The following is a 56,329-nucleotide window of genomic DNA, read 5'->3' on the forward strand; positions in this document are numbered from 1 at the left end:
GACCGGCACATTTAAGATCAATAATACCCACGGATTACATGCTCGACCAAGTGCTATGTTAGTGGCAACCGCTAAAGAGTTTAACGCCAATATTATGGTTAAAAATTTAGATGGAGAATCAAAGGCTGTGAATGCTAAAAGCTTGATGAAGGTGATTGGATTAGGCATTAAATATGGTGATAGATTGGAGTTTATTGTTGATGGTGATGATGCGTCATTGGCATTAAAAGCGATTGGTGAAGCGATAGCTTCTGGACTAAGTGAGGGATAAAAATGAGTGATTTAAATAATAAAGTAGTCACTATCACTTTGAATCCTGCATTAGATCTGACGGGGAGCGTCAATGAATTGAATCTAGGGACTGTAAATTTAGCCCATACAGGTTCACTCCATGCTGCCGGTAAAGGAGTTAATGTTGCTAGAGTACTGTCTGATTTAGGTGCTCAAGTGACAGTAACTGGGTTTTTGGGGCGTGATAATGATGCTTTATTTTGTTCTCTATTTGAAAAAATGAATGCGCAAGATCAGTTCGTGCGTGTTGATGGCGCTACGCGCATTAACGTTAAGTTAGTGGAAGAAAATGGACAAGTTAGTGATATCAACTTCCCTGGTGTAAATGTGACAGCACAAGCGATAGCAGAATTCGAAGGAAATTTATGGACGTTAGCTGAAACACATCAGTTTTTTGTATTAGCAGGAAGCCTTCCAACAGGAATTTCACCAGAGCTGTGTGCAAGTTGGATTCAAAAACTCCATGAGATGGGCAAAAAAGTTATTTTCGATAGTAGTCGTACGGCATTGACTGCTGGGTTAACTGCACAACCTTGGTTAATTAAGCCTAATGATGAAGAGTTATCTGAGATAGTCGGTACAAAATTAACGTCTCCACAAGCTTGTCAACAAGCGGCTGAAGATTTGGCTGCTACAGGAATCGACAACGTGGTGGTCTCATTAGGGGCAAAAGGAGTGATGTGGTTAGCTAAAAATCAACAGCAACCTCAGTGGCGTTTTGCCCAGCCACCTAAAATGACAGTCGTTAGTACTGTCGGTGCTGGCGACACCCTAGTAGCTGGTTTGTGCTGGGGACATTTACAAGCTTGGCAACCAGAACAAATTTTATCTTTTGCTACTGCGCTTTCAGCCTTGGCTGTATCGCAAGTTGGCGTAGGTGTAGAAAGTATTAAAACCGTTACTGAATTGCAAAAAAAAGTAACGCTAAATAACCTTTTTTAATCGTTTTAGAAATTGAGTTAAGGATTGATTATGAAAAATATTGTAATAGTAACGGCCTGCCCAAGTGGTGTAGCAAATAGCATCATTGCTGCGGGTTTATTAAAAAAAGCAGCTGAGGCATTAAACCTAGTCGCAGTGATCGAATGTCAGTCAACGGTATTGCCTGTCGACGTATTAACAGAACAACAAATAGTTGATGCCGACGCAATACTGATTGTTAGCAATGGTGAAATCGATAATAGTCGTTTTTTAGGTAAAAAAGTCTATCAAGGGAGTATTTCAGAGTGTACGAGTAATGCGACATTGTGGTTAGAGACTGCATTAACTCAATTAACCGTATTAGATGCCACAAAAGTAACTGAAGTATCTACACTTGTACCTACCTCTTCTGAATCGGGTAGTAAAAAACATATTGTAGCGATTACTGCTTGTCCAACTGGTGTCGCCCATACTTTCATGGCTGCGGAAGCATTGGAAGCGGAAGCGGAACGTCAAGGTTATACTATTAAAGTAGAAACACGCGGGTCTGTGGGGGCAAAAAATCAATTAACAGACCAAGATATTAGTGCTGCTGATTTAGTCATTATTGCTGCTGATATTGAAGTGTCATTAGATCGTTTTAATGGCAAACGCTTATATAAAACCAGTACAGGTCTAGCGTTAAAGAAAACTCAACAAGAGGTCGATAAAGCCTTTGCTCAAGCGAGTGTTTATCAAGGAACAGGAAAAGTAAATGGCGCGCCTAGTGAAGAGAAAAAAGGTGCTTACAAACACCTTATGACAGGTGTTTCACATATGCTCCCAGTAGTTATTGCTGGTGGTTTGTTGATAGCCTTATCTTTTATTTTTGGTATTGAGGCATTTAAAGAAGAGGGCACCTTAGCGGCCACATTAATGGATATCGGTGGTGGAGCTGCCTTTGCGTTAATGATTCCAGTTTTAGCTGGCTTCATCGCGTTTTCAATCGCCGATCGACCTGGGTTAGCACCTGGTTTAATTGGTGGTATGTTAGCAAGTCAATTAGGAGCTGGTTTCCTTGGCGGTATTGCCGCTGGTTTTATTGCGGGTTACGCCGCTAAGTTTATTGCTGACAAGGTATCACTACCGCAATCTATGGAAGCACTAAAGCCTATTTTAATTATTCCATTTTTAGCAAGTTTAGTGACCGGTTTAGTGATGATTTATATCGTCGGTGGCCCAGTTGCTGCGATCATGGCCGCATTAACTGAGTTTTTAACCAATATGGGGTCAACCAATGCTGTACTTCTAGGTATCGTATTAGGCTGTATGATGTGTTTCGACTTGGGTGGACCAGTGAATAAAGCAGCTTACACATTTGGTGTTGGTTTATTAGCTTCTCAATCATACGGTCCAATGGCAGCTATTATGGCGGCAGGTATGGTACCTGCGTTAGGTATGGGCTTAGCGACTTTCTTAGCCAAACAAAAGTTTATTGCAACGGAACAAGAAGCTGGTAAAGCCTCTTTTGTATTGGGCTTATGTTTTATCTCTGAAGGTGCGATTCCATTTGCAGCTAAAGATCCAATGCGTGTTATTCCAAGCTGTATGTTAGGTGGGGCAATCACAGGTGGTTTATCTATGTTATTTGGTGCACAGTTATTAGCACCTCATGGTGGATTGTTTGTGCTGCTTATTCCAAACGCAATTACGCCGGTATTAATGTACTTAGTTGCGATTGCAGCTGGGACGTTAGTAACTGGTTTCACTTACGCTTTCTTAAAAAATAAAGCAGATGTACAAGCAGCTAGCGCTTAAATGCGATTGCTATGATCGTTATAAACTAAATTGCTAAAACTAAAAAGGGGATAACGACTTCAGTCGTTATCCCCTTTTTAATTGTTTAAGTTTGTATTAATTAATCGGTTGCTTCGTGCTCTAATACCGCGATATTTTTATCTGATACAAGTGGGCCCGTTTGGTGATGTGCGTCAGTTTCATCTTCAGTAATATAGTTAAGTAAACAACTACTGTAGTTTGCTTCCGCTTTAGCTACATGTTTACCGTCATCACTGCGGATTAATATAGTATCACCTGCAGAGAATTCACCATGAACCTCAAGGATTTCATTGCTGGTTAGTTGGTCACAGTGTTCATCCAATGGATATTCAAATCCATCTTCAATAACGACTTCACCTTGTGCTTTTGCTGTATGTGTCATCCAATGTAAATCTTCTTCCATTGGTTTTGCATAAGGGGCAAAAATAGTACCAGGATTTTTACCTAGTATTAATTGCTCAAAAGAATGTTCTTTAAAGCCGTTAATAATGTAGGTGGTTAAACCATGTGACGTTGCTTTTTCTGCTGCTTCTATTTTTGTCTGCATGCCACCAGTACCAACACTACTATGAGCACCACCTGCCATGTCAAAAATACTTTGATCGATAGTATTTACGTTTTTAATCATTACCGCATCGTCATTAGTGTGCGGATTTTTATCGTATAGGCCGTCGATATCTGAACAGATAATTAGGGCGTCAGCATCCGCCGCTGCGGCTACCATTGCAGATAGATTGTCATTATCGCCTACTTTTAAAGCATCGGTTGTTACAACATCATTTTCATTTACTACTGGTAAAATACCATGGTCAAGCAATGCAAAAATAGTTTCACGTACACTGTCGTAACGTTCACGGTCTTGGAAGTCACCGTGAGTTAATAAAATTTGTGCAGAAGGGAAGTCGAAGAAACGATCCCAGGCAGCCATCATCTCGTTCTGGCCCGCTGCAGCCATCGCTTTTTTTATTGGTAATGAAGGCTTGTCAATATTGCCAAAGAAGTGAGCGCCTGCGGCTACTGAACCTGAAGATACCAGGATGACTTCTGTGCCTCTGTCTCGGCATTGTAAAATAAATTTGGCGATATGTAATAGGTAACGAGAACTGCAGCCTTTTCTTTCAGGGGCTATTAGTGCACTACCAACTTTTAATACAATTCGATTCCACTTATGATTTTTCATATTTTCTCTTTTAGCTTTTTTACTGCATTACTCTTTATTTTGATATACAACATTAATCGCAAGAGTAAGAAGCGATTAACTGCTTTAGATAACTATGTTAAATCAGCAATTTCATAGCTCTATTCGGATAACTAAATTGTTAGATTGTGTTTTAGGAACGGATGGAACTTGGAGGGGGAAGGTTGATTGATATACGATAATTTCTCATGAGAGCCATTATTTTATGTCCTGCCTTACTAGGTTGATTCAAAGATTAATTACATAAAAAAAAAGGTCTTAAATATGTAACCGTATCTAGTGTAACATATTTATAACAACTTTTTGTTTAATTTTTAGTCACAGGAAATAGACTCGATATATATTGGAAAGTTCAGGCTTTATTATAAATCTACTTTTGATTGCACTACTTTTATTTTATACTTTGACGCTCATTGTGATAAATCTGTCACCAACCTACAAAAAACAAAAAATAGTCATTGGCTATTAAACTAATTGAAACTAACAATTTTACCTATTGAGATTTTTACTACATAATGCTTCACATGGACTCGGGGAACGAGTTCAAATAGTAAATAACCCAAACTTAATAGGAATATCAAAATGATCAATACTAAATTGAAACCATTCAACGCAAGTGCTTTTAAATCTGGTGAGTTCGTAGAAATCTCAGAGCAAGACGTACTAGGTAAATGGTCTATCTTTTTCTTCTACCCTGCTGACTTCACTTTTGTATGTCCTACTGAATTAGGTGACGTTGCTGATCACTACGAAGAGCTACAAAAACGTGGTGTTGAAGTTTTCTCTGTATCTACTGATACTCACTTCACTCACAAAGCATGGCACGACAGTTCAGACACTATCGGTAAAATCAACTACTTCATGGTTGGTGACCAATCAGGTAACATCACAAATAACTTCAACGTTATGCGTGAAGGTCAAGGCCTTGCAGACCGTGCTACATTCCTAATCGATCCAGAAGGTACAATCCAAGCAATGGAAATCACTGCTGAAGGTATTGGCCGTGACGCTGAAGACCTACTACGTAAAGTTAAAGCTGCACAATATGTAGCTGCTCACCCAGGTGAAGTATGTCCAGCTAAATGGAAAGAAGGTGAAGAAACACTAGCTCCTTCTTTAGACTTAGTAGGTAAAATCTAAGTCTAAAAAGCTAAGTAACTTAATTACTGCTTAGCACTAAATAGACCTTAGCCAGCAAGGCTGAGGTCATTTAAAAATAGATTTTTATAAAGCCTTATTGACGAGAGAGTCGATTTTTAAATTAACCAATTTGCTTATTCACGTTTTTTATTAAACGTGCACAAACACAGCTATAAAAAATTAAAAGGGTGGAATTATGTTAGACCAAAATATGAAGGCGCAATTAAAAGCGTACTTAGATAACTTAAAAACAGAAGTAAAACTTGTTCTTAGTCTTGATGATAGTGAAACAGCTAAAAAGCTTAAAACACTAGCTACTGATATTGCATCACTACATGATAAAGTATCTGTAGTAGAAGATCAATCAGCAAGTACTCGTAAACCAATCATGCAAGTGGTTAACCCAACTAAAAATACTGCTATCGGTTTTGCTGGTTTACCAATGGGTCACGAATTTACATCATTAGTATTAGCGTTATTGCATACTGGTGGTCACCCAATGAAAATTGATGCTGAAGTGATTGAACAAGTACGTAACCTTGAAGGTGATTTTAACTTTGAAGTATTCATCTCTTTAAGCTGTCAGAATTGTCCTGATGTTGTACAAGCATTAAACATGATGGCTGCGATTAACCCAAGCATCAAAGCAACTATGATTGATGGTGGTGCGTTCCAAGATGAAGTTGCAGAGCGTAACATCATGGCTGTGCCAAGTGTTTACCTAAATGGTGAAGTATTCACACAAGGTCGTATCACACTAACTGAAATATTAAGCAAAGTTGATACTGGTGCTGCGAAAAAGCAAGCAGCAGCATTAAATGAAAAAGACCCATATGAAGTACTAGTAGTTGGTGGTGGCCCAGCGGGTGCATCTGCTGCTATCTATGCAGCGCGTAAAGGTATCCGTACTGGTGTTGTTGCTGAACGTTTCGGCGGACAAGTAATGGATACAATGGCGATTGAAAACTTTATCTCTGTTAAAGAGACACAAGGTCCTAAATTAGCCGCTGCTCTTGAAGAACACGTAAAAGAATACGATGTAGATATCATGAACGAACAGCGCGCTGACTCAGTAGTTGCTGCAGAAAAAACGGAAGATGGTTACATCCACGTTTCTTTAGAAAGCGGTGCAACATTAAAAAGCCGTAGCGTTATCTTATCAACAGGTGCTCGTTGGAGAAAAATGAACGTACCTGGTGAGCAAGAATACAGCAACAAAGGTGTTGCTTACTGTCCTCACTGTGACGGCCCATTATTCAAAGGCAAAAAAGTAGCAGTAATTGGTGGTGGTAACTCAGGTATTGAAGCGGCAATCGACCTAGCTGGTATCGTAGCTCACGTAACTGTTTTAGAGTTCGCTGACACACTACGTGCTGACCAAGTACTAGTAGATAAAGCAAACAGTATCGCTAATATCGATATCATTAAGAGTGCACAAACTACTGAAGTAATTGGTGATGGTACGCGTGTTACTTCGCTTAAATACCTTGACCGTGTAAGTAATGAAGAAAATGAAGTTGAGCTTTCAGGTATCTTTGTTCAAATTGGTTTAGTACCAAATAGTGACTTCTTAAAAGACAGTGGTGTTGCTTTATCGCCTCGTGGTGAAATCGAAGTCAATGCAAAAGGTGAAACATCATTACCTGGCGTATTTGCTGCAGGTGACGTAACAACAGTTCCTTACAAGCAAATCATCATTGCAATGGGTGAAGGTTCTAAAGCAAGTCTAAGTGCATTTGACCACTTAATTAGAACACCTGCTCCAGTAGCAAAAGTTGCTGAAGTCGCTTAATTTGCAATAACAGTTTTTGTTACAGTTACTTAACTAAGTGACTGGTTATAACAACAGGTCAAATACTTTTGTATTTGGCCTTTTTTGTTTTTATAGTCTTCAAATTAATTAACGTTTATTCGAAAAACTCAATTTATACCAATCACACTAAGTAACTGATCTATTTTACTTATTAAAATAACTTATTTTTTTGTTGTAACTTTCGCAAATAGAACAACTATTTAACTTAAGTTACGCCTTAAACTAAGTCATTTTTCCTGCGCAAAATTTAGATCACTTATTTAATGTAATTGGTATTACGTTTTAAACAAAACTATTTTTCTAGGTGAAATGAACACACTTATACTGGCCCAGATAAATAACTACTCTACTTTTCTTATCAGAACAGCTCACTCTCTGGTTGTAAGTTTCATATAGGGAAGAACTTAGGTCTCATGGCCTTTCTTTGAAAGGCTAAAATTACGCCTTAAATTGAACTGTTTTTCCAGCATAAAATTTAGATAGCATATTTAACGTAATCGGTATTATTTAATAGCTGTTACATTCTTTATACCCATCGTGATATTGTTTTGCTTATTACCTTCTACTAAATAAAGCCTCAGACTGCATACTTATAAATTAGCTAAGCTAGAAGTTCATCCCATTTATAGTGCTTCAGTAAACTGTACTTATATCGATCTGATTGGAAATTCCCGTATAGCTTGTAGATTCCTTTATCTTTGATTAAAAAGTAGAAAATTTAGCTCATAGCTGAGGTTATGATATTGTAGATGAAATGATTACTTTAATTTCAGGAGGATATTTTGAATCAGCTAATAAATATTATTATTTGTATTTTTTTACCACCGCTAGCGGTGTTGTTGAAGTTTGGATTAGGAAAGGACTTTCTAATTAACTTAATTTTAAGTATTTTCTTCTGGGTGCCAGGGATTATACATGCACTATGGGTGACGACTCGTTAGGCTAAATTGCCTAAGATTAAAGTATTGATATAAAAATGCCCTAGTCATAACATGAGTAGGGCATTTTTGTTTATATTTAGGCTTACTATTATTTAATAGTAAATTTAACATCTGCATCACGTAGCAGGTATAGAGCAAAACAAGCTGCCCACATAGGCCATGCTGCGAAGAATAATAAGTTATTAAACGGGTCCGCATATTTCGCAAACGCAGATAATGTTGAACCGCCGTGCATTAAAAAGATAAGGCCGTAAGTAAAGCGTTTTTTTATGCCCGCTACAAAAGCAAGTACTAATAGCAGTTGTAATGCACCTAGAATATAGGTGATCATATGACTAGAACCACCAATGCCGTAGAATTTATCTAATACACCAATTGAATGAGCTGGGTTAACAAACTTATCCAAAGTCCAAATAAACATAACAATAAAAACACCTACACGAAGCGCAAGTAAACTATTTTGTAGGCGATCCGTTAAAGCTGGGGAAATAGGTTGAGACATTGAGGTTTCCTTTTAGGTTTTATTATAGAAATTTTAAAAATGACTTTTATTAATGCAAATAAAAACCCAGCTAAAAAGCTGGGTCTCATGATTAATTATTTGATAGTGAATTTCACATCTTCATCACGTAACAGATAAAGCGCAAAACATGCAGCTAACATTGGCCATGCGGCAAAGAATAATAGGTTGTTAAAACCATCTATATATTGATTGTAAGCAGAGAATGTTGATGCAGCATGCATTAATAATATAATGCCGTAAGTAATACGTTTTTTAATACCTGCTAAGAATGAAAGTACTAGGATTAGTTGTAAAGCGCCGAGAATGTAAACAATAGTTGTACTACTCGCTATACCATAAAATATTTCAAATACTTTAGCGGTATGACCTGGATTAATAAACTTATCCATAGTCCACATAAACATAACGATGAAAACACCTAAGCGCAGTGCAACAAGAGCACATTGAAGACGATTATTTGTATCTGTTGATAAAGCTTGTGACATGGTTTTTCCTTAAATAAAATATAATAGTTTTAGTACAGAAATAACAAAGACCGTCATCAAATTTATTTAATTTCACATTTTTAAAAAATATTTTAATTATTTTTTAAAAATCACGGGTTGCCAATAAACTAAGTTACTTAAAACTGCTAAGGGAATATTTGAAGTTGATAATAGTTGTGAGCTTTTTTAGGCCATCTAAAATTAGATTAATAAAGACTAATAACTTCAAATGCTGAAAATACGTTAATAAAAAACAGGCTGAAATGAGAAAAACACTAATAATCTGTATCGTGCTAGCGGCTGGTTGGTACGGCAATAAGTTGTATAAAAATAATGAATTACCTTTTGTAAAACCTCCTTTATCAATAGTTTCTATTGATGACAAAATCAAATGTATAACTAAAGAAGGACGCATTTTATATGGTAAAGTTCCAGATGATGTCGTATGTGAGAAACGTGAGTCGGTTAAAGCTTCAATCGTTATACTTTCAAATGATAATAGCAAGAAAGAGCCTAATAAAAAAAGCAATGCTACTAATTCTGGATGGCAATGTGATGGGCGAACGTATTGTAGTCAAATGACGTCAAGAGCCGAAGCTGAGTTCTTTATTAATAACTGTCCAAATACTAAAATGGATGGGGATTACGATGGTATTCCTTGTGAAGGTGATTCTCGTTTCTGATAAGTAAATTGTGTTAAAGCGTAATAAGCTATGCCAATTACATCAAATAAATGAGCTAAGTTTGGCACAGGGAAAGTAATTGAGTTTAAGGTTTAATTTAACCTTCCTACGATTAACTTCGCTAATGATTTGTCGGAGAATTAATGCAAAGATATTAATTCTTTAATAGTTGCTCTATTTGTTAAAATTGCAACGAAGAAAGAAATTGTTTTAAAAAGTAAAAGAAAACTATTAATAGCGTGGTTGGTATTAGAAAAGAAAAAACTAAAAAGCTCAGTAAATCCTGAGCTTTTTCTGTCTATTAATTTAAGACTTAAACTTGCTTATTTAACGTTTGTTAGATTGGCGACGACGCCCTTTTTGTGCTTTCTTAGGCGCGTAAGCGGCATCAGAGTTAGGCACTACTAATTTTGGCTCAAACCCTTCAATAACTTCACGTTTAATAAAGTAACCTAGGTGTTGTTCAATAGCGCATAAGTTTCGGAAATCATCTCGCGAGACTAATGAAATCGCTTCGCCAGCAGCTCCTGCTCGACCTGTACGGCCAATACGGTGTACGTAATCTTCTGCCTCATCAGGTAGATCGTAGTTAACTACTCTTTCCAAATCATCGATATCAATACCACGCGCAGCAATACCTGTCGCTACTAAGAATTGAATTTTACCTGCTTTGAACTCTTCCATTAATTGCTCACGCATCGCTTGACTACGACCACTGTGGAAAGATTCAGCTGCAATTTCGCGTTTTTCTAACTGGCTAACTAATTTGGCCGCGCCACGTTTTGTTTCAATGAAGATCAAAGCCTGTTGCCATTTATTATCATGAATTAAATGACTTAATAATGCAGATTTGAATTCTTTATCGACAGTAATTAAGTGTTGTTCAATCTTTGGTACTGTTACGTTTTCAGGTGTAATCGAAATTTCAACGGCATCCGTAACTGCAGTTCTTGCAAGAAAGCGCACTTGCTTTGATAGGGTTGCTGAAAACAATAGGTTTTGACGTTGCTCTGGTAACTTTTCAACGACTTTATTAATGTCACTAATAAAGCCCATATCTAACATACGGTCAGCTTCATCGATAACTAAAATAGTGGTTTCATCAAAATGAATAGCACGACGTGTGTACATATCCAATAAACGGCCTGGTGTAGCAACAAGAATATCTACACCATCAATCAAACGTTGTTTCTGTGGTTCGATGTCGATACCACCATACATTGCCATTGAGCTGATATTAATATGTTTAGCGTAATGTTGGATGTTCTCTTCAACTTGAATAGCAAGTTCACGTGTTGGTGTCAAAATAATTGCATGAACGCGTTTAGGACGAACCATTGGCGCATCAATTAACTTTTGTAAAATAGGCAAGACAAAGCTGGCTGTTTTACCTGTCCCTGTTTGTGCTGCTGCAATTACATTTTTTCCTGCTAATACTTTAGGAATTGCTTTTTCTTGAATAGGCGTTGGTGCTTGGTAACCTTGCTCGGTAACAGCTTGTACAATTGGATCGCTTAATCCAAGGATTGAAAATGACATTTCTTTCTCTCATTAAAAGCACAATGGCCAGTTAAACTGACCATTATGAGGTTAAATTATGTTGAGTAACGGCTTTAGGTTTATTCAACCAATTAGTACCGTTTTCATTAAATTGGATATTAAGCTAATTTTTTAGCTTCTTCCTGACTTGCTAGGTATTCGTTGTATGTACCTTGGAAATCAATAACTTGTTTATCTTTTATATCGATAATACGGGTTGCTAATGACGATACAAACTCACGGTCATGGCTGACAAAGATCAAGGTACCTTTAAACTCTTTTAAAGCATTATTTAGCGCATCAATAGCTTCTAAGTCCATGTGGTTAGTAGGTTCATCCATTACTAATACATTGACGTCTTGCATCATTAATTTACCAAATAATAGACGGTTTTTCTCACCACCAGAACAGTTACGTGCTTTCTTGTTAGCGTCATCATCAGTAAATAGTAGACGACCTAAAATACCGCGCACCATTAAATCGTTATGTTTGCTTGTACGCCATTGCCCCATCCAATCCATTAACGTTAAATCGTTATCAAAGTCTTTAGAGCTATCTTGCGGGCAGTAACCGATAGAGGCATTTTCAGACCACTTAACTACACCTTCATTATGTTGTAAGTCATTCACTAAACAACGCATAAAGGTCGTTTTACCGACACCATTCTCACCAATAATAGCCAGTTTAGCACCAGCTTCTAAGATGATATCGCCGCCGCTAAATAATGGACCTTCATCAAAACCATGGCCTAAGCCTTCTAATACTAGGGCTTGGCGGTGCATTTTTTTGCCTTCATCAAAAGATAAAGAAGGGTGAAGACGGCTGGTTGCTTTGACTTCATCCAGTTTGATCTTATCCATTTTCTTTGCTCGAGAACTTGCTTGTTTCGCTTTAGATGCGTTAGCACCGAAACGGTTTACAAAGTCTTGTAGTTCATCTATCTCGGCACTTTTCTTCGCGTTTTCTGATAATAATTGCTCACGAATCAATGATGATGCTTCTAAGAAGTACTCGTAGTTACCTGGGTAAATACGTAGCTCACCGTAGTCAATGTCGGCCATGTGTGTACACACAGAGTTTAAAAAATGGCGGTCATGCGAGATGATAATCATAGTACAACGACGTTTGTTTAACTCGTCAGACAACCAGTTGATAGTATTAATATCCAAGTTATTGGTTGGCTCATCCAGTAATAGTAAATCTGGATTTGCAAATAATGCTTGTGCTAATAACACTCGCAGCTTCCAACCTGGCGCAACTTGTTTCATCAAACCAAAATGGAATTCTTCTTCGATACCTGCTGCTAGTAAAATATCACCGGCACGGCTTTCTGCTGTGTAACCATCCATTTCTGCGAACTCGCTCTCTAGCTCACCTACTTTCATGCCATCTTCTTCTGACATTTCTGGCAAGCTATAAATACGGTCACGCTCTTGTTTGACTTTCCATAGCTCTTTATCACCCATGATCACTGCATCAATAACCGTGTATTCTTCAAAGGCAAACTGGTCCTGACTTAAGGTACCCATTTTGATGCCGGGATCTAAAGAAACATTACCAGCGCTTGGCTCTTGTGCGCCAGTTAGGATTTTCATGAAGGTTGATTTTCCGCAACCATTTGCACCAATTAAACCGTAACGGTTGTAGTTACCAAATTTGGCAGAAATGTTTTCAAATAAAGGCTCAGCGCCAAATTGCATTGTAATGTTTGCGGTAGATATCAAAATCAAGGTTCCATCAGTTAAGAGCAGCAGGGTAGATAAAATAGCATTACCAAGCTACAGAAATATTTAGGTCGGGCAGTATACAGATTAAGCAGCGAAAATATCGAATTATGTGATGAAAAGCAGCGTTTTTTTGGTTTATTTTTAATCAGCTTTATTTATGCCTTTGTGAAAAAATAAACACTCGCTTTGATTTTAGGGTTACTTTTATTTTTTAGCTTATTAATGGATGTTTCTAACCGTTTAATATAATTATTTTTATTATTAGTTAGTGGTGTTCAAATATGTTTTTGTTATTATGTTTTTTTTATTATTATTTGGTGTTTATATTTTATGGAATACAAGTTTTTTGCAGAGAAAATGAAAAGTAACATGCTAGCATGTATTTTTGGTTTTTCACTTTTTGGAATATTCAATCCTTTTATGTTTACTTTTGTTTTCGCATTTATAGGGCTGCTTTTCTTTTGGAAAAAGAACCCTCTAGTAGTTATTACTGATGAATACATCACCATTAATCAGGGACCTTTCAGAAGCCCTGGTATGATTATTTTAAGTGAAATAGAGTCGGTATCTTGGACGAAAAAAAGACAAAGTATTATTACGCATAATGGTAAAGAAAATAAGTATATGCTTGGTTTTCTTTCAGATGGATCATTTGAAACCGTAAAAACATCACTTGAAAATGCTGCGGCCACTAATGGGTAAAGTTTATCTTTCTTTAATTATTAATTTTTTGGTTTCTTTTTCCGTACTTGGCGAAGATGAATCATCCATTGCCTTTGGTTTATTTGTTATTTTCGCAAGTGGCTGGGTTGTTAGTCTTGTCGGTGTTGTTTGTTATCAAAATAACCAAGCGCGTTGGTCATATATAACAGCAGCGATTGGCTTTGCAGTTTTTATTCCTATTGGGTTGTTAGGATTGTTTGGCCTACAACAAGATCGTAGCGAGAGAGAAAAACAGAAATTACTTGATCGTTTAGCCATAAAAAAGAGCTCTGAACAGAAAGTGAATCATACTTAATCCGCTTTAGTAAAATGAACGGAGTGAACATGATATTATGCAATATGATCACTCTCATCATTTCATCAGGTTATCTAACTATTTCAATTTTCATTAAATGTTAGCGATCATTCAATACTATGATTAATCAGCAGGCAAACAACAACGTTTGTAACGCTTGCCACTACCACACGGACATGGATCTTTTTTTCTAGGAATAACTTCTTCAGCAATATTACTGAGATCTTGTTTATAAAAGTCACTTAAAGATTGAAATAGCTTAGGGTGTTTATGTTTTAGCTGTTTTGGTCTCTCGAAAAAATATTCACTAGCAACACTAAAAAATTCAGCGTTATTAGTTGCACCGTAAGGGTTAATGTTACTTTTTTTAGCTTCTATTTCTGATATTTTTTCGCGAACTAAGTTCAACCAAGGAATAGAAAAACTAAATTCTTTTAAGCGTTCCGGAAACCCATCACAATCGCCATCAGCCATATCAATTAAATGAGCAAACTCATGTATTCCAACATTACGTTTATCTTTATTATTACTGAAACCATAATGAAGTGCATTACGGCTAAGTAACATTTTACCATGCATCATTCCTGTGCCGACCATACCTTCAATATAAGAGTCTGGCTGCGAAGTCATAATATCGTAGTTAAAACTAGCAGGTAATAAAATAACAGTTTGGAGATTGAAGTAGTGCCACTTTGGAAACTTCCATACTGGAATAATGGCACTGGCTGCAACTAATAAACCATCTTCCTCAGTAACTTCAAGGCCGTTTCCTACAATTTCAGTAGTGTTTAGAAACAGTATAATACGCTGTTCAAACTGTTTTTTATCGGTTTCAGACAGGACTTTATAAAAATTAACATGTTCGGTTAAAAATATGCGCCAATCAGCTGGAAAAGTGATGGGCTCTGATTTTTTAGATGTAAATAACTGTTTGATAAAATTAGTTAAATTAGAAAACATGATTGACCTAAGATGTAATAGTGACTATTAAAAATGAATTACTTGTAAACTAAAGGTATTTTTAAAGCATGTCACCTATAAAAGGCAGTTATTTTAGATTATTTGGTCGATTGATGACGTTCATGTATAAAAATGGTGAGACAAAAATACAATGATGAAATGAAAGTATGCAGTTCAATTAGACCTAAATGCTAACTGTTGGATTTGAATTTTATAATCAATCTGATGGTTATGAAGTAGACAAAATAGTGCAGATAGCTATTGTAAAAATATTTATTATTGCACTTATGTCTTATTCAGCTTATTTGTATTGTAAATATGGCTGAAGTTAATTGAATTAATATATTTCAATACTAAGTTAACCAAAACCAAGTTTGGTTAACTTAGTTAATTCGCTACAGACCTTGTTGATATTGCGCATTGGTCGACACTGGAATTAAATTAGTCACAGTGACCTCCGCTTGTTGATCGCCCGCTAAGAAATCTTCAAAGTATTTAATTAACTCTGCTTTATCTTGTTTCTCTTTTGAACCTGAACCTATATCCGTTAGGTCAATAAAGAACTCATCAAATAAGTTTGAAAAGTCTTTGATTGCTTCAAAGTTTAAGAATTGCTCATGGTTGTAAATACTTGGGTAACCACCTAGTTGCTTATCAACAGCAAAAGAGATGCCTTTAACGTTAGTAATTGTTGTAGCTTTTTGACACTTCAACATACAACCATCTTCGATACTTGGTTTGTTACAACCAACAGTTTGTTGAAAGAAACATTGGCGACTAGTCATCATCAAAATAGGATGATAGATGCTGTAAAGCATTTTGAAGTTAGCAGGACGTTTGATATTTTTAATTTGATTACGGTTAATTTCATTTGAGATAAATGCACCCGCACAGTTTAGCTCTTCTTGCATCGTTAATAGTGCGTAAGAGTTAGTGGTGTTTAAAAATGGACCTGCTATCCATTCAATACCCATTTCAAACGCTTTATAAGCAATACCTGTATTATTAGTGACAATACGTTTTGGTTTTAACTCTTCTAAAATACGCACGGCTTCAATGTAGTCTTTTCCGATTAACACCGCTGGGAACCAAGGAATAAAGCGCGGATTACGTGCTAAAATATCACGTTGTTTATTACAGCGTTTTTTAAAGCTTTCTGGTAATTTAAAGTAGATATCAGCCTCGGTTAAATCTCCAAGGTAGGCATCTTTTTCATCACTGATTAACATCGATAGTGTCGGTTTTTCGTTAAGCTTGGGATGTGATGTTAATGTCGGGATCGTTACAGCTGGAATGACTTCCTTTTCACCATTAAGGTAATAAGCGACTTTATTCTTTACGTCAGTTAATTCTTTGAATGGGATTGTTAACCCTGCATCTAATTCAGAAAAATCAAATTCGGCCACGTTATATCGACTATTTTTGAAGCTTTTAAAGCGTTTTGCGATGGCTTCTTCTGTGACGGCAGATTGCTCAGATTTAATTAGATTAGAGTTTGATTCTACAACAATGGTTTTTTGGTCGATAACGATAGTTACTGTAAATGGTTTATATAACTGCCCAGAGAAGCTCAGTGACAGGTCACTTTTGTCAATGTTTAAGGTAGCAACTTTTGCAGCGACTTCATCTACTATTTTATTTTTGTCATCGCGAAGAATATCTTGCGCTTCTTGAATTTGTACAACAGAGATAGCGTTACTTTTTTCATTGGCATGAGTAAAGCTGTTATCGCGTGGGTTATCGATAAACATATCTTTGGTTAAGTTGCCTTTTAAGAAGGAGTTAGTGAAATCACGGTTAAATACCTTATATAACGCAGAGTCATCAGCTAATAATTTGCCTGTATCCACAAATTGATTGATCTGCTGACGCCAGCTATCAACAACGGTATGTACGTATTGTGCCCCTTTAATACGGCCTTCAATTTTTAGCGAATCAACACCTGCATCAACTAACTCAGGTAAGTCGAACCAGGCTGAATTATCTTTTAAATTAAGCGGGTACTTGTTACCTGCATTGGTTTCTTCATATTCGTCACGGCAAGCTTGACTACAACGGCCACGGTTACCGGAGTTACCAACACTTACTGAGCTTGAGTAACATTGCCCTGAAAAGGCAATACATAATGCGCCATGAACAAACACTTCCGTTAATACATCATTATCGTGTGCTAATGCGGTAAGGCTTTTGATTTCAGACAGATTTAATTCACGTGATAAATTGGCACGTGTTGCTCCAATTTTTGCAAGGAATAGCACTTGTCCTTCGTTATGTGTCGTAAGCTGAGTAGATGCATGGATGTGTAGACTTGGGAAGAATTTTTTAACTAAGTTAAATAAACCAAGATCTTGCACAATTATTCCATCAATACCGGTATTAACTAACTGATTTAATAGCTTGGTTAATGCAGGCAATTCATGCTCTAAAATAACAATATTTAAAGTTAGAAAAACTTCACATTGGTATTCATGTGCTAATTTGATGATGCCAACCAGATCATCAAAAGATAGGTTTGCAGCGCGGTTACGAGCATTAAAAATATCTAAGCCACAGTAAATGGCATTAGCTCCTGCGATAATGGCTGCTTTAATGGCATCAACATCACCGCCTGGCGCTAACAATTCAATTTTTCTACTCATTTTATTCACCGTCTGTTTAATATATTACTTTGGGCGGGAGTTTACCTTTATATCACTACTTTTACTATGGCATTGCATAGTGAGACAGATGAGGAACTACTTTTGTTTAGGCTTATGGAGGTCTTATATGCTCATTATTATGATTATTATGATTATTATGATTATTATGATTATTATGATTATTTTGAATAGACAGCATGGTTGGTCAAAATTAATGGTTAATTTTTTCAGTTAAATTGCTGTTTTTCTACTTTTGTCTAATTTATTTTTTATTTAACTACTACAATATAGGTATCAATGGATAAATGGCAATAACAGCAAGGAGAAGCACATTGTTAAATACTATAGGCAAAAGTATTAGAATCAAACTATCACTATCAATCGGGTTAGTGTTTGCATCTTTGATTCTAGTCGTTGTGGCTTACAATTCAATCACCTCAACGCTAACAGATGGTATTGAAAATGAAGGGCATCGTTTTATTCCGGCTTTATCTTTAGCTATTAATGCTGATAGAGATCTTTATCAAGCATATGTGGCACAGCTAGAATATTTACATGAAAATGATCCTGCATTTAAAAAAGATTTTGAAGAAAATGCACAACAAACAACAGATAAAATGCAAGAGTATCGAGCATTGTTATCGAGCTATCCTGAGATACTAGATAAATTAACTAGTTTTGATCAAAGCTATGACATTTGGAAAAAAGACTCCGATGAATATTTCCATTTGTTGACTCAAGGCAAAAAGGTAGAAGCTGAAGAGTTATTATTTACAGTTAATCGACAACATTTTTCAGAGCTAAGAGACATACTTGATACTGCTGGCGAGCTACTTTATGAGGAGTCTCAGGTAACTATAGATAATGTTAACGCAGAAGTAGATAGTAACAAATCTTGGTTACTATTATTCATTACTTTTGTTGTCGTTATTTCAGCGGTATTGACTTATTTAGTGCCAAAAGTACTGGTGCATGGTATTGATGATTTAACTGCTCGTATTAAACAAATCCGAGAAGGGGATGGCGATTTAACGCTACGTATTTCTTCTAAAAGACAAGATGAATTAGGTGACCTTGCTAATGAGTTCGATTCTTTTGTTGTTAAATTGCAACATTTAATTGAGCTGATAAAAGAAAATAGTATTTCATTAAACAGTAATGCAAGAGGTTTAAGAGACATGTCTGTTTCTAGTAAAGACCTTAATACTTCCCAACATCAAAAAATAGAAGCAATTGCTACGGCTGTTAATGAATTTAGTGTTTCCGTTCGTGAAGTAGCAGAGAATACCTTAAATGCTTCAACAGCGACTAATGAAACCACCGAAATGACCAATAATGGTATGGTGTTGATTGATCAGTCGGTACAAGATGTTAAAGAGCTATCTCAATCTATACAGCAAGCTAATGACGACATTACTACTCTTACTGAAGAATCGAATAATATTGCTGTGGTGTTGGATGTTATTCGTAATATTGCAGACCAAACTAATTTATTAGCATTAAATGCTGCGATTGAAGCTGCACGCGCTGGTGAACATGGCCGAGGTTTTGCTGTTGTCGCCGATGAGGTTCGTTCTTTAGCAAGTAAAACTCAGCAATCGACTAATGAAATACAACAAATGATTGATAAACTACAAGCTGGGGTAAAAAATGCTGTTGTGTCTATTGAAGATGGTTTTGAGAAAGTAAACCGTAATGTTAAATCCACTGAACAAACGCAAACTATGTTTGAAAATATTAAAGATTCCACTAACTTGATCAGTGATATGGTTGCTCAAATAGCTACGGCAACAGAGCAGCAGGGTAACGTATCAGAAGACATTAATAGTAATTTAGTGAATGTAAGTGATCAAAATAGAGAGAGCTTAGATGTTTCTGAGAAGGTTTATCAAGCATCAATGCAATTAAATGAATTATCTGAGCAGCTGAGTGAAAATGTTATTCAGTTTAAAGTGAATTAAGTTTTTTTAAACCGTATTTAATTATATCCATTACTTTAGTCATTGTTTGTTATTGGGGTTTAGGGCTAAACTGATACTTCGCCCAACCCATCTATTAAGTCATTAAATAGATGGGTAACTTTCTTCACTCAAAGGAAAAAATATGATTCAAGTAGGCCAAAAATTACCAACAGCCAATTTAAGCCAATTAACTGCTGATGGTATGCAAACTCACGATGTTAATGAATTATTTGCTGGTAAAAAAGTAGTGTTATTTGCTGTACCGGGTGCATTTACTCCGACTTGTTCAGAAGCACATTTACCAGGTTATGTGGTACTGGCCGACAAGTTACAAGCAAAGGGCGTGGACTTAATTGCCTGTGTAGCCGTTAATGATGCTTTTGTTATGAAAGCATGGGGCGAAGCGCAGAATGCGTCTGAACTTTTAATGCTAGGTGATGGCGATGCTAGCTTTACTAAAGCTTTAGGTTTAGAGAAAGATACGGCTGGGTTTGGTGGTTTGCGTTCCCAACGCTACGTCATGATCATTGAAGATGGTGTAGTAACAACATTAAATGTTGAAGAAGCTGGTGAATTTGAAGCAAGTAAAGCTGAAACAATTTTAGCTGCTCTATAGGTATCTATTATGCTGCTCAGGTTAGTGAGTAGCATAATCTTTCAATGAAAGGTGGCTGTTATTATAGAGGCTTTAAGCGGTAATATAACGACTTAGGTCTGGAAAGTAACAGATAACTTCAACACCTTCCTTTTTAGCTTGTTCAAATAAGGCTGTATATTTTTTATCTATAAAATCTGCAGGTTGCACTTTTTTAATACCTGAATGTAATACTGCAAATAATAGCACGCTACGAAAACCTTGTTGTTTCATCTCAATTAATTCTCTTAGATGCTTTTGACCGCGAGTTGTAACAGCATCGGGAAAGTAGCCATCTCCCGCTTGAGTACGCTCATCTAACAACGTGCAGCTTTTTACTTCTACATAACAGTCAACTTTATTTTGGTCGCTTAGCAAGAAGTCTATGCGGCTATTTTCTTCTCCGTATTTCACTTCCGCGGTACATTTTTGGTAACCAATTAATTCAGGGATTTGCTCTTTTTTAATTGCCTCAGACACCAAGGAATTAGCTTTAGCTGTGTTAACACATATTAAATATTTTTCTGGTGTTAATGTAAATTCCCAAGTGTATTGATATTTGCGTTTCTTATTATCAGATGTGCTATAAAAAATAGTATCGCCAGGGTTACCACAACCTGTCATCGCACCTGTGTTAGCGCAATAAATAGTGGTTTCTGACCCATCAGCTAAGGTGACATCCGCTAAAAATCGTTTGTAACGTTTGATCAAGGTCGCCTTTTGCATGGGCGTATTAAATAACATTATTGTCTTTTCCCTAACAGTTTAGTAACAAGTTTGTGATTATCTATTTACTAATTAAATGATAATCATTACCATGTAATAGTTTTAATCTATCAGCATAAGATATTATACCGATTACAATTAGTAAGTAATGCGTATTATTGCGGCTCAAACAACGGATAACATGGAGTTATTTATAATGTCTATTCAAATCGAAATCGATAAAGAAAAGCTAATGGAATTATTTGAATTAGGTGTACTTTGTGCTGCTGATTTCCGTTGTCTTACTGCAGACTCAAAACAAACGGTTTCTAAGCTCTGTCTTACTAGTTGCTCTAAGCGCTTACAAACGGCAGCGGCGACTATTCCCATTTCTATTCATAAACAAACACATTAATGTGCCATCGCCGACGATCATAGGGGGAAACTAATCCCTATTTAATCTATTTATGCGATTACATTTTTTAAACAGATCACGTAAACTACGCGCTTATTTTTTATGCTCAATGTTAGGTGAATCATGATACGTCTCAACCAAGTTAAATTACCGCTGGATCACAATGAAGATGCGTTACAGCAGTTTGTATTAACAAAGCTCAATATCACTGAGCAACAGTTGGTTAATATTCATGTTTTTAAACGTGGCTATGATGCGCGTAAAAAGAATCAAATTACCTTAATTTACACCTTGGATATTACTTTAATCGATGTTGATGAAGCTGCATTACTAGCGGATCTTTCAACAGATCAAAATGTCCGTATTTCACCTAACACAGATTACCAATATGTGGCATCTGCACCTGAAGATCTTGAAGAGCGTCCAATTGTAATTGGTATGGGGCCTTGTGGTTTATTTGTTGCGTTGATCTTAGCTCAAATGGGCTTTAAACCGATTGTACTTGAACGTGGGAAATCTGTGCATGAACGTGCCAAGGATACGTTCCGTTTTTGGCGCACCAGCGAACTAAACACTGAATCAAATGTGCAATTTGGTGAAGGTGGTGCGGGGACATTCTCCGATGGTAAATTATACAGCCAAGTCAAAGATCCGGGTTTCAAAGGGTTAAAAGTTAAACAAGAGTTTGTTACTGCCGGTGCGCCAGCTGAAATTATCTATGTAAGTAAACCGCATATCGGTACTTACAAATTAGTCACTATGGTTGAGAAAATGCGCCGTAAGATCATTGAACTGGGTGGTGAAATTCGCTTTGAAACACGTGTTGAAGAGATCAACATGGAAGAACAGGGCGAACATAAACAAGTGACTGGTGTGACTTTGCATAATGGTGAAGTGATTAACTCTCGTTATGTGGTGGCTGCGGTAGGGCATAGTGCCCGTGATACTTTCCAGATGTTGCACGATAAAGGTGTTTACATGGAAGCTCAATCATTCTCTATTGGGTTTCGTATTGAGCATAAACAAGAGATGATTGACCAAGCTCGTTTTGGTATCAATGCTGGCCATCCTATTCTAGGTGCTGCTGATTATAAATTAGTACATCACTGTAAAAATGGCCGTAGTGTGTATAGTTTTTGTATGTGTCCTGGTGGTGTAGTTGTTGCTGCAACCTCTGAGGAGCATGCAGTTGTTACCAACGGAATGAGTCAATATTCACGTAGTGAGCGTAATGCGAACAGTGCAATTGTTGTGGGTATTTCTCCTGAAGACTTCAATAACGATCCTCTACAAGGTGTCGCTTTACAACGTAAGCTAGAGCGCCATGCTTACGTAATGGGCGGTAGTAATTACGATGCACCAGCACAGATGGTAGGTGACTTTTTAGCTGCTGGTAAGGGCAAGCCTTATGAGAATGTTGAACCATCGTATAAACCAAATGTTAAAATGACCGATTTGAGTGAAGCTCTACCTGAGTTTGCTATTGATGCGATTCGTGAAGCGTTACCTGCTTTTGCTAAGAAGATTCGTGGTTTTGATAGTAAAGACGCTATGCTGACAGGTGTAGAAACTCGTACTTCATCGCCTGTACAGATTAAGCGTGGCGCTGATTTCCAAAGTTTAAACACCCAAGGGTTATATCCAGGTGGCGAAGGTGCTGGGTATGCTGGTGGTATCTTATCTGCTGGTATTGATGGGATAAAAATTGCTGAAGCTGTCGCACTTAAGATGTTAGCGGATCTTACTGAGTAATATTAAATTAATAATGAGTAGTAATAATAATTGCTACTCATGTTGCCTTATTCTCATTTCGTTACTTCTAATTCCCCTGTTCATTTTTACTTCTCTTTAAAAAACCTGTATATCTATTAATCTCTATTTTTCACAAGCAACCGTCGAATTAAGGAACTCAAATGAAAATTGTTTTATTAGATGCGCTCACTTTAGGTGATAGTGACTTATCAGTATTTGATACATTAGGAGAGTTAACGGTTTATCAAACAACCGATGCGCAACAAACTTCGGAAAGGTTAGTAGGTCAAGAAGTCATCATTACTAATAAAGTCGTCATCACAGCACAGCATATGGCCGATAACCCACAATTGAAGTTAATTTGTATTTCAGCAACGGGTACTAATAACGTTGATTTAGAAGCTGCAAAAATAGCTGGTATCGAAGTTAAAAATGTTTCTGGGTATTCTACTGAGAGTGTTAGCCAAGCAACTTTTTCTTTGTTGTTTCAATTGATACATCAAAGTCGTTATTACGATCAATATGTTAATGAGAAAAAATGGTGCGAAAGTCCAGTGTTTACCCATATAGAACGCTCTTTTTTTGAGATAAAAGGTAAGCGTTGGGGTGTCATTGCTATGGGGGAAATTGGCCAGCGAGTTGCTCAATTAGCAAGTGCTTTTGGTTGTGATGTTTGCTATTACTCAACATCGGGAAAGAATAGTCAGCAATCTATTCCACAGGTTGATTTACAAACGTTATTGAGTGAATGTGATGTTATCTCTATTCATGCTCCTCTCAATGCGCAGACGGAAAACTTGATTGCTGCCGAACAATTAAAACTGTTAAAACCAGGTGCGATTATGTTGAATTTAGGCCGTGGCGGTATTATTGACGAAAGTGCGATGGCGACTGCTTTGGATACGCAAGACATTTATCATGGAACTGATGTTTTAGCTGTAGAACCGATGCAAGAGAACCATCCTTACCTTTCTGTAAAATCTGAGCATCGTTTAGTCGTTACTCCTCATACTGCCTGGGCAAGTGTTGAAGCACGCGTTAGTTTAATTGAAAAGGTTGCTAATAATATTCGTACTTTTATCGCTTAACTAAAGTTAAGCTTAGCTTGAAACTAAAAAGGCCCGATTTTATAAGTTATAAAATCGGGCCTTTTATTATGTATTAAGCATTCACTAACATTAACTGAATGCTATTTTCGCTATTTAACCAGGGAAGAAGATTAATTTAATTAAGAATAAGATAGCTAAGAACCAAACGCTTGTGCTTAATTCACTCGCTTTACCACTGGCAATTTTAATTGCTGCATAAGCAATAAAACCAATGGAGATGCCGTTTGCGATAGAGAAAGTTAATGGCATCATTATCGCAATGATTACTACAGGCGCGGCTTCAGTAATGTCATCCCAGTTAATGCTTTTAAGGCCACCAACCATTAATACTGCAACGTATAATAACGCTCCTGCAGTTGCATAAGCAGGTACCATTCCTGCTAATGGTGCAAAGAACAGGGCTAGTAAGAATAATACGCCAACAACAACAGCCGTTAAGCCAGTACGGCCACCTTCAGCGACACCTGCAACACTTTCAATATAACTAGTAGTTGTAGATGTACCTAAAACTGAACCTGCCATCGAAGCTCCACTATCTGCTAATAAAGCACGATTCAAACGAGGAAGGTTGCCATCTTTATCTAATAATTTAGCTTTGTCTGCAACAGCAATTAAGGTGCCTGAAGTATCAAATAGATCTACAAATAGAAAGGCAAATACAATGCTAATCATACCAACATTAAATGCACCTGCGATATCCATCTGCATAAAGGTAGGTGCAATACTAGGAGGCATAGAGACAATACCGGCGTACTGTACGTCGCCCATAATAAGACCAATGATTGTTACGAGTAAAATAGCTATCATCACACCACCTTTAACGCGGAAGTGAGCGAGGGCAATTGTGGCAATAAACGCTAACGAAGCTAGTGCTGCAGGTAATGCAGTAATATCACCTAAACCAACTAATGTTGCAGGGTTACCTACTACGATACCTGCATTTTTTAAGGCAATTAACGCTAAGAATAAACCGATGCCTGCTGCAATTCCTTTACGCATTGGTAATGGAATTGAGTTGATGATCCACTCTCGAATCTTGAATAAACTTAATAGTGTGAAACAGACGCCTGATAAGAATACTGCACCCAGAGCAACTTCCCAGCTGTAGCCCATGTGTAATACAACTACATACGAAAAGAATGCGTTTAAGCCCATACCTGGCGCTAAAGCAACTGGGTAATTAGCGTATAAACCCATAATAAAACAACCTACTGCAGCTGCTAAACAAGTTGCTACAAATACTGCACCGGAATCCATTCCTGTTGCAGATAGCATTGATGGGTTAACAAAGATGATGTAAGCCATGGTTAAGAAGGTGGTAAAGCCTGCAACAATTTCTGTTTTCACATTACTGTTGTTTTCGCTTAGTTTAAATAATTTTTCTAACATAATTTTTCCGTTACTAGCAGATGTGAAGGTCTGGTTCCGTGAGACCTACAAGATTAAAAATTTAGATAATACCAATCACACTAATTAATTGACCTATTTTACTTGTTAAAATAACTTATTTCTTCGTTGTAATTTTCGCAAAGAGAACAACTGTTTAACTTCAATTACGCCTTTAACTAAGTCATTTTTCCTGCGTAAAATTTAGAACACTTATTTAATATAGTTGGTATAACATAGTTAATGTCATTGATATAAATTTTGGTAAGCGCGTAGAATAACTGATTTTGATGTGGGTGTAATTACATTATTAAACGGAGAAGGTTAATCATATTAGGTTGATAAAACGTTAAAAATGAAAAAACTGGCCGAAGGCCAGTTTATAAAAGGAAATAATAGCGTTATTGATGACGCTTAGTTTTCTGCGGCTTTATGGTTCATTGTTGAATCTAAGCGAATACCTTGATCATTAATATCTACGTTAATATTCATACGTGTATCGTAATCTTTTAGGAACATCGCTTCTTCAGGAATTACTTCACCGGCTAGTTCAACGGCATCTGCAATAGGGGTTAAAATTTTCTTAGTATCAAAAGATAGCTGATATAACCCTTTAGCTAATAATGTCTCAAGAGATAATTTTTCAGCTTCTTGTAATCCTTTGTTGCCATTATAGATAACAAAATGATCGCCTTTGATCGCCATTTTAGGATCTAAGTTTAATCGCGCAGGGATAGGAACCACTTTATTAAGTGATACTGCAGGCCCATTATTGGTTATATCAATTTGTTGTAAATCAGGCACAAACATTTTAATCGAGTTAAATAAGGCAACTGGGTTTTTAACATGAACCGCTAATAATGCATCCAAGCTTTCTAAGCGAGGCTGGTCATTATCTTGCGATACTGAATAATCAAAAATTGCACTACTAATACCTTTCACATTCGCTGCCATGCTTGAGCCCATACCTAACATTGCTAAAGATTCACCGCTGGCATCTATTTGGTACTGGATATCCGCTAAAGGTCCACACTGGAAGCGTGGTGTTTTTAAATTCGCCCAAATATCGGTTAACGCACTAGAAAGCTGACCAACATCCAAACCTATCGATGTTGCAATAACATTATCATCAAAGTTTTGTGTGTAATTAGGGATATAGCCACGTAATGTTTTTAGGGCATTCAAAATAGGTTGGTTTTTGCTTTCAAGTACAGCAGCAAAACCCAATGTTGATTGTTCTTTACTGATATCCATTTGGGTGTAACCGAATGCGGTACGTGGCCAATTTTGTGCAATACCACGTAATTCTTGTTTACAAGCGGCACTGTGTAATAGCTGGAAGGCTGTATCCTCATCTTTAGTCAGTTCAGTTAATTGCTTAGCTAATTGATTATCATCTTCGCTGGTTAAGCCTTTGATGATTTCTACATGGTTAACAAAACCAACACTACTGTTGGTAAATTGGTGCTGTTGCATAATATCTTCAAGCATATGCGTGTCTGCTAGAGATTTGCTTGGTTTTTGTAACCCTAATGCCATTGCCAGTAAGTCTTCTGATACAAAACTGCTTTGAATCGTCGCAGTTAGCATGCCATTAGATTGTGCAATAATCAGGTTAATAGGCTCACCTTGGTCATCTTCAACCATTGGATAAATACGATATTTAAGTCCTTTGAGCTCTCCTTCAGTATGACTAAAGCCGGTTTCTTGTTCATTTTTATCTAACAAATCCCATATTGCTTGTGGGTTAGCGACTTCAACTTTGAGCACAGGTAACAAGCCTAAAGTGTAAAAGTATGCACGGATCTCATCTGCTAAACCAAAGTTACTAGTCAGTAAGTCTGCATCTTTTAAACTATCTTCATAAGTGCTTAGTAGGTTTGTTAAAAAATCTATTGAAGGAGATTCTTCTCCGTATAAAGATTCAATATGTGTAGGATTTTTAGGGTCAATCAAGTTAGGAGCTGAGGCAATATAATCTTTGATAGGGAATGGCGTTAATTGTCCTGTGAAAAATGGTGTATCGGCAGGCACGTAACTCAGGACATTATCACTTTCTGCTTGTGGCTGATATAAGTATGCAGCAGCACCGGCCGCAACTAATGCAATAGGAATTAATATTTTTTTCACAGTTGAAACTCCATAATCTATGACGAATAAAGCACGCCAATAAAGGGTGCTTTATAAAAAGGCATTATATCCTTTGTAGATAACCAAATGGGTTAGTACATAAGGAGTAATATGACGTATAAGACAGACTAAATTTGTTAGTCAGCTAAGTTAAGAATTTGTTCACTTAAACGCTATAATTTTTATTTATCTCAAGTATTTACGTATTAATTTTTAGGGTATCTTAGGTCTTTCAAATTAAAGCCAAGTTGAATATCTTTTTTCAAGGAAACCAGTTGTTTTGAAAGTAGGGCTTCTTGTTGCTGTTGTTGTACTTTTAACAAACGTTTATCACTATTATTTTCTGCTTCAAACATTCCCTGTAAGCTAGAGTACTCTTGCAATAAAGCAATCGCACCTTTATCGCCTACACCTTCAACACCTTTAATATGACTGCTACTAATACCGGTAATTGCCCAATAATCGATTAGTTGATCTATTTTCATACCTAGTTTGTGCTCTATATAATAACTATCCATATGCAAAGATTGAAAATAGTCATAGATACTCGTATAAGCATTTAATAACTGATAAAACCCCTTGTCTGTAGATACGATTGTACAGCGTTGTTGGCGCGCTGTTATTTTGTGTGAAAGTGTCGCAATCAGATCGTCTGCTTCATCTTGCTCAGTCACTAAAGACTCAATACCCATTTCATAAAAGGCATCCTGAATGTGGGGCAAGTAAGCTTTTAAGTCACTAGGGATTGGTTTTCTTCCTTGTTTATATTCAGGGAGAAGTTGATGGCGCCAACTAGCTTGATGACTATCAAATACACAAATAACATGACTAGGGTTATGTGCTCTCAATAATTTCTGTAAAGCATTACAGGCTGTATTGTTGGTCGCACTTAAGGCAAATTCTGACTTTGCGTTTTGTTTTTCTTGGATTGCATAGATACGACGAATTAAGTTCATCGCATCTATGATTAATAGTGAAGCACTCATGTTAAGTGGTTATCTTATAACAAGGAGTGTAAACACTACCTGGCAATTTCATACGACCTTGGTCGATAAAGCTTTTTAATAACTTATCTACTCTTAACATTAATTCTTTTTCTCCAGTTAGTAAGAATGGGCCATTTTCTTCGATGGATTTTATTCCTTCATCTTTCACATTACCACCAACAATACCTGAAAAAACGCGACGCAAATTTGATGCAAGTTGCTCTTTGGGTTGATCATGATGTAGCACTAAGTTTGCCATGTTGTCATGGTTAGGGATGAAGGGCTCTTGAAAGGTACGATCAATTTTTAATGTCCAATTAAATGAATAAGCATCGCCAATGGCTTTACGATACTCTTTGACTCGATGCATCGATTTTTTAATTACTTTAGCAACAGTGGGCGCATCATCAATAATGATTTGATAATGCTCTTGAGCTTCAGGCCCTAAAGTATGCACAATAAAGTCATCAATCGCCTCAAAATAATCTGCACTGCTGGCTGGCCCTGTTAATATAATAGGCAGAGGTTGACGTTTATTCTCAGGGTGCATCATGATACCAAGAATATACAACAACTCTTCAGCTGTGCCTGGACCGCCAGGGAAAATGACAATACTGTGAGTAAAGCGGACAAAAGCCTCTAAGCGTTTTTCAATATCAGGCAGGATAACTAGCTCGTTAACAATTGGATTTGGAGGCTCAGCTGCAATAATACCTGGCTCTGTTAAGCCAATGTAACGACCCGGTGCTACACGTTGTTTAGCATGTCCTACAGCGGCACCTTTCATAGGTCCTTCCATGGCACCTGGACCACAACCAGTACAAACATTGAGTTCTCTTAAGCCAAGTTGGTTACCCACTTCTCGGGTATAAGAAAATTCTGTTTTATTGATGGAATGACCACCCCAACATACCACCATATTTGGATCGATACCTGCTTTTAAGATATTCGCATTACGTAAAATAGAAAACACTAAGCTGGTGGATTCTTCACTATTAAACTTTGTAGATTCATGAGGTTGTAACTGGGTATTAACATACAAAATATCACGTAATACTGAAAATAAGAGATCTTGCATCCCTTTAATTAGTTCACCATCAATATAAGCATCTTCAGGTGGGTTAACAAGTTCTAAAATAACGCCGCGCTCTTGATGTAGCACATTGATTTGAAAGTCTTTATGTTTTTCAAGGATCTCTTTACTACTGTCAGTGTGGCTACCTGACTTTAAGACGGCTAGAGCGCAATTTCTGAATAATTGGTAAGTTTCGCAAGAGGCGCTGTATTTAAGTTGGTTGACTTCCAGTTGAGAAAGTAGCGCCATACTGCCAACGGGACTGATATGTGAAATCATAGCTTCTCCTTTTAACTTATTATTAGATTAACTGAGTTAGTGGGAGAAGCCACGTAAAAAGCACTGATTTTTGATAAATAATTGAAACAAAACGTTATAAAGCTAAATTTATATTACCTTTCAACTTTTTTCTCATTTTTTGTAAGCTGTAAAACCTGATCTTTACCCTGGCGCTTTGCTTGGTAAAGTGCTGTATCTGCACGTTCAAAAGCATCATCACTTTCATCTGATGGTGTAAATGCAGAAAACCCAACTGAAATAGTAATGGACAGGTGCTCCTGTTTAAATTGGAACGGAATCGACTTAATACGGTCACGTAACTTATTTAAAGCAAGCTCAGTTTGAGTTGGTGAAATTTCTGGTAATAATAATGCAAATTCTTCCCCGCCATAACGAGCAATGTAATCGGCATTACGAATAGATTTCTGTAATGTTTGAGCAATAACGTTTAATACCTTGTCTCCGGCTAAGTGACCAAATCTATCGTTAATCGATTTAAAGTTGTCTATATCAATCACAGCTAGATTAAGTGGTGTTTTGTAACGTTTATAACGCGTCACTTCTGTTTTTAAACGTTCACTCCAAGCTGCTCTGTTAGGAATTTTGGTCAAAAAATCAATGTGTAATTGCTTGTTTTGTTGTTTCAAAGTTTTTTGGTAGCTTTGCGTCTCGTTTTGTAGCTCTTTAATTTGTCTTACCATACTTTGGAATTTAGTACGGAATTTTTCTTCTTGTTGTTCTTCTTGTAAAGCCATCGCTGCTTTTACATTTGATACATAGTCAGAAATTGACGATTGTAGTTCTTCAAGTGTTTGATGCTGACTGTTTTCTTGAAGTTTATCTGCACCTTCTTGAATAAGCTTATTAGTCTCTTTTTGTTTTTCAAAATCTTCTTCACTAAGCTTTAAGGTTTGTGCAAAATTTAAATAGAATTGCGTTAAGCTATCATTAAGAGTGTATAAAAAATGACGAGAAGTACGACGCTCTTCACGTGTACTATCGATAATGATATTGATGATTTGTAAGCAATATTGAGGTAATTGAAATGGATCTGGATCATTAGATATATCAATACGTACTTTTTCTAGCTTTTTAACAAAATCTTGCCCGACATCTAATTCTAGAATGAGCAGTTGTAATTCATCGTTAATAAAAGAGATATCAGCTTTGGTGTCGACTTCAGATGGAGAGCAGCTTTTATTTAATTCAATCACTGCATGTTGATAAATTTTAATTAGGGCGCTTAAAGAAGAGTGGTGTTCGGCAATAGTATAAGGTTCAGGTGCGTTTTGCATTTCGCCAATTTTATTTTTTACTGCTTCTGATAATGATTCGATTTGTCTAAGTTGCACTTGTGATTGACGGGCGACTAACTTACCTTCAGATAGTTTCTCTTCAATAGTATAAGGGGTATTTTCAAGTTGTTGGCTATATTCGTCAAATAACTGAATTTCATCTTCAGCTGTTGAAGCTGATTGCAATTTTTTTAAAAATTTAAACTGATACTTATCGATAGCTTGGTTTTGTCGATAACTCCGTTTTAACAATTGCTGCAATAATCGAGTTATTGCTTGAGATGATGCCATCAGCTTATTCCTTTTATTATAATCGTTGCGAAGTATCGATTAGTTTATACTCAAGCACAAGATGAGATACCTCAAATTTACCTAACGATTTAATTCCGGCCATGAGATCGTAGTGCCGGGGTGACTACTTTTTTGTTTTACAATACCTTTGTCAATACCTGCCTGGCCTAGTATCCATAAATCACCATCAAAGAAAGCAGGTTGAATTTTTTCTATTGCATATAACTCTAGCCAAGTATTGGTATTGAGTTGGTCACGCATTTGACAAGCACCATATAAAGCGAGACTAGTTAAATTTAACATTCTTTCAGGTGCGATTGCACGTGATACGTTATTCAAGAACGGAAATGCGACAACGCCACAGGCAATGTCTCCCTCCAGCGAGTAGCTATCAGCAAAAAATTTAAAAAAGGATTCAATTTCTAATGCAAATTGTTTTGCTTCTTCATATTGCTCTTGTTCAGATATAAATAATAGCTGATTATCGCGAACTTGGGTGATTTGAGTGCGTTGATAAAAGTGTGTGGTTAACGCTTGACCTAAAGCCGCTTCAATTTTCTCTGCATTAAACAAACCTTTTGTGCCATTTAAGTTATTAAGAAATGGAATATTTACTAGTGCGTAAAATAGTGGCGTCCCTTGATATTGTAATTCATTTTCTTGAACTTGGACCTGATGAGAGGGTAGTTTTGAACGTGGATGCAATTGTAATCTTTTACGAGTCGTTAACTCTAATGCAACTAGTTTTTTATTGCGTCTAAAAATACCTAGTAATATTAATAACGCAAGTATTAGCAACAAGGCCGCAACATAGGCGATATTTTTAAAGCGATTATTTTTTAGTAATAATTCGTTATTTTTTGTTTCTAACTGAATTTGTTGTTGTGTTTGCTCAATAAGCTGAAATTGCTCATTTATTTTTAACTGTTGTAAAGCAAACAGCTTCTCCTTGATTGCATTTTGTAATGAATGAAAATTTTTGAAGTGGAAGTTAGCTTGTTGATGATCTCCTGATAATTCATAACTCAATGCAAGCATTTCAAAAGCTTTTACTCTGAGCTCTGGAAACTTATCTTTTGCTAAGGTTAATACATTCTCTAGCTGTAAAATGGCTAACCCGGTATCTTGGCTTCGAATATTAAGTTGGGCCAATAATAAGATCGTTTCAGTTTGTTGTTCTAGTCTATTTAATTTCTTAAAGTGGTAACGCGCATTTTGTAAATACTTTTGAGCAAGGTCAGTATTTTTATCCATATCATAGGGCATAGAAGCGTAAGTTCGCCCTAATTCAAGATAAATGTAAGCTAATAGCGTTTTATGTTTTTTCTCTACCAACTCCATTGCATTAAATAAATAGATTAACGATTGATTAAACTCTTTATTCTGACGTTTTAAAATTGCAAATTTCAGTAAGCTATCGGCTTGCTGTACATAGTTTTCTGTAGGTAATAATAACTCCACACGTTGGCTGGCAAAATCCATTGCACGTTTATAACGGTGTTTCTGCTGATAAAGATTAGATAGACTCGCCTTGATCAGGCTATTTAGCTTAATCAGTTGCAGTTGGTCTGCCATTGCATTTGCTGTTTGAAAGTTTGAAACTGCGAGTTGTTGTTGGTTAATTTGATCGTAATAGTGGCCGTAATAATAAGCTAACCAAGCTAATAATTCGGTTTTTTTACTATTCTTAAGGCTTTGTTTTACTTTACCTAGGGATTCATTTGCTAACTGATATTGGTGTGTTTCTAAAGCCAGTTTTGTAACGGTTAGGTTAACTATTTCAGGTAAATTAGCATAGTTAGTTTTTTTATTATCAGCCATTACTTGTAAAGAATGTTGCATCATATTAATTAGCGTTTCATTACTTAGCTGCGGACGTTCTGGCTCAGGTATTTCACTGGCAATTAAGTTTAAAGTTCTAATTTCATCCGGGCTTTCACTTGGGTTTTTTAATAGCGGCATTAATAACGATAGGCTTTTTTCGTAGTTCTCCAATTCGATATAGCAAGAGGCTAATAAGTGCGTAGGGGCATTATTAGGGATTCGTTTAGTTGTTAAACGTGAATTCTTATTAATAAAATTATCTTGCGGAGGCGGTAATGCAGCCACTTTATCCATGAATGCAGTGACATTGTTAATACATGAAACGGGCTCAAGTTCACGAGTCTTATAGCTTTCTTTGATAGATGCAGGGATCTGTGCATCACCTAGCTCTATTGCCATTATTGAATGGCTAACTGATACTAGTAAGCAACCTATAAATGCACGTGAAAAAAAGTTCATGGATACTTAAAGCCTTATATAAAATTTGCACCTTACTTTTGTTAAGGTGCAGTTATTGTAACAAATTTAGCGTTACTGTCTTACTAAGCGAATATTGTGTGTTGCTACCGATGCACAAGTACTACGTAATGGGTTGATATCTAAACCACCGCGACGGGTATATCGTGCATAGACAGTTAGTTCATTTAATGAAGCGTGCGCCATTAAATCACAAAAAATACGTTCGACACATTGTTCATGAAACTCGTTATGTTGACGAAAAGAAATTAAATAGCGTAATAACTTCTCGTGATCTAAACGTTGACCTGTGTAAGTGATCTCTACACTTCCCCAGTCAGGTTGACTGGTGATTAAACAATTAGACTTTAACAGGTTAGAATGAAGTGTTTCTGTAACAATCTCATTTAAACCAATACCGTTCAGTAAATTTGGAGATAGTTGATACTGATCTACTTCGATATCAAGCTCATCAATGTTTATACCAGATAGGGCTCCTAGTTTATCCACTACTGTATCTAAGTTCGCATTGAGTGTTACCTCGACTGTTTTTTTAGCGCATTCTGATAAATCATTGCTTAGAACTTCTTGAACTGCTTCTACCGAATCAAATTTACTTTGATTAAAACTGTTAAGGTAAAGCTTAAATGATTTTGATTCGATTAAAAACTCACTATCGTAAGGAACTTTCACAACACCTGTTGCGACCACAGGTTTACCTTTATTGTTTAACCAAGAAAGCTCGTAGATATTCCATAAGTCAACGCCATAGAAAGGTAACGCGTCAGCTTTTAATGAAAGCTCGTTGCGATTTAAACTACGAGGAACACCTTGTAATAACGTTTTGTCATAATGACATTTATATTCAGTGATTTTGCCTAGTGATAGGTCTTTTAAAGCTAAATCTTGATCGTATAAAGTTGAATGTGACATTGAGTTTTCTCATTTTAAAAGCAGAGGGCGTTATAAATGCAAGACAAAACAGCCCGAATGGTTACAATAAGCGGTATTGTAACTAAAAAGAAGAATTATTCGAGCTATGAATACAGATATCCAAACGGAATTATTGGCGTTACAAGCACGCCACCTTAAATTATGGGAAGCTGAAAAGGGGACTCTTCCAACGCAAACCTTTGATGCTGAATGGTTATCTCCATGCCAAGTCGGTGAGGTACTTGGCGATCAAATAACTTGGAAAGCACAAGAGCGTACGCAACAAGTTGATTTGAAAAATATTGAAGATGCTCTTGAAATAAAGCTTCATCCGGCAATAGAAGCCTTATTTTGTAGCAATTATTGTGATCATATACCTTGCGAATTTGATGGCCATCCTATTGAATTGATTCAGGTATGGAATGATCAAGATTTTTTGGGATTGCAAGAAAATATGATTGCACACTTCATGATGCAGAAACGTTTAAAGAAACCTGCCTCAATGTTTATTGCGACTTGTAGCGATGAAATGCAAGTTATCTCGATATTAAATGAGACCGGGCAAGTGCAATTAGAGACGTTAGGTAAAAAACAAGAAGCAGTATTGGCAGAGTCTCTGGAAGAGTTTCTAAGTAAACTCAATCCTATCATACTGTAATTTATAATCGCCCCTATATATCACAGCTAGTAACCGTGCATAGAAAGTTAGGTTAACATTTATTTTTATTATTTTAGTTAACTAGGTGAGCTTTAAGACTCACCTATATTTTTGCTACTAACACTAAACTATTTTTAGTAAGTGCTTTAATAAGCCGATAATAATAATGGATTGGTAACTAGATTTCTCACACCATGGGCATGATTTTCTTTGTATTGGTTATCTTTGAACCATGACGCAACGGTATTAATACTAACCTTTAATACTTGAGGGCGAACACTCCATGTAACCTGAAACGGTGAACCTTGTTGGTTGTAAGCCGGCCCAGTGGTTGATCCTAAATATTGTATCGGCTGTCCTGAGTTATCTGGAATATTGATAGCCTGTGGATGATTACCTTTCATCGAGTGCTTGGTTAACTCTACAAAATCTAAAGCTTCTTTATCATTTACTAACACAAACACTTGAGATTCTACGCGAAGAGCCGGGTTTTTAGTTGAATCACTTAAACATGAACCCAGTGTAGGTCCTGGTTTTACGTTTGCTGTTGAATAAACATAATGAACTTCAATAGTGTCACCCGGAAATAATTGATGATGTAGCTCCTTAGATAAAGACACAGAAATTGGAGTTAGCTCTTCCTCCGTTAATTGTCCTGCATATAAATATCCACTGTTGTTACCTTTACCATCGCCATTACCAGCATAACGAGTAAACTCACCGCCTTTATGCTCTGCATTCTTATGAAAATGAATATTACATAGGTTCATATCCGCGGTGTTTGGTGCATATGAAAATAATTGAGTATTATTTCCTGCAATATTATCTATATCTCGTGGTGATTGAGGACCAAAGCCTTTATTTAGGGTGTTTTTTTGTAACTCAGCTCTTTGCATCTCAATAACCTGATCTGAGATTGTCTCTGATTGAATTACTGGCTGTGATGCAAAAACCGATAATGGAAGTGCAGTCGTGGTACACAATAGTAATAAGTGTTTTTTCATTAAAGTTTTCATAGCTATCCTTGCTAGTCACTACGTTATTGTAGCTAGGTTAATTTTTTGCTTATTTGTTATGTAAGCTTCTGATGTAATTAGGGTTGTTATAATAGATGAATCAAGTGTTTAAATAAATAACAGATAGGGGAAGAATAAGATAAACTATATATTCCTTGTTCTTAATCACATTAATACCAATATGTTACAAAACTTTTTCTTATCTATTCCTATTAGCTTACGTTTTATGCTGTTATCTGCCTTTTCATTTGCTTTGATGACTGCCTGTGTAAAGTTGGTAAGCACTCACAATATCCCCGTTTTTGAGATTGTTGCTGCAAGAGGCTTGGTTTCTCTGGTGATAAGCTATGTCGATATTAAACGTAAAAAAATTGCAGTGTGGGGGACCAATAAGGCGTTACTAATATCGCGAGGTGTTGTTGGAACGTTAGCTCTAATTTGTGTTTACTACGCTGTGACAACCTTACCGCTAGCGGAAGCCACGCTATTACAGTATTTATACCCTGTTTTTACTGCTTTATTAGCATTTTTCTTTCTAAAAGAACGAATCCAACGCTCGACTTTAATATGTATTGGCTTATGTTTAGTTGGCTTACTTGCGATGGTTCAACCTAATTTGGCATTAAACGGTGAAACGGTACTTCCCTGGTTTAGTGTTTTTGTTGCTCTTTTGGGGGCATTAGGTAGCGGTACTGCCTATGTAATTGTTAAACGCCTGAGTAAAACAGAAGATAGTTCAGTGATTATTTTTTATTTTCCGCTGATTGCATTACCTCTCTCTTTAGTTTTATTAGGCAATGATTTTGTTATGCCTGATAGCGAAGCCTTGCTTTTATTATTGTTTGTTGGGATATTCACCCAAGTTGGGCAGGTTGGTTTAACAAAAGCGATGCAAACTGAAGTCGCTGGTAAGGTAAGCGCATTTTCTTATGTACAGGTTGTATTTTCTACTATTCTAGGTGTTTTAATATTTAATGAAATTCCATCTGTTTGGACATTGATTGGCGGTATATTAATTATTTTAGGCGCACTGGTTAATGTTTTCGGTGGTAAGAAAAAATAATGAGTGAGCGCAGAGTTAGCTTAGGTAATTGATTCTTGCAAAGAGTAAACACTCACATTCAGGCTTGTTGACTGTGTAATAAATTAATTAATAAGCCTTAATTCCCTCAAATTGGTTATTTTGCAGATTATTTTTAGTTGAAATATGAACTATTATTGCTTTGTAATGCCTATAATTGTGCAAAAAAGAAACAACTCTTGTTTGTCTGTTTGTAGTATTATGCTCAGACAATTACTACTTAAGCTGCTGATTAATATATGTAGCATCCACTTAACCAAAATATTATTAGATAATTTAATCATATAAATGAAGATACCTAAAAGAATTCAGCCATTAATAGATGATGGCATTGTAGATGATGTGTTACGCCAGTTAATGAGCGGCAAGGAAGCCACGGTATATGTTGTTCAATGTGGTGACCAAATTCGTTGCGCTAAGGTTTATAAAGAAGCCAGTAAGCGCAGCTTTAAAAATGCTGTTTTATATAACGAAGGGCGTAAAGTTCGTAATGGTCGAAGTGCTCGTGCAATGCAAAAAGGATCGAAGTTTGGTCGTGAGCAGCAAGAGGAAATTTGGCAAAATACTGAAGTTGATACTTTGTATAAGTTCGCTGCGGCAGGTGTCAGAGTACCAACGCCCTATGGTTGTTTCGGTGGTGTATTAATTATGGACCTAATTACTGATGATGAAGGTTATGCTGCCCCTCGTTTAAATGATGTGACACTATCGCAAGATCAAGCATTAAGTCATCACGCTAAAATGATGGATTACGTGGTTCGTATGTTAAGTGTTGGCATCATTCATGGTGATTTATCAGAGTTCAATGTACTGGTGGATGAACAAGGCCCTGTAATTATCGATTTGCCACAAGCTGTTAATGCTGCCGGCAATAACAATGCTAAAAAAATGTTGTTACGCGATGTTAACAACATGACTCAATATTACTCTCAATTTGCTCCTAGCCTAGTCTCTACTCGATATGGTGAAGAGATTTGGGCTATCTTTGAAACGGGAGAGCTTTCAGATAAGACAGTTTTAACGGGACAATTTGTTGATTCTGAAGTTGCTGCGGATGTAGACAATATTTTAAATGAAATTAACGCTGCACGTGAAGAAGAGTTAGATCGTTTGGAGCGAATGACTAATCATGATTAGCCATATTCAGCATCATTAATCGGTCAGAGCCTTAATATTATGTTTTCTCGTTTTTATTCCATAATGGATGTTGGCATCCAAGGTGAGCTTCCTAGTAAAGTAGAAAAGATACGTATGTTAAACGTATTAAACTTACTGACTTTACTTGTTTCTTTTGTTTACACTGCGAACTATGTTTTTATTTTAAAAGAAGACTGTGCAGCGTTATACAATGTTATGTTAACTGGTGGGTTTGTCTTTGTCTTTTTACTCAGTTATTTCCATTGTCATAAAGCTGCTAAAATAACTTACTTTAGCTTTGTCTTATTACACCTTTTTCTATTCACTAATCTATTTTTTACCAAAGAGAGCGGTTTTCATTTTTATTATTTTTTAGTACCAATGGGCGTGTTACTGCTTTTTGAATTAAAAGAAATAATTCTAAAAATGATATTTAGCGTGGCTGCTGCGCTGTTATTTTTATATTCTGAAAATACCCTTAATCCTGATCCATTAATTATTTTAAACTCAGCGACTAATCATATACTGTATCAATCTGTGTTTTTAGTGAATATGTTTGCGATTGTTTTAGCACTAACTTTGTTTAGTAAACAGATTGAAAAACATGAATTGGAGTTAGTAAAACAGGCAACGACTGATATTTTAACTGGTATTAAAAATCGCCGTTGTTTTTTTGAGGAAGGCGAGCAGCTGTTAATTGAAGCTAATAAAACAAAACAATCAGCTACATTATTATTATTAGATTTAGATTTTTTTAAAAGTATTAACGATAAATATGGGCACTCAGTTGGAGATGAGTGTTTGGTTCAAGTCGCTAGTGTTTTGCAAAGTTTGGATTTTAAAAATAAAGTCTGTGCCCGAATTGGCGGTGAAGAGTTTGCTTTATTGTTGCCGCATTGTGGCCCGCAAAGAGGTATATTGATTGCTGATAAAATCAGAGTACAAATTGAACGTTTAGTGATCATGAATAAGAATGAAAACGTAGTGAAATGTACTACAAGTATTGGTGTCAGTTATAACATGACTAATCAAGAAAACTTGAAAGCCCTACTTGAAAAATCAGATATAGCTTTATATGAAGCAAAGGATAATGGTCGTAACCGTGTTGCTTCATACTCTGAACATGGATGAATTTTATTAAATTGGACATACTAGTATGTTTTAAGTACTTATTATCCATATAAAGAAGATATCAATAGGTTTTAATATGATTGCAAAAATTAAACAGTTTTTAAATTCAATGATCCCGCCAGATAGCCCCGAATTCGATAAATCGTTGGCTATCGTTTGCTTACTTTGCGAAGTCTGTGTGGCAGATCATGAGAGTGACTCTAAAGAAGAAGCCGCAGTCATTAATACTTTGCAAAAACTACTTAATATAGATGTGGATAATGCCAGCACATTACTGCAAGAAGGGATGAAAGAAGTGAGTACAAGTAACTCTGTATTTGACTTCACTTCGCAATTAGGAGAGTTGGATAGTGATGCGCGTATCGACTTAATCAAAGCTATGTGGGAAGTTGCCTATGCAGATGAACATTTAGATGAAATGGAAGAAGCATTGATTCGCAAAGTAGCGTCATTACTATATGTAAATCATAGTGATTTTATTAAAACTAAATTAGCGGTTACTGAAACTGATTAAGAGCCGTCAATTAGTTGTATGCTGAGCTATTAATTAGACTGAGTCGAATTTAACTATAAGCTTTTTTCTTTTTAAGTTTCTTAATATATAAAAATAGCTTTTCCGGTAAAATATTGCCTATATATCTCCGCCTAAATCCCACTTTCCATAAACATGCATAGTAGTGCTTTTTAAACTTTAGTGGGGACATCAAAGCACTCCATGATCCAGAGGTTTTAGCTAAGTGCCTCTCATAATTATGACTTCCAACATACTCTGAGTGAGTTAAGTTTCCGAATTGAACTGATTCTTTATACGTGGGATCTGTTAATAACCTTGAAATCGGGTTAATTGAAGACTCTGGGGAGATATCCATTTTCCAGCAATCATTCTCAGTTTCCATAAAGTCTTTAATAAAGTCTAATGTGCCTTCTTGAAATTCATTTATTATCGCGGTTGTTCTATGAGAAGAGATATGCTTTTCAAAGACCGGGCTTATTCCTTCTTTATCAGATTTAAAATTAATAACAGAGCCGTGGGGCGCAGAAAAAATAAACTCGAATAAATGCACGCACCCTACGACAACGTCGTAATTTTTTTTAGGCTGAGAAAAGTTGCATAAATAACCCGACATTGGTAAACCTTTTGAAACATGGCGCTGTGCTGTTTCAAATGTACCTAGGTAATAGCCCTCAACATTTATTTTTTTATCTAATAGTCGACCTAATTTTCCTATTGAGTTTTGCATGGTGCCTTGCCAGCCTATATCGACAATGGCTATTTTCTCAGCACTTATAAAATCAATTTGTTGTAAGTAGTTCGTTAAGTTTTCTCGTTCTTTAGCTGAAATATCACATACTTCTTTTGTTAATGATTTGAAAAGTGCCGCTAACTTTTCCTGATCTAATGCAGATATTATTTTATCGGTTTTACAGATAAAACCTGCTTTTTTTATCTTTTCTATGTGTTGATCTGAGTTGAGATGTATTCTTTCTAGATAATGCTCTACAGTTAAATTAGGAAAAATATTACAGAGTAATTTGAGCGATGACTCATCTATATCATCGCATATAGTTGGTATCGTAATTGCTCTGCGAGAGGCATACATATATTCACTAGGCGGGACGACCTGATGTCGATTCATTAAGTTATAAACTTTATGCATCATGTAACCATCACGTGCAAGAAAGAAAGCTTTATGAACTTGTTGCTCAATGAGTTTATTGGTTAGCCAGCGAATAAAGCCTAAATAAATAATACCACAATATATATAGCCAAAATCATACCAAAGATTGGCATTGTCATTATCTCTACGCGTAAAGACTTTGTTAATAATAGTTGCAAAGTAAATCGATTCATCAATAGATAAGCGATTGTTATATAATTCTTTTAATGCTTTAAACTCTACATGTTGAAATGCATATTCATTGGGTTTTTTATAATAATAAGTTTTAATGCCTTTTTTCATGGCATTGATGATATCTGCATAAAAGTAATCACCTATATGTAGAATACTAGAAGGCGGGCAAGCTAGCTCATTTAAAATATGACTAAATAAGGTCCCTTTAGATTTAGATTTACGAATAGTGGAAGATAGGTACAGTTTATGGAACGTACGGTACCCATTATCGTGGAGAATTTTAGTTATAACACTTTCAGGTAAGTACATGTCAGAGGTGAAAATTACTTTTTTACCGTTATCTATGCAATATTGATAGAAAGCATGCATGTATTCATTTTTGACACAGAATTTTTGTTCTGTCTGTATTTCTAACGTTTTTAATTTATCTATTATCTTATTGTCGATATGATAATTTGATTGAATATGATGGTAAATTTCATCTAAATTTAGGGATTGAACACCGCTTATTTTAGTGGCTACCTTCGTAGCTTCTGGTTCAGCTTTAATGCGTATTTTTTTGAAATCAAAGTCGAGAGCACCATACTTTTTAATATATAAACGTTCTACAATGGTAAAAATATCTGCGGGTTCTAGTACTTTCCTAACAATAACAGTGTCAAAGATATCAAAGGAGATAATATCGCTTTTGTTAATCAGTTTTTTAAAGTCTCCATTACGATATAACCGTTTGATTAACATGATGCATCTGTCGAGTATTTTTGACTTAACTTTTTTAAATTGCAGTTTTTTTAATATCATAATTAATCATCCTCAATATCATGCAAAAATTTATAAATGGTATTTACATGATATGTTTGAAGTAAAGCATCAGAGTACTTTTTCCATATAAAAACAATTACTGTTTCTAAGTTATCTGATGATGTCCATATACCTACTTTAAGATTTTACTGATTCAATTATTTTATTATTTAAACATTGTTTACTAAGGTTGATGCTTAATTTATATATAGCTGCTTTTTACTTTTCGTTGTTTTCTATAATAAGTACATACATGTCACTTAAAAATATGTAGGTGCCTTTAATCAGGAGGGGTATTTTGAGAAAAGTATTTAAAGCGAATTTAATATTAATATCAAAGTATCTTAATTAACCTTGGCGATATCTCATTTATAGTAAAAAATGAGATAATACGAATGCATTGTTAAGTTGAGTAATCAGAGTAAATATAATACTGCAACAGGCGACTTAACAAAATACCAATTTAGTTTAAATTTTCTTTTAAAACCTATTTTAGTAACTTTTTTAATAGATAATCAGTCTGAATATCACCACCCATATCAAACCCATGCTCACCGAATTTGAAAAAGCCCATTTTATTGTAGAATTTTAATGCCGGTTGATTATCTTCCCACACACCTAACCACAGATACTGTTTATCTTGCTGTTCAGCACGTTCAACGGCAAAATTAATTAATTGATGGCCTAACCCTTTGCCTAAAAATTGTTGTAAAAGGTAAATTTTTTCAACTTCTAGAGCTTCATGGTCGGCTAAATCGGTCTGGGCACTACCCACATTAAGCTTTAAAAATCCTGCTATTTGAGCTGTTTTATCGTTAATTGGTGATGAATAAATAAAGTAGAACTCACTTTCTGGGTTACTTAGTTGGTTCGAAAGCAGGTTTATATTTAATGATTCTTGATAGTACTTTTGTAACAAGTCTTCACTATTACTGTCTGCAAAGGTTTGCTGGTAGGTCTCAATGGCAATTTCTCTTAATAAAGCAACTTGCGTTAAGCTGCATTTTTGCATGTTATTGGGGATAGTTGTTTGCATCATCTTCCTTAAGTTTCCAATTAAGCCCTTAGTCGTAAGTTTTACATTTTAAATTAACTATTTCAGAGTCGCAAAATTAACGTGTAGAAATATGTTTATATCAGTTAATTTAAAGGAGGGATTGGTATAATAAGTATTATTGATTTTTAGTCATTAATTGAGAATATGATGGAAGTAATTTTTAATGGGCCTGAAGATGGACCACTATTTGTTTTTGCTCATGGCGCTGGCGCGCCTTTAACCTCTGATTTTATGCAAGCTGTTAGTCTGGGGCTCGCAGACCAAGGTATTCGAGTTGCTCGTTTTAATTTTAATTATATGCAGCAACGAGTTGATACAGGTAGTCGTCGGCCACCTGAACGTGCTCCGAAACTGATTGAGCAATTTATACAACTTATTAATGATTTTGAGCAACCTATGGTGATCGGTGGTAAGTCAATGGGAGGGCGTATGGCGAGTTTATTAATGGCTGAGCATACACTGCCTCAAGTGAAAGGTGTCGCTTGTTTAGGCTACCCTTTTCATCCGCAAGGTAAGCCGGAAAAATTACGGGTTGAACATTTAGCTCAGATCAAGGTTCCTGTAGCGATTTTACAAGGAACAAGAGATAAGCTAGGCAATCAGGAAGAAGTTACCAGTTATTGCCTACCTAATGAGTTTCTGTTGCATTGGTTAGAAGATGGTGATCATGATCTTAAACCAAGAGTAAAAAGTGGTTTGACACATACTCAACATATTCAATCTAGCATTGATTATTTAGCGAATTATATTAAACAATGTGTCTTTACTCATTAAAAAGTTCGCTTTTAGAGCTATTGCTCGAAAACTATTCATTATTTAGACGGTAAATTAGCTTAATCTGCATTTATTTGTAAAAGAAGTGTGGATGTATTGTTGATTATTTTTTAAAATCGACATTCGGTCGACATATAAGCAATGATACCTGTACTTTTCATCCATTGTCGTAAAGCATTTAGTTACAGAAGGGAGTTACATGTCAATTGATATCAAACCGCTAGCAGTTGCAGAGCGAAATGCCTGTCCGGCAGAATTTAGTTTTGGTGAAGTATTTGCCGACCACATGTTTACACAAACTTATGATGTAAACCAAAAGTGGTCAAATGCTGAAATCAAACCTTATCAAACACTGCAATTAGACCCATCAGCTTCGGTTTTACATTACGGCCAAGAGATCTTTGAAGGTATGAAAGCCTACCGTACAGAGAAGGGGGATATTCATTTATTCCGTCCTCGTGAAAACTTTAAACGTTTTAATCGTTCTGCTGCGCGTATGGTTATGCCTGAGATTGATGTCGAGTTTCACCTTAATGCATTAATGGAACTACTCAAAATAGATAATAAATGGGTACCTGAAAAAAATGGTACATCATTATATATTCGTCCAACAATGATTGCGACAGGTGCAAAATTAGGCTTGGGTGCGAGTGATAAATACTTACACTTTATTATTACTGGTCCTGCTGGCGCATACTTTAAAGATGGTTTCTCACCTGTTTCTGTTTATGTTGCAGATAAATACCGTCGTGCAGTTGTTGGTGGAGTTGGCGAAGCAAAAACGGGCGGTAACTACGCGGCAAGTTTATACATGTCTGAAGATGTTGCAGCACGAGGTTACTCTCAAGTACTTTGGTTAGATGCAATTCACGGCAAATATATCGAAGAAGTTGGCGCGATGAACATCTGCTTTGTTTACGGTGACCATATCGTTACACCTAAACTAAGCGGCAGTATTTTGCCTGGTATTACACGAGATTCAATTTTACAATTAGCTCCTACACTTGGTTACACTGTATCTGAAGAGCAATTAGCAATAGAAGATATTTTAGCGGATATTAAAAGCGGTAAAATCACTGAAGCCTTTGGTTGTGGTACGGCAGCGGTTATCTCTCCAGTAGGCCAATTATGTTGGAAAGACGTCGATTACTTTATCAATGATAATAAAGCCGGCGAAGTTTCTCGTAACTTATACGATGAGCTAACGGGTATTCAATACGGTCTTCGTGAAGATAAATTTGGTTGGATAGAAAAAGTAGATTGTTAATCATTTAGTTTTCTTTTTATATTCCTATTATCAAGGCGCTATTTAGCGCCTTTTTTGATGTCTAATAGATATCACTATTATTATTCTTAAATGCATTATCAACACTATCACAAATCATATTTCTCACCCACTGATGACCTGGCTCATCGGTATTTCCTTTATGCCATAACAACACGTAAGCCATTTCATGGAGTTGAAAAGGTAATGGGATCTGTTTAAGTGGGTATAGCTTTTGTGCATGTGGAACAAAGCTGGTTGGTAATGTAAAGATTAAGTCGCTATGTGCACATACACTGGCACCACCATAAAAATCTGGTAGCGTACTGATGATATTACGTTGTTTATTATGCTTTTCTAGAGCAAAATCAATTGCCCAAAACTTATTACCTTCACAACTTACCTGCAAGTGATTACATGCTAAGTAGCCTTGTATATCCCAAGTATTATTCTCGACATGTTGTAATGCTGGGTGGTGTTCATTGACTAAGCATGTTTGATGGTCGCAGAATAAAATCTTATAGGCTAATTCATCAGGTAAATTATCGATTTTTAGCTGTTGCTTATCATCATAATCTATACCGGTAATACCAAACTCTACCTTTCCCTTTTGTAAGTCCTGCATCGAGCCTTCTTTCCAACCCAAAATATCTAAGTGAATACGACTAGCTTGCTGTAATAAAGGCCCAATAAACGAAGGTAATAAAGTTGCGTATGCACTTTCCAGCATACTAATAGAAAAGTGTCGGTCACTGTTTAAAGGATCAAAACTAGGCGCTTGGGTAAGTTGGTATAGCCCTTGTAGTAATTTAGGCAGCTTTTGTTGTAAATTTAGTGCATGGGTAGTAGGTTTTAAGCCGTGTGCAGTTCTGGTAAATAGAGGATCTTGTAAATGTAAGCGTAAGCGAGACAGGCTTTTACTTAATGCTGATTGGCTGACATTTAAGCGAGTAGCTGCTCGAGTAACACTTTTTTCTTCTAATAAAACTTGCAAGATAACTAATAAATTAAGGTCTATTCGAGTAAGTTTATCAATATGCATAGATATTCCTGTAGGGAAAATAAGAGCTGAATTAATATCATTTCTGTTCATATCATAGTTGATTTACACTAGCATTGTTATCAGTTTAATGTCACAAATTGACATTTTAGTTTCGTTATTTTTAAAGAGAGAGTTATGAGCCGTAAGTTGTTACCAATCTTAATGATGATGGTGGTGTTAAGCCCACTGGCCATCGATATCTATTTACCATCTATGCCTGAAATGGCCGTTGAATTTGGGGTATCAGATACACAAGTTCAATCGACATTAATATTGTTTATTTTATCGATGGGGATAGGGCAAGTATTAATTGGTCCATTAGCTGATAGATATGGGCGTAGACCAATTGCCTTGGTGGGAATTTGTTTGTATATCGCGAGTAGTTTTTTTGCGTCAGTTGTGGTTCAGTTTGAATATTTACAACTAGCGCGTGTACTTCAAGGGATTGCTGCTTGTGCCACATCGATTGTTGTATTTAGTGCTGTGAGAGACAAGTTTAATGTACAGCAAAGCGCACATTATTATAGTTATTTGAACGGTGTTATTTGTGTCATTCCCGCTTTAGCGCCAACTTTAGGTGGATTTTTAGCATTACACTTTGGCTGGAGAGCTTCGTTTATCTTTATGACAGCGTTTGCTGTTTTAGTGCTTTTTATTGTTGCCTTTAGGTTACCAGAAACGCGTCCTGAACATGCTAATAACCATGCTGCTTTATATCGTTGGGCGCGTTATCAACCGGTATTAGCTAATAGCCAGTTTATCTTCTATGCACTGACTTGTATGATCGGTATGGCGAGTATTTTAACTTATGTTTCTTATGCGCCGAGTTGGATCATCAAACATATAGGCTTGTCTGAATTAACTTTTAGTTACCTATTTGGTTTTAATGCGATCATTAATATTATTGCCTGTTTTGCTGCCCCTAAGGTGATTAAAAAGGTTGGTAATCATCAAACGGTTAGTATAGCGTTATGGTTGATGGTGTTATCTGGTGCGCTGCAATTAGTTTTGCAACAGTTACCTTTTACTAACCTATTAATAGGTGGTTTATATTATATGTCTCCTATGCTGCTGTTATGTGTTGGTTTCGCGCTTTTATTAGGGCCTGCTACCTCGATGGCTTTAAGCGCTTTTGGTGAACGAGCGGGTACTGCAAGTGCGTTATTAGGTTGTATTCAAATGACAGGCGCAGCTTTGTTAACTGGGTTATTACAACAAACTAGTTTAACTGGTCCTTATGCAGCTACTTTAATGATTGGTGGCAGTGGTTTGTTATTGTTAGTTATTATGACGCTACCTAAATATAAACATTGGCATCAAGAGCGCTCTAGTTACGCTTAAAATTTATTCGCATTCTTAGTATTAGCTTGAGATAATAGCTCCATTACAATTTTGTCAATGGAGTTATGATGAAACATTCCTTATCTAAATTATCCCTCATTAGTAGTTCCCTGTTACTCGCTGCCTGCGTGACCTCTTCACCCACTGGACGTAATCAAGTGTTGTTATTTGATGGTTCTGAAATGGCTACATTGGGTGCGAATTCCTTTGAAGAGATAAAAAAGCAGGAAACCATTAATCAAGACCCAGCAGTTAATGCGTATGTGCAATGTGTGAGTAAGCAGATAACTGATACTTTGGGCGAACAACCTGACTTTGATGAATGGGAAGTGGTGGTTTTCGATAGTGATCAAGTTAATGCCTTTGCGTTACCAGGTGGTAAAATTGGTGTTTATACAGGATTGTTATCTGTAGCTAAAACCCAAGATCAGCTGGCAACAGTGATTGGCCATGAAATCGCACATGTACAAGCAAATCACTCTAATGAACGTTTGTCTTCAAGCCAAATTACTGGTTATGGAACATCTGCGATTGGTGTTGCGGTTAGCGGCAGTGAATACTCTGAGATAGGGCTAGCTGCATTAGGGTTAGGTGTGCAATATGGTATTACGATGCCGTACGGCAGAGCACAAGAATCAGAAGCTGATATTGTAGGTTTACATTTAATGAGTGAAGCAGGTTTTGACCCATTACAAAGTGTAGAGTTATGGAAAAATATGGCGATTGCCTCAGGTGGAGCTGAACCGATGGAGTTTTTATCTACTCACCCTTCAAATACAACGCGTATTAATGATTTACAAAGTGAATTGAAGAACCTTAAACAAAGTAATCTTCAGGCCCCAAATTGCAGCGCTTAATAACGTTATAATGCAATACAAACAAAAATGCCGAATCAATTGATTCGGCATTTTTAATTAAAACGTTAGATTAAAGGTTAGATAGAATTGCGTCTACCGATGCTTTTGCATCACCTAATAACATTTCAGAGTTCTCATTAAAGAACAGTGGGTTTTGTACGCCAGCGTAACCAGCACCCATTGAACGTTTAAATACAACTACTTTCTCTGCTTCCCAAACGTTAAGTACTGGCATACCTGAAATCGGTGTACCTGGCTCATTTGCCGCAGGGTTAACAGTATCATTTGCACCAATAACTAATACAACATCAGTTTCAGGGAAATCTTCGTTGATTTCATCCATCTCTAATACGATATCGTAAGGTACTTTTGATTCAGCAAGTAATACGTTCATGTGGCCTGGTAAACGACCTGCAACTGGGTGAATACCGAAACGTACGTTTTTACCTTTAGCACGTAATTGCTTAGTAATTTCAGCAACAGGGTATTGTGCTTGTGCAACAGCCATACCGTAACCAGGTACGATGATGATGTTTTTAGCCGCTTTAAGAGACTCTGCAACTTGTTGTGCAGTTGTTTCTGTATGCTCGCCGTACTCTTGGTCGCCTTGTGCAAAGGTTTCGTTACCGAAGCCACCTAAGATTACGCTTACAAATGAACGGTTCATCGCTTTACACATGATGTAAGAAAGAATCGCACCACTTGAACCTACTAACGCACCTGTGATGATCAACAAGTCATTTGCTAGCATGAAACCAGTTGCTGCCGCAGCCCAACCAGAGTAAGAGTTAAGCATTGATACTACTACTGGCATATCTGCACCACCAATAGAAGCAACTAAATGCCAACCGAATGCTAATGCAATTACAGTCATAATGATAAGTGCTGTTAAGCCTAAATCACCGCTAACAAAAGCAACTAATAATAATGCTGCTGCTGTTACTGCTGCAATGTTGATCCAGTTTTTACCTGGTAGAGATAAAGCTGCACTGTTTACTTTACCGCTTAGTTTACCGTATGCAACGATAGAACCAGTGAAAGTAACTGCACCGATAAAGATACCTAAGAACACTTCAACATCGTGAATTGTTTGTGCAGCAGGCTCTAAAATTGCATGGTCTAAGTATGAATTGAAACCGATAAAGGTTGCAGCTAAACCAACGAAGCTATGTAAGATAGCGATTAGCTCTGGCATTGAAGTCATTTCAACTTTTAATGCTAAACGAACACCGATACCAGCACCAACAGCCATTGCGATAGTGATGTAACCTAAGCCACTCACTTGTGAGCTAGCAATCGTAGCTGCAATCGCAATGACCATACCGATAATACCAAATAGGTTACCGCGTTTTGCGCTTTCTTGGCTGCTTAAGCCATTAAGGCTACCAATAAATAGGATAGCCGAGATGATGTACGCAGCTGTAATTAATCCTTGAGACATGTTTATTTATCCTTCTGGAACATTTTCAACATACGGTGTGTTACGGTAAATCCGCCCACTATGTTGATGGTTGCAATAAGAATTGCAATTGTTGAAAGAGCTGTGACGACGTTATTGTCACTACCTACTTGCAGTAATGCACCGATGATAATGATGCCACTGATTGCATTTGTTACACTCATTAATGGAGTATGTAGTGAATGAGCAACATTCCAAACAACACCGTAACCAACAATACATGCCAGCATAAATACAGTGAAGTGCGCTAGGAAGTCTGTTGGTGCAACACTTGCTAACCAACCAAATAAACCAGCAGCAACAACAGCAACAGCAGGTTTAATCCATTTGTTTGGTTCTTTTTCTTCAACAACTTCTTCTACTTTCTCTTCAGCTTTTGGCGTTGGAGCAGCGCTTACGTTAATTGCTGGTGGTGGCCAAGAAATTTCACCTTCTTTAACAACTGTTGCACCACGAATAACTTCATCTTCAAAGTCGATATCAATTTGACCATCTTTGTTTTTACAAAGTAGTTTCATCAAGTTAACTAAGTTTGTTGCGTATAGTTGACTTGATTGTGTTGGTAAACGACTTGGTAAGTCAGTGTAGCCAATGATTTTAACGCCATTTTCAGTTTCAAAGACTTCGTCTTTCACTGTTAATGCTGCGTTACCACCAGCCGCTGCTGCTAAATCAACAATCACGCTACCTGGTTTCATTGATTTGATCATATCTTCTGAAATGATCTTAGGTGCTGGTTTACCTGGGATAAGTGCCGTTGTGATGATGATATCAACATCTTTAGCTTGTTCAGCCATCATTTCAGCTTGCGCTTTTTGATAACCTTCACTCATTGTTTTAGCGTAACCCGTTGTACTGACTTCTGTTTCCTCAACGTAATTTACTTCAAGGAATTCACCACCCATACTTTCAATTTGCTCTTTAACTTCAGGGCGAGTATCGAATGCACGAACAATTGCACCAAGGCTACCAGCAGCACCAAGTGCAGCTAGACCCGCAACACCAGCACCAACGATCAATACTTTAGCTGGTGGTACTTTACCTGCAGCTGTGATTTGACCAGTGAAGAAGCGACCAAATTGGTTTGCAGCTTCAATAACGGCACGGTAACCAGCGATATTCGCCATTGAACTAAGTGCATCTAATGCTTGTGCACGTGAAGTACGTGGAACACTGTCCATCGCAATAACACTGATGTTTTTAGCTTCTAGTTGCTTTAATAGTTCTGGGTTTTGAGCAGGCCAAATAAAGCTTACTAATGTAGCGCCTTCTTTGATTAATTGAATTTCTGCTTGAGTCGGCGCATTAACTTTAAAGATAATGTCTGATTGTAAAACAGTTTCAGCTTCAGTGCTGATTTCAGCGCCAGCTTCTTGGTAAGATGAATCAGAAAAGCTTGCTGCTGATCCTGCATTTTGTTCTACAAGAAATGTGAAACCTTGTTTAATAAGTAGGGCAACAGTACTAGGTGTTGCCGCTACACGGTTTTCATTTTCTTGGATCTCTCTAGGTATACCTATCTGCATAGTAATTCCATGATCGCTTATTATTAAAGATTGTTATCGAGGTTTATTTTGGGTGTCATTTAAAAAATGCAGCTGACATTAATCACCTGCATTTTTTAAATAGCGCTAACACCACAAAGCCAAGATAACGCGTTTGATTGATTTATAAAGCTGTCGATTAATTATGTATTACGACAATTTTCAGCAAGTTAAAGCTTAGTGAAAAATAAGGATGAACGCTACCATTTTAAGGTTCTTTACATAGTTTTTATGCAACATAAAGGTTACTTAATATAACCATTGATAATAAGTAACCTGAATTGTAAATCTAATGTTAAAAAATAAAGACAAAAGATTAATTTTCATACTTAGATGTTAAATTTACAAAAAAGGAGCTGGGCATTCAAAATTAACTCGTAATTCTGAAGAAGGGTGGGTGATGGTGATACTTGCAGCATGTAATGCTAATCGATTTGGAGAATATTTTTTACCGAACTCAGTAGCATAAAACTCATCGCCAACAATAGGGTGACCCAGTTGTTGCATATGAACACGTAATTGATGTGTTCTTCCAGTTAAAGGGATTAGTTTTACTAGGGTGGTTTGCTTTTCTCTTTTAACTACTTGCCACTCTGTTTGTGAGCTTTTACCTTGCTCAAAGTCAACAATTTGGCGAGGCCTGTTTTCCCAATCGCAACGTAAAGGTAAGTCGATTAACCCTCCGTCTTCTTTGATAACACCTTCAACACGAGCGAAGTAAGTTTTATCGATTACTTTTTGTTGGAATTGTCGTCCCATGTGGCTTTGTGCTGATTTACGTAAGGCTAAAATAATAATGCCGGAAGTGGCCATATCTAATCGGTGTACTACACAAGCTTCAGGCCATACACGCAAGACACGCAGTGCTAAACTATCTTTATGCCATGGATCTCTTCCTGGCACACTTAATAATCCAGAGGGCTTATTCAATACAACAATATCTTGATCTTGATAAAGAATATCAAGATAAGGAGACATGGGTGGGTTATAAACAAAATTTGGCATAATAATTACCGATATAGTGACTAATGCAGACCATTAGATATTGCTAATGGCCCGTAAATATCAATGCTAGATTATGTGTGAGTTGAAACAATGAAACGAATCGCATCTAACTTCAATTGTGTATTATCTAAAATCTGCTCAAAGTTAGTTTGCTGATCTCGGATGTGTTGGATCTCTTCTTCACGGATATTAGGATTAACCGCTTTTAATGCTAATAGGCGATCTCTTTCCTGTTGTAGCGTACGTTGCATATTTTGTTTCGCTTCATCAAGAATATCAGCCATTAACGTTTGTGCCGTAGGCAGAGATTGCTTAATCAATTGATGTATTAACGGCTGAGAAGCATTCGCTACTTTACGGCTAATATGACGATTAATAGGGCTTAATTGACGATCAAAGCTATCAAAAGTTACATTTTCACCCAAGTTTTTAGCATTCTTGTCTAACAGCAATCTTATCGGTGTTGTCGGTAAGAAACGACTCAATTGTGCATTATCAGTATTGAGCGCTTCAACAACGTAAATTAACTCTAGAAATGTTGAGGCAGCCGGTAATGAGTTGTTTTTTAAGATTGCAACAGAGGTAGTCCCTGTATCTGAGCTTAATACCATCTCCATGCCATGACTGATTAAAGGATGTTCCCAAGTTAAGTAGGAAACGTCATCACGACTTAATGCAGTTTGACGATTAAATGTAACGGTAACACCTTCTTCTGGTAAGCCAGGGTAATCACTTGCTAACATATTACTAGTAGGTTTCAAGATTAAGCATTGATCGCTGCTATCTTCTTGTTGTACCCCTAAGACATCAAACATCTGTAATGCAAAGCCAGTGAAGTGTGGTAACTGATCTATCTCAGTCATATCATCAAGTAAATTACTATTCTGTAGAACACCACTAGAGTTAATTTCTAATAACTTATCACGGCCTTGTTCTAAGTTTGCTTTAAGCTCAGAATTTAATTTTGCTGTACGTTTAATTAATTGATCTAGTTGACCTTGCTCATTATCACCAGTTGCTAACAAGTTAATCAGCTCATCTTTTACTGATTCATAAACAGTATGACCAGTAGGTGTTGTTTGTGTGAAAGCTGATAAACCTTGTTCATACCATTGTTGTAAAAACTCCTGAGAGGTGTCTTTAAGGTATGGCGTATAAATTTGGATATCACAACGTTGACCAATGCGATCTAAACGCCCAATACGTTGTTCCAGTAGATCTGGGTTAATTGGTAGATCGAATAGCACTAGGTGATGAGAGAACTGGAAGTTACGGCCTTCTGAACCAATCTCAGAGCATACCATTACCTGTGCGCCATCTTCGACTTGCGCAAAGTATGCTGCTGCTTTATCACGTTCAATTAGCGATAAACCTTCATGGAAAACTGCTGCTTTAATTGCTTCACGTGTACGTAATGCTTCTTCAATAGCCAATGCCGTTTGAGCTTGAGCTGCAATGATTAGAATTTTCTCATTTTTATTTTGCTGTACAAGATCAATAATCCAGCTAATGCGTGGATCAAATGCACACCAAGAGTTATCTGTAGATGCTTCAAATGCTTGATAGATTTGTTCAGGATAAAGTGCAGAGAAAGCTTGTTCTTCAAGGCTACCCACTGGCATCATTTTTGATACTTTAAGTGCGGTTTTATATTGATCTGGTAAAGTTAACGCAACTGATTTTAATAAACGTTTAGGGAAACCTTTGATCGCAGAACGTGTATTTCTAAATAATAAACGGCCTGTCCCGTGTCTGTCTAATAAACCACGAATTAGTTCACGTTGTGCAACTTGTTGCTGTTCCGGGTCAACCGTAATATCTGAAATAGTTTTAAGTAACGGTTCTACATCCTGTTCTGATAAGAGTTCTGTAATGCTGTTTTTAGCTTCATCTGTTAAGAACTTACCATCAAGTAGTTGGTTAACAGCTTCAACAACCGGTTTATAACCTGCTTCTTCGTTCACAAAAGCTTGGTAATCATAAAAACGGTTTGGATCAAGCAAACGCAAACGTGCAAAGTGACTTTCGTGCCCTAGCTGATCTGGAGTTGCTGTTAATAACAATACACCTGGAATCTCGTTAGCTAATTTCTCAACTGCATTATATTGCGGGCTAGGTTTCTCTTTATCCCAAATTAAATGATGTGCTTCGTCGACGATCATTAGATCCCAAGTTGCTAACAGTGCGTTTTTCAAATGCTTTTGCTTACGTAATAGATCAATACTACATAAAACAAGTTGCTCAGTATCAAAAGGGTTAACAGCATCTAAGTAAGCTTCTTCACAGCGAGTCTCATCAAAAATACTAAAGTGCAGGTTGAAACGGCGCAGCATTTCAACTAGCCACTGGTGCTGTAAATTTTCAGGTAAAACAATCAATACGCGTTTAGCTCGGCCCGTGATTAGCTGTTGATGCATGATCAAACCAGCTTCAATCGTTTTACCTAGCCCTACTTCATCTGCTAATAAAATGCGTGGCGCATGACGTTGTCCTACTTCCTCTGCAATATAAAATTGGTGGGGAATTAGGTCAACACGAGCACCTAATAAACCACGTAAGTGCGAACGCTGTTGTTCATGCTGATTTAGTAATGATTTATAACGTAAAACAAAACGATCAAATTTATCAATTTGGCCTGCAAACAATTTATCTTGAGGTTTATTAAATTTAATAAAATTATTGAGGAAGGTTTCTCTTAGTTGAGTTTCTTCACCAGTATCTTTTCGTGTACCTATGTAAGTAATGATATTTTCGCTTTCTTCTATATCCGTTACTAAAAGAGACCAATCAGCATGACTTAATACTTCATCTCCAATATTGAAACGTACACGTGTTACTGGCGCTTCTTCTATTGAATAAAGGCGCTGTTCACCTGATGCTGCAAATAGCAGCGTTAACATACGTCCCTCTATTGCGACTACTGTACCTAAACCTAACTCTGATTCAGCGTCACTAATCCAACGCTGGCCTAACGAAAATGTCATAAAAACTCACTCATTAATTGTAACTAAATAAAACTTAATAGCAGAAAAGGCGCGTATGTTACCTAAATCCCATTCAAAGGTACTAGTGATAAATCTAATAAATAGATAAAAATAAAAATAGCATATAAATGAAGAAAAAAGAGAGGTTTGTATGTTAATTGAGCAAACGAATTTAAATTACAAATAATCGTAATAAAACGCTTGCCAATGTGATCTTAATCCCTATAATGCGCACCCACAGACACGGGACGGAACGCAAGTTACCCAACGAGTTTGAGAGCAAAACTAACGCAGTAAACGATTTGAAGTTCGCTTCAAAATAAAGTTGAAATAAGACGTTGACATTGTTCGAAAGGCGCGTAATATACGCCGCCTAGCCGAAAGGCACGCTCTTTAAC

The 56,329-nt window shown here is 36.6% G+C and carries 45 protein-coding genes and 1 pseudogene (1 of these 46 running past the window's edge); 23 read left to right on the forward strand and 23 right to left on the reverse strand.

Going from position 1 to position 56,329, the window contains the following annotated elements; genetic code table 11:
• The 3 genes in view from fruB to fruA are tightly spaced (at most 30 nt apart) and all read left to right on the forward strand, a layout consistent with a single transcriptional unit that may run on beyond the window.
• On the forward strand, positions 1 to 271 hold the end of the coding sequence (fruB, locus tag V5290_RS09265) for a fused PTS fructose transporter subunit IIA/HPr protein (RefSeq protein ID WP_333384442.1). 863 nt of this gene lie to the left of the window's left edge; only the last 271 of its 1,134 coding nucleotides appear in the window; the start codon falls outside the window, past its left edge; it ends in the stop codon at positions 269 to 271.
• Between the two features lie 2 nt (positions 272 to 273).
• Positions 274 to 1,233, forward strand: coding sequence for a 1-phosphofructokinase (pfkB, locus tag V5290_RS09270; protein WP_333384445.1), 960 nt, complete (start codon positions 274 to 276; stop codon positions 1,231 to 1,233).
• 30 nt (positions 1,234 to 1,263) lie between these two features.
• The gene (fruA, locus tag V5290_RS09275; protein WP_333384448.1) at positions 1,264 to 3,009 is read left to right on the forward strand and encodes a PTS fructose transporter subunit IIBC; all 1,746 of its coding nucleotides are present in this window, start codon (positions 1,264 to 1,266) and stop codon (positions 3,007 to 3,009) included.
• 100 nt (positions 3,010 to 3,109) lie between these two features.
• Here fruA and proB read toward each other — a convergent pair whose 3' ends face one another.
• A complete protein-coding gene (proB, locus tag V5290_RS09280; protein ID WP_333384451.1) occupies positions 3,110 to 4,210 on the reverse strand; it encodes a glutamate 5-kinase in 1,101 nt (366 codons plus the stop codon).
• A 594-nt stretch (positions 4,211 to 4,804) separates the two neighbouring features.
• Between proB and ahpC the strand changes: the two genes are divergently transcribed.
• The 3 genes from ahpC to V5290_RS09295 all read left to right on the forward strand — a co-directional run bounded on the left by ahpC (position 4,805) and on the right by V5290_RS09295 (position 8,122).
• The gene (gene ahpC / locus V5290_RS09285; RefSeq protein ID WP_220149722.1) at positions 4,805 to 5,368 is read left to right on the forward strand and encodes an alkyl hydroperoxide reductase subunit C; all 564 of its coding nucleotides are present in this window, start codon (positions 4,805 to 4,807) and stop codon (positions 5,366 to 5,368) included.
• Positions 5,369 to 5,564: 196 nt separating this feature from the next.
• Complete coding sequence (ahpF, locus tag V5290_RS09290) at positions 5,565 to 7,160, forward strand: alkyl hydroperoxide reductase subunit F (RefSeq protein ID WP_333384454.1); 1,596 nt, start codon at positions 5,565 to 5,567, stop codon at positions 7,158 to 7,160.
• Between the two features lie 803 nt (positions 7,161 to 7,963).
• The gene (locus V5290_RS09295; protein ID WP_113818064.1) at positions 7,964 to 8,122 is read left to right on the forward strand and encodes a YqaE/Pmp3 family membrane protein; all 159 of its coding nucleotides are present in this window, start codon (positions 7,964 to 7,966) and stop codon (positions 8,120 to 8,122) included.
• Positions 8,123 to 8,210: 88 nt separating this feature from the next.
• Here the strand turns inward: V5290_RS09295 and V5290_RS09300 are convergent, their stop codons facing one another.
• Positions 8,211 to 8,624 carry a hypothetical protein gene (locus V5290_RS09300; RefSeq protein ID WP_333384457.1) on the reverse strand — a complete coding sequence of 138 codons (414 nt, stop codon included), beginning with the start codon at positions 8,622 to 8,624 and terminating at the stop codon, positions 8,211 to 8,213.
• A 95-nt stretch (positions 8,625 to 8,719) separates the two neighbouring features.
• Positions 8,720 to 9,130 (reverse strand): hypothetical protein, encoded by a 411-nt coding sequence (locus V5290_RS09305; protein WP_333384459.1) that lies wholly within the window; start codon positions 9,128 to 9,130, stop codon positions 8,720 to 8,722.
• A gap of 548 nt (positions 9,131 to 9,678) precedes the next feature.
• Here V5290_RS09305 and V5290_RS09310 point away from each other — a divergent pair.
• Positions 9,679 to 9,813: pseudogene (locus V5290_RS09310) on the forward strand (excalibur calcium-binding domain-containing protein); the annotation flags it as partial.
• Positions 9,814 to 10,140: 327 nt separating this feature from the next.
• Here V5290_RS09310 and V5290_RS09315 read toward each other — a convergent pair.
• Positions 10,141 to 11,352, reverse strand: a complete 1,212-nt coding sequence (locus V5290_RS09315) for a DEAD/DEAH box helicase (RefSeq protein WP_333384461.1) — start codon at positions 11,350 to 11,352, stop codon at positions 10,141 to 10,143.
• A 119-nt stretch (positions 11,353 to 11,471) separates the two neighbouring features.
• Positions 11,472 to 13,076, reverse strand: a complete 1,605-nt coding sequence (locus V5290_RS09320; RefSeq protein WP_333384462.1) for an ABC-F family ATPase — start codon at positions 13,074 to 13,076, stop codon at positions 11,472 to 11,474.
• A 333-nt stretch (positions 13,077 to 13,409) separates the two neighbouring features.
• On the opposite strand from V5290_RS09320, the gene V5290_RS09325 reads away from it, so the two are divergent.
• Both V5290_RS09325 and V5290_RS09330 read left to right on the forward strand, forming a co-directional pair.
• Entirely contained in the window at positions 13,410 to 13,781 is a 372-nt protein-coding gene (locus V5290_RS09325) for a hypothetical protein (RefSeq protein WP_333384466.1), read from the forward strand.
• Complete coding sequence (locus V5290_RS09330; RefSeq protein WP_333384467.1) at positions 13,774 to 14,097, forward strand: hypothetical protein; 324 nt, start codon at positions 13,774 to 13,776, stop codon at positions 14,095 to 14,097. The genes V5290_RS09325 and V5290_RS09330 overlap by 8 nt, the downstream gene beginning before the upstream one ends.
• Before the next feature lie 123 nt (positions 14,098 to 14,220).
• On the opposite strand, the gene V5290_RS09335 is transcribed toward V5290_RS09330, so the two are convergent.
• Complete coding sequence (locus V5290_RS09335; protein ID WP_333384471.1) at positions 14,221 to 15,057, reverse strand: zinc-dependent peptidase; 837 nt, start codon at positions 15,055 to 15,057, stop codon at positions 14,221 to 14,223.
• Positions 15,058 to 15,452: 395 nt separating this feature from the next.
• The gene (locus V5290_RS09340; RefSeq protein ID WP_333384477.1) at positions 15,453 to 17,696 is read right to left on the reverse strand and encodes a peptidase U32 family protein; all 2,244 of its coding nucleotides are present in this window, start codon (positions 17,694 to 17,696) and stop codon (positions 15,453 to 15,455) included.
• Positions 17,697 to 18,028: 332 nt separating this feature from the next.
• On the opposite strand from V5290_RS09340, the gene V5290_RS09345 reads away from it, so the two are divergent.
• Positions 18,029 to 19,657: a methyl-accepting chemotaxis protein gene (locus V5290_RS09345; protein ID WP_333384481.1), complete on the forward strand. Its 1,629-nt coding sequence runs from the start codon at positions 18,029 to 18,031 to the stop codon at positions 19,655 to 19,657.
• Between the two features lie 142 nt (positions 19,658 to 19,799).
• Positions 19,800 to 20,273 (forward strand): peroxiredoxin, encoded by a 474-nt coding sequence (locus V5290_RS09350; protein ID WP_333384484.1) that lies wholly within the window; start codon positions 19,800 to 19,802, stop codon positions 20,271 to 20,273.
• A gap of 72 nt (positions 20,274 to 20,345) precedes the next feature.
• On the opposite strand, the gene sfsA is transcribed toward V5290_RS09350, so the two are convergent.
• Complete coding sequence (gene sfsA, locus V5290_RS09355; RefSeq protein ID WP_333384485.1) at positions 20,346 to 21,035, reverse strand: DNA/RNA nuclease SfsA; 690 nt, start codon at positions 21,033 to 21,035, stop codon at positions 20,346 to 20,348.
• Positions 21,036 to 21,213: 178 nt separating this feature from the next.
• Here sfsA and V5290_RS09360 point away from each other — a divergent pair, with 178 nt between their 5' ends.
• From V5290_RS09360 to V5290_RS09370, 3 genes are all read left to right on the forward strand, one after another.
• Positions 21,214 to 21,411 (forward strand): hypothetical protein, encoded by a 198-nt coding sequence (locus tag V5290_RS09360; protein ID WP_333384486.1) that lies wholly within the window; start codon positions 21,214 to 21,216, stop codon positions 21,409 to 21,411.
• A gap of 123 nt (positions 21,412 to 21,534) precedes the next feature.
• Positions 21,535 to 23,163 carry an NAD(P)/FAD-dependent oxidoreductase gene (locus V5290_RS09365; protein WP_333384487.1) on the forward strand — a complete coding sequence of 543 codons (1,629 nt, stop codon included), beginning with the start codon at positions 21,535 to 21,537 and terminating at the stop codon, positions 23,161 to 23,163.
• A 161-nt stretch (positions 23,164 to 23,324) separates the two neighbouring features.
• Positions 23,325 to 24,251 carry a D-2-hydroxyacid dehydrogenase gene (locus tag V5290_RS09370; protein ID WP_333384488.1) on the forward strand — a complete coding sequence of 309 codons (927 nt, stop codon included), beginning with the start codon at positions 23,325 to 23,327 and terminating at the stop codon, positions 24,249 to 24,251.
• Between the two features lie 114 nt (positions 24,252 to 24,365).
• On the opposite strand, the gene V5290_RS09375 is transcribed toward V5290_RS09370, so the two are convergent.
• The 7 genes from V5290_RS09375 to queF form a co-directional block, all read right to left on the reverse strand.
• Positions 24,366 to 25,661: an NCS2 family permease gene (locus V5290_RS09375; protein WP_333384495.1), complete on the reverse strand. Its 1,296-nt coding sequence runs from the start codon at positions 25,659 to 25,661 to the stop codon at positions 24,366 to 24,368.
• A gap of 411 nt (positions 25,662 to 26,072) precedes the next feature.
• On the reverse strand, positions 26,073 to 27,788 hold the full coding sequence (locus V5290_RS09380) for a hypothetical protein (protein ID WP_333384496.1): 1,716 nt from the start codon (positions 27,786 to 27,788) through the stop codon (positions 26,073 to 26,075).
• A gap of 206 nt (positions 27,789 to 27,994) precedes the next feature.
• Positions 27,995 to 28,774: a flap endonuclease Xni gene (xni, locus tag V5290_RS09385; protein WP_333384504.1), complete on the reverse strand. Its 780-nt coding sequence runs from the start codon at positions 28,772 to 28,774 to the stop codon at positions 27,995 to 27,997.
• A gap of 1 nt (position 28,775) precedes the next feature.
• Positions 28,776 to 30,128, reverse strand: coding sequence for a nucleotide 5'-monophosphate nucleosidase PpnN (gene ppnN, locus V5290_RS09390; protein ID WP_333384507.1), 1,353 nt, complete (start codon positions 30,126 to 30,128; stop codon positions 28,776 to 28,778).
• Positions 30,129 to 30,241: 113 nt separating this feature from the next.
• A complete protein-coding gene (locus tag V5290_RS09395) occupies positions 30,242 to 31,714 on the reverse strand; it encodes a GGDEF domain-containing protein (protein ID WP_333384509.1) in 1,473 nt (490 codons plus the stop codon).
• Between the two features lie 81 nt (positions 31,715 to 31,795).
• Positions 31,796 to 33,997, reverse strand: a complete 2,202-nt coding sequence (locus tag V5290_RS09400) for a GGDEF domain-containing protein (protein WP_333384512.1) — start codon at positions 33,995 to 33,997, stop codon at positions 31,796 to 31,798.
• 72 nt (positions 33,998 to 34,069) lie between these two features.
• Positions 34,070 to 34,927 carry an NADPH-dependent 7-cyano-7-deazaguanine reductase QueF gene (gene queF, locus V5290_RS09405; protein WP_333384514.1) on the reverse strand — a complete coding sequence of 286 codons (858 nt, stop codon included), beginning with the start codon at positions 34,925 to 34,927 and terminating at the stop codon, positions 34,070 to 34,072.
• A 106-nt stretch (positions 34,928 to 35,033) separates the two neighbouring features.
• Between queF and syd the strand changes: the two genes are divergently transcribed.
• A complete protein-coding gene (gene syd / locus V5290_RS09410; protein ID WP_333384517.1) occupies positions 35,034 to 35,585 on the forward strand; it encodes a SecY-interacting protein in 552 nt (183 codons plus the stop codon).
• A 146-nt stretch (positions 35,586 to 35,731) separates the two neighbouring features.
• On the opposite strand, the gene V5290_RS09415 is transcribed toward syd, so the two are convergent.
• Positions 35,732 to 36,601 carry a delta-class carbonic anhydrase gene (locus tag V5290_RS09415; RefSeq protein ID WP_333384520.1) on the reverse strand — a complete coding sequence of 290 codons (870 nt, stop codon included), beginning with the start codon at positions 36,599 to 36,601 and terminating at the stop codon, positions 35,732 to 35,734.
• Positions 36,602 to 36,782: 181 nt separating this feature from the next.
• Here V5290_RS09415 and V5290_RS09420 point away from each other — a divergent pair, with 181 nt between their 5' ends.
• From V5290_RS09420 to V5290_RS09435, 4 genes are all read left to right on the forward strand, one after another.
• The gene (locus tag V5290_RS09420; protein WP_333384523.1) at positions 36,783 to 37,664 is read left to right on the forward strand and encodes a DMT family transporter; all 882 of its coding nucleotides are present in this window, start codon (positions 36,783 to 36,785) and stop codon (positions 37,662 to 37,664) included.
• 306 nt (positions 37,665 to 37,970) lie between these two features.
• Entirely contained in the window at positions 37,971 to 38,819 is an 849-nt protein-coding gene (locus V5290_RS09425) for a PA4780 family RIO1-like protein kinase (protein ID WP_333384526.1), read from the forward strand.
• A 39-nt stretch (positions 38,820 to 38,858) separates the two neighbouring features.
• Positions 38,859 to 39,950 carry a GGDEF domain-containing protein gene (locus V5290_RS09430; protein WP_333384529.1) on the forward strand — a complete coding sequence of 364 codons (1,092 nt, stop codon included), beginning with the start codon at positions 38,859 to 38,861 and terminating at the stop codon, positions 39,948 to 39,950.
• A gap of 76 nt (positions 39,951 to 40,026) precedes the next feature.
• Positions 40,027 to 40,464 (forward strand): TerB family tellurite resistance protein, encoded by a 438-nt coding sequence (locus V5290_RS09435; protein ID WP_333384531.1) that lies wholly within the window; start codon positions 40,027 to 40,029, stop codon positions 40,462 to 40,464.
• A 49-nt stretch (positions 40,465 to 40,513) separates the two neighbouring features.
• Here V5290_RS09435 and V5290_RS09440 read toward each other — a convergent pair whose 3' ends face one another.
• Together V5290_RS09440 and V5290_RS09445 are read right to left on the reverse strand one after the other, a co-directional pair.
• Positions 40,514 to 42,604, reverse strand: coding sequence for a hypothetical protein (locus V5290_RS09440; protein ID WP_333384534.1), 2,091 nt, complete (start codon positions 42,602 to 42,604; stop codon positions 40,514 to 40,516).
• A gap of 487 nt (positions 42,605 to 43,091) precedes the next feature.
• Positions 43,092 to 43,640 (reverse strand): GNAT family N-acetyltransferase, encoded by a 549-nt coding sequence (locus V5290_RS09445; protein ID WP_333384536.1) that lies wholly within the window; start codon positions 43,638 to 43,640, stop codon positions 43,092 to 43,094.
• 168 nt (positions 43,641 to 43,808) lie between these two features.
• On the opposite strand from V5290_RS09445, the gene V5290_RS09450 reads away from it, so the two are divergent.
• Both V5290_RS09450 and V5290_RS09455 read left to right on the forward strand, forming a co-directional pair.
• Positions 43,809 to 44,435 (forward strand): alpha/beta family hydrolase, encoded by a 627-nt coding sequence (locus V5290_RS09450; protein ID WP_416351611.1) that lies wholly within the window; start codon positions 43,809 to 43,811, stop codon positions 44,433 to 44,435.
• A 199-nt stretch (positions 44,436 to 44,634) separates the two neighbouring features.
• A complete protein-coding gene (locus V5290_RS09455; RefSeq protein WP_333384539.1) occupies positions 44,635 to 45,702 on the forward strand; it encodes a branched-chain amino acid aminotransferase in 1,068 nt (355 codons plus the stop codon).
• Positions 45,703 to 45,763: 61 nt separating this feature from the next.
• Here the strand turns inward: V5290_RS09455 and V5290_RS09460 are convergent, their stop codons facing one another.
• On the reverse strand, positions 45,764 to 46,741 hold the full coding sequence (locus tag V5290_RS09460; protein ID WP_333384542.1) for a LysR family transcriptional regulator: 978 nt from the start codon (positions 46,739 to 46,741) through the stop codon (positions 45,764 to 45,766).
• Between the two features lie 135 nt (positions 46,742 to 46,876).
• Here V5290_RS09460 and V5290_RS09465 point away from each other — a divergent pair, with 135 nt between their 5' ends.
• Positions 46,877 to 48,082: a multidrug effflux MFS transporter gene (locus V5290_RS09465; protein ID WP_333384545.1), complete on the forward strand. Its 1,206-nt coding sequence runs from the start codon at positions 46,877 to 46,879 to the stop codon at positions 48,080 to 48,082.
• A gap of 68 nt (positions 48,083 to 48,150) precedes the next feature.
• Positions 48,151 to 48,939, forward strand: a complete 789-nt coding sequence (locus V5290_RS09470; RefSeq protein ID WP_333384548.1) for a M48 family metallopeptidase — start codon at positions 48,151 to 48,153, stop codon at positions 48,937 to 48,939.
• 70 nt (positions 48,940 to 49,009) lie between these two features.
• Here V5290_RS09470 and pntB read toward each other — a convergent pair whose 3' ends face one another.
• The 4 genes from pntB to rapA form a co-directional block, all read right to left on the reverse strand.
• Positions 49,010 to 50,380, reverse strand: coding sequence for a Re/Si-specific NAD(P)(+) transhydrogenase subunit beta (gene pntB, locus V5290_RS09475; protein ID WP_333384551.1), 1,371 nt, complete (start codon positions 50,378 to 50,380; stop codon positions 49,010 to 49,012).
• Between the two features lie 2 nt (positions 50,381 to 50,382).
• Entirely contained in the window at positions 50,383 to 51,924 is a 1,542-nt protein-coding gene (locus tag V5290_RS09480) for a Re/Si-specific NAD(P)(+) transhydrogenase subunit alpha (RefSeq protein ID WP_333384554.1), read from the reverse strand.
• A gap of 360 nt (positions 51,925 to 52,284) precedes the next feature.
• The gene (locus tag V5290_RS09485) at positions 52,285 to 52,947 is read right to left on the reverse strand and encodes an RluA family pseudouridine synthase (RefSeq protein WP_333384557.1); all 663 of its coding nucleotides are present in this window, start codon (positions 52,945 to 52,947) and stop codon (positions 52,285 to 52,287) included.
• Between the two features lie 71 nt (positions 52,948 to 53,018).
• Positions 53,019 to 55,931, reverse strand: a complete 2,913-nt coding sequence (rapA, locus tag V5290_RS09490; RefSeq protein WP_333384560.1) for an RNA polymerase-associated protein RapA — start codon at positions 55,929 to 55,931, stop codon at positions 53,019 to 53,021.
• Positions 55,932 to 56,329: the final 398 nt, after the last annotated feature.

Source organism: Psychromonas arctica, from assembly GCF_036697365.1.
Taxonomy (GTDB): Bacteria; Pseudomonadota; Gammaproteobacteria; order Enterobacterales; family Psychromonadaceae; genus Psychromonas; species Psychromonas arctica_A.

Bases quoted from the DNA above. Each gene is read 5' to 3' on its own strand.
- V5290_RS09450 (WP_416351611.1), top strand. From the start codon at position 43,809: ATGGAAGTAATTTTTAATGGGCCTGAAGATGGACCACTATTTGTTTTT.
- V5290_RS09300 (WP_333384457.1), bottom strand. From the start codon at position 8,624: ATGTCTCAACCTATTTCCCCAGCTTTAACGGATCGCCTACAAAATAGT.
- V5290_RS09430 (WP_333384529.1), top strand. From the start codon at position 38,859: ATGTTTTCTCGTTTTTATTCCATAATGGATGTTGGCATCCAAGGTGAG.
- V5290_RS09425 (WP_333384526.1), top strand. From the start codon at position 37,971: ATGAAGATACCTAAAAGAATTCAGCCATTAATAGATGATGGCATTGTA.
- ahpF (WP_333384454.1), top strand. From the start codon at position 5,565: ATGTTAGACCAAAATATGAAGGCGCAATTAAAAGCGTACTTAGATAAC.
- pntB (WP_333384551.1), bottom strand. From the start codon at position 50,380: ATGTCTCAAGGATTAATTACAGCTGCGTACATCATCTCGGCTATCCTA.
- V5290_RS09465 (WP_333384545.1), top strand. From the start codon at position 46,877: ATGAGCCGTAAGTTGTTACCAATCTTAATGATGATGGTGGTGTTAAGC.
- V5290_RS09485 (WP_333384557.1), bottom strand. From the start codon at position 52,947: ATGCCAAATTTTGTTTATAACCCACCCATGTCTCCTTATCTTGATATT.
- V5290_RS09445 (WP_333384536.1), bottom strand. From the start codon at position 43,640: ATGCAAACAACTATCCCCAATAACATGCAAAAATGCAGCTTAACGCAA.
- V5290_RS09365 (WP_333384487.1), top strand. From the start codon at position 21,535: ATGATACGTCTCAACCAAGTTAAATTACCGCTGGATCACAATGAAGAT.
- V5290_RS09480 (WP_333384554.1), bottom strand. From the start codon at position 51,924: ATGCAGATAGGTATACCTAGAGAGATCCAAGAAAATGAAAACCGTGTA.
- proB (WP_333384451.1), bottom strand. From the start codon at position 4,210: ATGAAAAATCATAAGTGGAATCGAATTGTATTAAAAGTTGGTAGTGCA.
- V5290_RS09315 (WP_333384461.1), bottom strand. From the start codon at position 11,352: ATGTCATTTTCAATCCTTGGATTAAGCGATCCAATTGTACAAGCTGTT.
- V5290_RS09360 (WP_333384486.1), top strand. From the start codon at position 21,214: ATGTCTATTCAAATCGAAATCGATAAAGAAAAGCTAATGGAATTATTT.
- V5290_RS09440 (WP_333384534.1), bottom strand. From the start codon at position 42,604: ATGATATTAAAAAAACTGCAATTTAAAAAAGTTAAGTCAAAAATACTC.
- V5290_RS09305 (WP_333384459.1), bottom strand. From the start codon at position 9,130: ATGTCACAAGCTTTATCAACAGATACAAATAATCGTCTTCAATGTGCT.
- V5290_RS09350 (WP_333384484.1), top strand. From the start codon at position 19,800: ATGATTCAAGTAGGCCAAAAATTACCAACAGCCAATTTAAGCCAATTA.
- V5290_RS09335 (WP_333384471.1), bottom strand. From the start codon at position 15,057: ATGTTTTCTAATTTAACTAATTTTATCAAACAGTTATTTACATCTAAA.
- V5290_RS09415 (WP_333384520.1), bottom strand. From the start codon at position 36,601: ATGAAAACTTTAATGAAAAAACACTTATTACTATTGTGTACCACGACT.
- rapA (WP_333384560.1), bottom strand. From the start codon at position 55,931: ATGACATTTTCGTTAGGCCAGCGTTGGATTAGTGACGCTGAATCAGAG.
- V5290_RS09325 (WP_333384466.1), top strand. From the start codon at position 13,410: ATGGAATACAAGTTTTTTGCAGAGAAAATGAAAAGTAACATGCTAGCA.
- V5290_RS09375 (WP_333384495.1), bottom strand. From the start codon at position 25,661: ATGTTAGAAAAATTATTTAAACTAAGCGAAAACAACAGTAATGTGAAA.
- V5290_RS09435 (WP_333384531.1), top strand. From the start codon at position 40,027: ATGATTGCAAAAATTAAACAGTTTTTAAATTCAATGATCCCGCCAGAT.
- ppnN (WP_333384507.1), bottom strand. From the start codon at position 30,128: ATGATTTCACATATCAGTCCCGTTGGCAGTATGGCGCTACTTTCTCAA.
- queF (WP_333384514.1), bottom strand. From the start codon at position 34,927: ATGTCACATTCAACTTTATACGATCAAGATTTAGCTTTAAAAGACCTA.
- V5290_RS09370 (WP_333384488.1), top strand. From the start codon at position 23,325: ATGAAAATTGTTTTATTAGATGCGCTCACTTTAGGTGATAGTGACTTA.
- xni (WP_333384504.1), bottom strand. From the start codon at position 28,774: ATGAGTGCTTCACTATTAATCATAGATGCGATGAACTTAATTCGTCGT.
- V5290_RS09395 (WP_333384509.1), bottom strand. From the start codon at position 31,714: ATGGCATCATCTCAAGCAATAACTCGATTATTGCAGCAATTGTTAAAA.
- V5290_RS09455 (WP_333384539.1), top strand. From the start codon at position 44,635: ATGTCAATTGATATCAAACCGCTAGCAGTTGCAGAGCGAAATGCCTGT.
- V5290_RS09400 (WP_333384512.1), bottom strand. From the start codon at position 33,997: ATGAACTTTTTTTCACGTGCATTTATAGGTTGCTTACTAGTATCAGTT.
- V5290_RS09460 (WP_333384542.1), bottom strand. From the start codon at position 46,741: ATGCATATTGATAAACTTACTCGAATAGACCTTAATTTATTAGTTATC.
- pfkB (WP_333384445.1), top strand. From the start codon at position 274: ATGAGTGATTTAAATAATAAAGTAGTCACTATCACTTTGAATCCTGCA.
- V5290_RS09330 (WP_333384467.1), top strand. From the start codon at position 13,774: ATGGGTAAAGTTTATCTTTCTTTAATTATTAATTTTTTGGTTTCTTTT.
- fruA (WP_333384448.1), top strand. From the start codon at position 1,264: ATGAAAAATATTGTAATAGTAACGGCCTGCCCAAGTGGTGTAGCAAAT.
- V5290_RS09470 (WP_333384548.1), top strand. From the start codon at position 48,151: ATGAAACATTCCTTATCTAAATTATCCCTCATTAGTAGTTCCCTGTTA.
- sfsA (WP_333384485.1), bottom strand. From the start codon at position 21,035: ATGTTATTTAATACGCCCATGCAAAAGGCGACCTTGATCAAACGTTAC.
- V5290_RS09340 (WP_333384477.1), bottom strand. From the start codon at position 17,696: ATGAGTAGAAAAATTGAATTGTTAGCGCCAGGCGGTGATGTTGATGCC.
- V5290_RS09420 (WP_333384523.1), top strand. From the start codon at position 36,783: ATGTTACAAAACTTTTTCTTATCTATTCCTATTAGCTTACGTTTTATG.
- syd (WP_333384517.1), top strand. From the start codon at position 35,034: ATGAATACAGATATCCAAACGGAATTATTGGCGTTACAAGCACGCCAC.